This is a genomic window from Sinorhizobium mexicanum (genome assembly GCF_013488225.1).
In the GTDB taxonomy this organism is placed as follows: Bacteria; Pseudomonadota; Alphaproteobacteria; order Rhizobiales; family Rhizobiaceae; genus Sinorhizobium; species Sinorhizobium mexicanum.
This window is the reverse complement of sequence record NZ_CP041240.1, coordinates 1-57,671: the sequence shown is the minus strand read 5'-3', so window position 1 is coordinate 57,671 and position 57,671 is coordinate 1. Positions and strand designations below refer to the sequence as shown.

General features: G+C 58.3%; 44 protein-coding genes and 8 pseudogenes (1 of these 52 running past the window's edge). 24 read left to right on the top strand and 28 right to left on the bottom strand.

Annotated features, from left to right (window positions below):
• Positions 1 to 129 carry the 5' end (the start) of a helix-turn-helix transcriptional regulator gene (locus FKV68_RS22460; RefSeq protein WP_180942175.1) on the bottom strand. The gene continues 645 nt to the left of window position 1, outside the view, so 129 of the gene's 774 nt are visible here — the first part of the coding sequence; its start codon is at positions 127 to 129; its stop codon lies beyond the left edge, outside the window.
• A 529-nt stretch (positions 130 to 658) separates the two neighbouring features.
• Between FKV68_RS22460 and FKV68_RS22455 the strand changes: the two genes are divergently transcribed.
• Together FKV68_RS22455 and FKV68_RS22450 are read left to right on the top strand one after the other, a co-directional pair.
• On the top strand, positions 659 to 934 hold the full coding sequence (locus tag FKV68_RS22455) for a hypothetical protein (RefSeq protein ID WP_180942174.1): 276 nt from the start codon (positions 659 to 661) through the stop codon (positions 932 to 934).
• A 497-nt stretch (positions 935 to 1,431) separates the two neighbouring features.
• A complete protein-coding gene (locus tag FKV68_RS22450) occupies positions 1,432 to 2,289 on the top strand; it encodes a sterol desaturase family protein (RefSeq protein ID WP_180942173.1) in 858 nt (285 codons plus the stop codon).
• A gap of 299 nt (positions 2,290 to 2,588) precedes the next feature.
• Here FKV68_RS22450 and FKV68_RS33300 read toward each other — a convergent pair.
• Positions 2,589 to 3,405: pseudogene (locus FKV68_RS33300) on the bottom strand (KUP/HAK/KT family potassium transporter); the annotation flags it as partial.
• A 3-nt stretch (positions 3,406 to 3,408) separates the two neighbouring features.
• Positions 3,409 to 3,752 (bottom strand): annotated as a pseudogene (locus FKV68_RS33295) (hypothetical protein); the annotation flags it as partial.
• On the opposite strand from FKV68_RS33295, the pseudogene FKV68_RS22440 reads away from it, so the two are divergent.
• Together FKV68_RS22440 and FKV68_RS22435 are read left to right on the top strand one after the other, a co-directional pair.
• Positions 3,750 to 3,973, top strand: a pseudogene (locus FKV68_RS22440) (methyl-accepting chemotaxis protein); the annotation flags it as partial. The pseudogenes FKV68_RS33295 and FKV68_RS22440 sit on opposite strands and share 3 nt — an antisense overlap.
• A gap of 97 nt (positions 3,974 to 4,070) precedes the next feature.
• Positions 4,071 to 4,949, top strand: a complete 879-nt coding sequence (locus tag FKV68_RS22435) for an aldose epimerase family protein (RefSeq protein ID WP_180942172.1) — start codon at positions 4,071 to 4,073, stop codon at positions 4,947 to 4,949.
• Between the two features lie 268 nt (positions 4,950 to 5,217).
• Here FKV68_RS22435 and FKV68_RS22430 read toward each other — a convergent pair whose 3' ends face one another.
• Entirely contained in the window at positions 5,218 to 5,415 is a 198-nt protein-coding gene (locus FKV68_RS22430; protein ID WP_180942171.1) for a hypothetical protein, read from the bottom strand.
• 177 nt (positions 5,416 to 5,592) lie between these two features.
• Entirely contained in the window at positions 5,593 to 5,910 is a 318-nt protein-coding gene (locus tag FKV68_RS22425) for a hypothetical protein (RefSeq protein ID WP_180942170.1), read from the bottom strand.
• 281 nt (positions 5,911 to 6,191) lie between these two features.
• Between FKV68_RS22425 and FKV68_RS22420 the strand changes: the two genes are divergently transcribed.
• Both FKV68_RS22420 and FKV68_RS22415 read left to right on the top strand, forming a co-directional pair.
• Complete coding sequence (locus FKV68_RS22420; RefSeq protein WP_180942169.1) at positions 6,192 to 6,791, top strand: LabA-like NYN domain-containing protein; 600 nt, start codon at positions 6,192 to 6,194, stop codon at positions 6,789 to 6,791.
• A gap of 35 nt (positions 6,792 to 6,826) precedes the next feature.
• A pseudogene (locus FKV68_RS22415) lies at positions 6,827 to 7,032 on the top strand (hypothetical protein); the annotation flags it as partial.
• Between the two features lie 4 nt (positions 7,033 to 7,036).
• Here the strand turns inward: FKV68_RS22415 and FKV68_RS33825 are convergent.
• Together FKV68_RS33825 and FKV68_RS22405 are read right to left on the bottom strand one after the other, a co-directional pair.
• Positions 7,037 to 7,572 (bottom strand): annotated as a pseudogene (locus FKV68_RS33825) (DUF4158 domain-containing protein); the annotation flags it as partial.
• A gap of 90 nt (positions 7,573 to 7,662) precedes the next feature.
• Positions 7,663 to 8,127, bottom strand: coding sequence for a transposase (locus FKV68_RS22405; protein ID WP_180942168.1), 465 nt, complete (start codon positions 8,125 to 8,127; stop codon positions 7,663 to 7,665).
• Between the two features lie 739 nt (positions 8,128 to 8,866).
• Between FKV68_RS22405 and FKV68_RS22400 the strand changes: the two genes are divergently transcribed.
• Positions 8,867 to 9,076: a hypothetical protein gene (locus FKV68_RS22400; RefSeq protein WP_180942167.1), complete on the top strand. Its 210-nt coding sequence runs from the start codon at positions 8,867 to 8,869 to the stop codon at positions 9,074 to 9,076.
• A gap of 148 nt (positions 9,077 to 9,224) precedes the next feature.
• Here FKV68_RS22400 and FKV68_RS22395 read toward each other — a convergent pair whose 3' ends face one another.
• Both FKV68_RS22395 and FKV68_RS22390 read right to left on the bottom strand, forming a co-directional pair.
• A complete protein-coding gene (locus FKV68_RS22395) occupies positions 9,225 to 9,830 on the bottom strand; it encodes a hypothetical protein (protein WP_180942166.1) in 606 nt (201 codons plus the stop codon).
• Between the two features lie 148 nt (positions 9,831 to 9,978).
• A pseudogene (locus FKV68_RS22390) lies at positions 9,979 to 10,788 on the bottom strand (3'-5' exonuclease); the annotation flags it as partial.
• A gap of 253 nt (positions 10,789 to 11,041) precedes the next feature.
• Here FKV68_RS22390 and FKV68_RS22385 point away from each other — a divergent pair.
• The 3 genes from FKV68_RS22385 to FKV68_RS22375 all read left to right on the top strand — a co-directional run bounded on the left by FKV68_RS22385 (position 11,042) and on the right by FKV68_RS22375 (position 13,114).
• Positions 11,042 to 11,503, top strand: a complete 462-nt coding sequence (locus tag FKV68_RS22385) for a Ros/MucR family transcriptional regulator (RefSeq protein WP_180942164.1) — start codon at positions 11,042 to 11,044, stop codon at positions 11,501 to 11,503.
• Between the two features lie 712 nt (positions 11,504 to 12,215).
• Positions 12,216 to 12,452 carry a hypothetical protein gene (locus tag FKV68_RS22380; protein ID WP_180942163.1) on the top strand — a complete coding sequence of 79 codons (237 nt, stop codon included), beginning with the start codon at positions 12,216 to 12,218 and terminating at the stop codon, positions 12,450 to 12,452.
• 491 nt (positions 12,453 to 12,943) lie between these two features.
• Positions 12,944 to 13,114: a hypothetical protein gene (locus FKV68_RS22375; RefSeq protein WP_180942162.1), complete on the top strand. Its 171-nt coding sequence runs from the start codon at positions 12,944 to 12,946 to the stop codon at positions 13,112 to 13,114.
• 486 nt (positions 13,115 to 13,600) lie between these two features.
• On the opposite strand, the gene FKV68_RS22370 is transcribed toward FKV68_RS22375, so the two are convergent.
• From FKV68_RS22370 to FKV68_RS33555, 8 genes are all read right to left on the bottom strand, one after another.
• Positions 13,601 to 15,526: a DNA/RNA non-specific endonuclease gene (locus FKV68_RS22370; protein ID WP_269808465.1), complete on the bottom strand. Its 1,926-nt coding sequence runs from the start codon at positions 15,524 to 15,526 to the stop codon at positions 13,601 to 13,603.
• Between the two features lie 77 nt (positions 15,527 to 15,603).
• Positions 15,604 to 17,181 carry a hypothetical protein gene (locus FKV68_RS22365; RefSeq protein WP_180942160.1) on the bottom strand — a complete coding sequence of 526 codons (1,578 nt, stop codon included), beginning with the start codon at positions 17,179 to 17,181 and terminating at the stop codon, positions 15,604 to 15,606.
• Entirely contained in the window at positions 17,168 to 18,145 is a 978-nt protein-coding gene (locus tag FKV68_RS22360; RefSeq protein WP_180942159.1) for a caspase family protein, read from the bottom strand. The genes FKV68_RS22365 and FKV68_RS22360 overlap by 14 nt, the downstream gene beginning before the upstream one ends.
• A gap of 246 nt (positions 18,146 to 18,391) precedes the next feature.
• On the bottom strand, positions 18,392 to 18,664 hold the full coding sequence (locus FKV68_RS22355) for a hypothetical protein (RefSeq protein WP_180942158.1): 273 nt from the start codon (positions 18,662 to 18,664) through the stop codon (positions 18,392 to 18,394).
• 9 nt (positions 18,665 to 18,673) lie between these two features.
• Entirely contained in the window at positions 18,674 to 20,032 is a 1,359-nt protein-coding gene (locus FKV68_RS22350; RefSeq protein WP_180942157.1) for a hypothetical protein, read from the bottom strand.
• Positions 20,033 to 20,092: 60 nt separating this feature from the next.
• Complete coding sequence (locus FKV68_RS22345; protein WP_180942156.1) at positions 20,093 to 21,292, bottom strand: DegT/DnrJ/EryC1/StrS family aminotransferase; 1,200 nt, start codon at positions 21,290 to 21,292, stop codon at positions 20,093 to 20,095.
• A 119-nt stretch (positions 21,293 to 21,411) separates the two neighbouring features.
• Positions 21,412 to 23,100, bottom strand: coding sequence for an AfsR/SARP family transcriptional regulator (locus FKV68_RS22340; RefSeq protein WP_180942155.1), 1,689 nt, complete (start codon positions 23,098 to 23,100; stop codon positions 21,412 to 21,414).
• 180 nt (positions 23,101 to 23,280) lie between these two features.
• A complete protein-coding gene (locus FKV68_RS33555; RefSeq protein WP_269808461.1) occupies positions 23,281 to 23,403 on the bottom strand; it encodes a hypothetical protein in 123 nt (40 codons plus the stop codon).
• Between FKV68_RS33555 and FKV68_RS22335 the strand changes: the two genes are divergently transcribed.
• From FKV68_RS22335 to FKV68_RS22315, 5 genes are all read left to right on the top strand, one after another.
• Positions 23,402 to 25,465, top strand: a complete 2,064-nt coding sequence (locus tag FKV68_RS22335) for an N-acetylmuramoyl-L-alanine amidase (protein WP_180942154.1) — start codon at positions 23,402 to 23,404, stop codon at positions 25,463 to 25,465. The two genes, FKV68_RS33555 and FKV68_RS22335, sit on opposite strands and share 2 nt — an antisense overlap.
• Positions 25,466 to 25,649: 184 nt before the next feature.
• On the top strand, positions 25,650 to 25,991 hold the full coding sequence (locus FKV68_RS22330; protein WP_180942153.1) for a hypothetical protein: 342 nt from the start codon (positions 25,650 to 25,652) through the stop codon (positions 25,989 to 25,991).
• Positions 25,988 to 26,578: a DUF3616 domain-containing protein gene (locus tag FKV68_RS22325; protein WP_180942152.1), complete on the top strand. Its 591-nt coding sequence runs from the start codon at positions 25,988 to 25,990 to the stop codon at positions 26,576 to 26,578. The genes FKV68_RS22330 and FKV68_RS22325 overlap by 4 nt, the downstream gene beginning before the upstream one ends.
• A 132-nt stretch (positions 26,579 to 26,710) precedes the next feature.
• The gene (locus FKV68_RS22320; RefSeq protein ID WP_180942151.1) at positions 26,711 to 28,279 is read left to right on the top strand and encodes a M6 family metalloprotease domain-containing protein; all 1,569 of its coding nucleotides are present in this window, start codon (positions 26,711 to 26,713) and stop codon (positions 28,277 to 28,279) included.
• Positions 28,280 to 28,536: 257 nt separating this feature from the next.
• Complete coding sequence (locus FKV68_RS22315) at positions 28,537 to 29,379, top strand: hypothetical protein (RefSeq protein WP_180942150.1); 843 nt, start codon at positions 28,537 to 28,539, stop codon at positions 29,377 to 29,379.
• On the opposite strand, the gene FKV68_RS22310 is transcribed toward FKV68_RS22315, so the two are convergent.
• From FKV68_RS22310 to FKV68_RS22290, 5 genes and pseudogenes are all read right to left on the bottom strand, one after another.
• Positions 29,360 to 29,650 carry a hypothetical protein gene (locus tag FKV68_RS22310; RefSeq protein ID WP_180942149.1) on the bottom strand — a complete coding sequence of 97 codons (291 nt, stop codon included), beginning with the start codon at positions 29,648 to 29,650 and terminating at the stop codon, positions 29,360 to 29,362. The two genes, FKV68_RS22315 and FKV68_RS22310, sit on opposite strands and share 20 nt — an antisense overlap.
• A gap of 96 nt (positions 29,651 to 29,746) precedes the next feature.
• Positions 29,747 to 30,035, bottom strand: a pseudogene (locus FKV68_RS22305) (IS110 family transposase); the annotation flags it as partial.
• A gap of 286 nt (positions 30,036 to 30,321) precedes the next feature.
• A complete protein-coding gene (locus FKV68_RS22300; protein ID WP_180942148.1) occupies positions 30,322 to 30,660 on the bottom strand; it encodes a GIY-YIG nuclease family protein in 339 nt (112 codons plus the stop codon).
• Positions 30,657 to 32,015, bottom strand: a complete 1,359-nt coding sequence (locus FKV68_RS22295) for a DGQHR domain-containing protein (protein ID WP_180942147.1) — start codon at positions 32,013 to 32,015, stop codon at positions 30,657 to 30,659. The genes FKV68_RS22300 and FKV68_RS22295 overlap by 4 nt, the downstream gene beginning before the upstream one ends.
• Positions 32,016 to 32,489: 474 nt before the next feature.
• Positions 32,490 to 34,022 carry a 3'-5' exonuclease gene (locus FKV68_RS22290; protein ID WP_246452677.1) on the bottom strand — a complete coding sequence of 511 codons (1,533 nt, stop codon included), beginning with the start codon at positions 34,020 to 34,022 and terminating at the stop codon, positions 32,490 to 32,492.
• A gap of 519 nt (positions 34,023 to 34,541) precedes the next feature.
• Between FKV68_RS22290 and FKV68_RS22285 the strand changes: the two genes are divergently transcribed.
• Together FKV68_RS22285 and FKV68_RS22280 are read left to right on the top strand one after the other, a co-directional pair.
• Positions 34,542 to 38,546, top strand: coding sequence for an nSTAND3 domain-containing NTPase (locus tag FKV68_RS22285; RefSeq protein WP_180942146.1), 4,005 nt, complete (start codon positions 34,542 to 34,544; stop codon positions 38,544 to 38,546).
• A 213-nt stretch (positions 38,547 to 38,759) separates the two neighbouring features.
• Complete coding sequence (locus FKV68_RS22280) at positions 38,760 to 41,267, top strand: DEAD/DEAH box helicase family protein (RefSeq protein WP_180942145.1); 2,508 nt, start codon at positions 38,760 to 38,762, stop codon at positions 41,265 to 41,267.
• Between the two features lie 36 nt (positions 41,268 to 41,303).
• Here the strand turns inward: FKV68_RS22280 and FKV68_RS22275 are convergent, their stop codons facing one another.
• From FKV68_RS22275 to FKV68_RS22265, 3 genes are all read right to left on the bottom strand, one after another.
• Positions 41,304 to 42,041 carry a hypothetical protein gene (locus tag FKV68_RS22275; protein WP_180942144.1) on the bottom strand — a complete coding sequence of 246 codons (738 nt, stop codon included), beginning with the start codon at positions 42,039 to 42,041 and terminating at the stop codon, positions 41,304 to 41,306.
• Positions 42,022 to 44,505 (bottom strand): HsdM family class I SAM-dependent methyltransferase, encoded by a 2,484-nt coding sequence (locus FKV68_RS22270; protein ID WP_180942143.1) that lies wholly within the window; start codon positions 44,503 to 44,505, stop codon positions 42,022 to 42,024. Before FKV68_RS22270 ends, FKV68_RS22275 begins: the two co-directional genes overlap by 20 nt.
• Positions 44,506 to 45,044: 539 nt before the next feature.
• Entirely contained in the window at positions 45,045 to 46,199 is a 1,155-nt protein-coding gene (locus FKV68_RS22265; protein WP_180942142.1) for an RHE_PE00001 family protein, read from the bottom strand.
• Positions 46,200 to 46,649: 450 nt separating this feature from the next.
• Between FKV68_RS22265 and FKV68_RS22260 the strand changes: the two genes are divergently transcribed.
• From FKV68_RS22260 to FKV68_RS22240, 5 genes are all read left to right on the top strand, one after another.
• Positions 46,650 to 49,007, top strand: a complete 2,358-nt coding sequence (locus FKV68_RS22260) for a hypothetical protein (RefSeq protein ID WP_180942141.1) — start codon at positions 46,650 to 46,652, stop codon at positions 49,005 to 49,007.
• A 62-nt stretch (positions 49,008 to 49,069) separates the two neighbouring features.
• A complete protein-coding gene (locus tag FKV68_RS22255) occupies positions 49,070 to 49,417 on the top strand; it encodes a type II toxin-antitoxin system RelE/ParE family toxin (protein WP_246452675.1) in 348 nt (115 codons plus the stop codon).
• The gene (locus FKV68_RS22250) at positions 49,407 to 49,730 is read left to right on the top strand and encodes a helix-turn-helix domain-containing protein (RefSeq protein ID WP_180942139.1); all 324 of its coding nucleotides are present in this window, start codon (positions 49,407 to 49,409) and stop codon (positions 49,728 to 49,730) included. Before FKV68_RS22255 ends, FKV68_RS22250 begins: the two co-directional genes overlap by 11 nt.
• Before the next feature lie 110 nt (positions 49,731 to 49,840).
• On the top strand, positions 49,841 to 50,671 hold the full coding sequence (locus FKV68_RS22245) for a protein NO VEIN domain-containing protein (RefSeq protein ID WP_180942138.1): 831 nt from the start codon (positions 49,841 to 49,843) through the stop codon (positions 50,669 to 50,671).
• Between the two features lie 182 nt (positions 50,672 to 50,853).
• Positions 50,854 to 51,201 carry a hypothetical protein gene (locus tag FKV68_RS22240; protein ID WP_245181566.1) on the top strand — a complete coding sequence of 116 codons (348 nt, stop codon included), beginning with the start codon at positions 50,854 to 50,856 and terminating at the stop codon, positions 51,199 to 51,201.
• 192 nt (positions 51,202 to 51,393) lie between these two features.
• Here FKV68_RS22240 and scpB read toward each other — a convergent pair whose 3' ends face one another.
• The gene (gene scpB, locus FKV68_RS22235; RefSeq protein ID WP_180942137.1) at positions 51,394 to 52,080 is read right to left on the bottom strand and encodes an SMC-Scp complex subunit ScpB; all 687 of its coding nucleotides are present in this window, start codon (positions 52,078 to 52,080) and stop codon (positions 51,394 to 51,396) included.
• A 2-nt stretch (positions 52,081 to 52,082) separates the two neighbouring features.
• Positions 52,083 to 53,036 (bottom strand): DUF1403 family protein, encoded by a 954-nt coding sequence (locus FKV68_RS22230; RefSeq protein WP_180942136.1) that lies wholly within the window; start codon positions 53,034 to 53,036, stop codon positions 52,083 to 52,085.
• Between the two features lie 125 nt (positions 53,037 to 53,161).
• Here FKV68_RS22230 and FKV68_RS22225 point away from each other — a divergent pair, with 125 nt between their 5' ends.
• The gene (locus FKV68_RS22225; protein WP_180942135.1) at positions 53,162 to 54,316 is read left to right on the top strand and encodes a site-specific integrase; all 1,155 of its coding nucleotides are present in this window, start codon (positions 53,162 to 53,164) and stop codon (positions 54,314 to 54,316) included.
• A gap of 73 nt (positions 54,317 to 54,389) precedes the next feature.
• Here FKV68_RS22225 and FKV68_RS22220 read toward each other — a convergent pair whose 3' ends face one another.
• Positions 54,390 to 54,749, bottom strand: a complete 360-nt coding sequence (locus tag FKV68_RS22220; RefSeq protein ID WP_180942134.1) for a DUF6283 family protein — start codon at positions 54,747 to 54,749, stop codon at positions 54,390 to 54,392.
• Positions 54,750 to 55,234: 485 nt separating this feature from the next.
• Here FKV68_RS22220 and fic point away from each other — a divergent pair.
• Positions 55,235 to 56,310: pseudogene (fic, locus tag FKV68_RS33820) on the top strand (protein adenylyltransferase Fic).
• The last annotated feature ends 1,361 nt before the right edge of the window (positions 56,311 to 57,671 follow it).

The following is a 57,671-nucleotide window of genomic DNA, read 5'->3' as shown; positions in this document are numbered from 1 at the left end:
CACGCTGATCGCCTGCGTCAAACATTCGGCGAACAGGTCGGTCTTAGCGAGCACTACAATCTTGCTTTTCTTCGGCGACACCTTGTCGTTATCTGCAAAATTGCTCAGGGGCGAACTCGTGCGGTACATTTATGCCTCCTTCGTATTGGCTATATCTTTCGGCTTCTGAGTCGCTACCTGAGTGCGTTAAAATTCGCCTGAGAAAATTGCGAACTATTCGTGAAACATCCTTCATTACGATAGTATTCTAGTGGCGGCATACTAAAATTAAGTACGTTCAGCTAAGGTGTTCGCTCAATACTTGGCGCTAATTTATGTTTATCGCTACGACCATCAAGCGCCAATGTCATTACCGCGCAGTCCCGATAGTTATCGCGCCGTTCATTTCTACTCAAAATGGACTAGCTCAGATCGTCGCCAACGGGGGTATAGTGCCTGAGGAGCGATGCTTCTTTGACAGGCAAGTCAAACAGGTCCGAGCGCTGGGCTGAGACCTGCGGCAACGGGTAAATTCGAGCCTATTTTGGACGATCGGTAGACCGGCCTATAATCGCCGCGTTTCGAGAAGTCGCCTGTTTATCCCTGGCCTTGAAAGGAGGCAGACGGCATCCCGCGCCAAACTACAAGGTCGTGAGTTCAGGATCGCGCGCAACTGACCGTGCGCTTGCCTAGCGACGCCGAAGATCTCGCCACCGCCGGTACCGACTATCGAATTTCGGCGATTGCCGGCGAAGACATGCTCGCGGAGCGGATCGCGCTCCACCGCGATCACAAGACGCAGCAGGTGGCGATCACGTGGACGACTTTGAGGATTCTCGAGGGAAATGAGAAGTTCGATGCGGTCGTAGAAGTTACGGCGGTCGGCCTGGAGCACGCAGCACCTATCAGAGCGAGCCGTTCACCCTCAAGCTTGGCGAGACGATCAAACAACTAACCAGCGCGTCTGGCCAGGGGGCCGAACGCTCGTCGAAAGGCGTGATCAGCTCAAGGCACATCCGTTCGCTACATCGCTGGGCATTACAAGGCTCTGCCGCCATTGGAAGTCGCCGCCTCAACATACTGAGGCATGGTCGGTCGCCTCGCGCCAGCCACCTCGTCGACCGGACTCGTCCCCCCTCCCCATTTGTGGCATGGATTGGTCTTATCCAAACAATCGATTTTACCAATCTGCGAGAATGCCGCATAGCACGTTCACGCGGTGCTGGCGGAATTATCACCGTTTGGATGCGCAGTAAAAGGGAGTTTGCACGACGTGCCTATATGCGATTCGTGTTTTCTGCGCGGATATCGATCCGGATGCCGACCCGAATTTGTCGGGCGCGCTGGAGATTCATAACTAGGGGATCCGCCCTCGCGACGAAGACGGCCGCGGTGATGAGAGTCACTCCGACCTGAGGTTGGCGCATTTTAACGATTCGCCGGAGCAAACAAATGCACGTTCTCGATGTTAATCAGATGACCCAGTCCTTCATGAAATCGCTTGAGCTGGTTGTGATCTTCGCCACCTTTTGCGCCGCGCTGGAGCTAACCTTTCCGGCTTATCAATACAGTCTCGCCTCATACGTGCGCGGCGTGCGGAATTGGATTATTCGCCTCGGATTGGGTGCGTTGATCTGGCACCTCTTCGCTGTGAGTTTGGGCTGGTTAGGGATAAAGCCGCTCGTAACGATCGATTTCGGTTCGTTGCTTCACTCTGACAACGCAATCATAAACAATGGATTGGCCGTCCTCTCAGGGGTTTTAGTCGCGATTGCCGGCGACTTCTTTTACTACTGGATGCACCGCGCTCAGCATGCTGTTCCATTCCTCTGGCGCCTGCACGCCACTCACCACTCGATCCGCGAGTTGACGGCATGGAATTGCAACCATCACGTTACCGAGCCCCTCATTTACGCAGCGTTAGTAGCGCTGCCACTCGCGCTGATCCACTTCGAATCTGGCGTAGTGCCCGTTATTGCCATGACACTGATTACCTTTCAGGGTCATCTTTCACACTCTAGCACCCGCATCAATCTTGGGCCGCTGCGATATATCATTGGCGACAATAAGTTCCACCGCATTCACCACTCGATGGAACCGCATCACCGGCACCGAAACTATGGTTTCTTTACAACCATCTGGGACACGGTTTTTCTAACGGCATATTGGCCAAAAAAGAACGAGTGGCCGGAAGTTGGCCTCCGAAACCAGCCGGAGCCGCTCACCGTGCGCGATTACATTATGTTCCCATTCGATCGACGTCGTTGGCGTAGAGGTAAAGTCGGAAGTGCTGTAGAGGCTAGGGATTGAACGAGCGGAGATTTACACCTCGAATCTGATTGGGTGGCAAAATCATCAAAACAAGCACTCCATAAGGAGCAGTTCCCACAAACGCCGGACAAGCCTGCGCGTTGCAATAGCATCAGGTCGTGCCAGTTACCCGCCCATAGCGCGGAAAAGGTCAGGGACGTCCTTGTCGAAGCGGCCGACGTTATCAAGACCTTAAAGATACTGTTAGGCGTGCCACATCTCGCGCGGCTGGTCGCCGCAGATTCAGAGACTATAGGACTGACGCAGCCATATAGGCCGTTCTCCTGACCGAACGCAGCCCCATGGTGGAGCTTAAACAAATTGGCGCCGAGAAAAACCGAGCAAGAACAGAGGAAGCAGGAATGCAGTCGCCGCGAAGACGGGCTAGTTCGACAGATATCGGAGGAATGCGAAAGCGAGAACTGTATCGATCACCATGCCGCCGATGATCGATACACCATAAGCCGGGGCAAGGGATTCGGAGCTACCGAACACAAACATTGAGCACAAGGACGCCAGTGAGGAGTGCAAGGGCAGATAGATCTGTCCCATTAGTGTTTCCGAGGTGTAACAGATCTCGAATCTTGGCAGGAATCCAAGATGGATCGCTTGCCGGACGAGTGAAAACGCTCCGGTGATCACCGACTGGCTGGCGATGATTGTTGCGTCAGTGGCGAGGATCACCACCAGCAGCAGCGCCCATTTCGGGAACGTCAAGAAAAAACGGATCCGAAATGGCACCGGGATGCCACAGCACCATCGCGCCCTGTCCGAGATAGTTCAAGGTCGGCGCCTCAAATACGATTGCAAAGCAGGCCGCCTGGATCGGCTGGCGCCCCAAGTGCCGAGATCCGCATAAAGCGACTCGGCGCCGGTCACCGCGAGGAAGATGGCGCCGGGCACGATGAAGCCAATGGGCCCGGCATTCTACAAGAAGGTAACAGCGTAAACAGGATTGAAAGAAGGGAGGATGGGCAAGTCACCACCGATATGGACGACACCGGCCGCTTCCATCACCAGAAACCACGCGAGAGTAATTGGGCCGAAGAAGCTGGAGACAGCGCCTGTGCCGCGGGACTGCACTGCAAGCGGTAGCACGGCTACGGAGATGGTCGACGCTACATCGAACTGTCGCGGCATCGGTTTCAGCCGTCCATGCGAATGACCACGGAGATTGATCGATTTTTTCCCCATCTGGTTCCAGGTGCGGAATGGATAGTGGCGGAGGATGAGAAAAATGTCCGGCTAGCGTCAGTTCAGCATTATGCTGAACGCTGGACCAGGCGTATGCGCCGGTGGTTTTGCGCGGATCGTTATTGCCGATGATGAGATGTTTGTGCCGTTCAGCTGCGAGAGCAGATGCTCGCCGAAGCCGGCGCGCCGCGCCGCAAAATCACGAAGGTGCAGATCTCGTCCTCAGGCGAAACGGCGCGGGTCCGATACGCAATCAGTGCGGCGTCAATATCATCGGAGTCATTGAAGAAATCGCCTATCAAACCACCCTTCTCGCGCTCAATGCGGGCGTAGAGGCACCGCGTGCCGGCAAGAAGGGAAGCGCTTTGCGGTTGTCGCTGAGGAGGTTCGTGAATTGGCCCAACGCTCGGCCGGTGCTGCAAAAGAGATCAAGGGCATGATCTTGCAATTATCTGCGGAAGAACCGAATGGTGTGAAGCTGGTCCTCAACGCTCAAAAAACAGTACTTTAATCTGGTCGCGCGACGATTGCAGAGGGCAAAGACCGCCTAGCTGCCGGTTCTAAAGGTTCTAAGGTGACAACATTTCATGGATGATGCTGTCGTTATTCGTTCTGGTATTGCACGGGCAATTGTCAATCGAAAAGGAGCGGAACTAATTGGGTGGCAGGTCGGTGCAAACGACCTCCTTTGGCCGCGAGACTCCCCAGGTTGGAACCAAACCTGTCCCCTGATGTTCCCGTCATGCGGATGGAGTGAGTCTTCACGTGTCGAAATAAAAGGGCAATATTATCCGATGCCTGTTCACGGCTTTATCAGCATGCAGGAATTTTCGGTGGTTTCCAAATCAGAAACTGAAGTGACGTTAGAAGCATCTGACGATGAATTCACAAAAACAATGTTTCCATTTTATTTCCGTTTTAGGATTAGGTATAAAATTTTAGATAGGCAATTGAACATTGAGATTTCCGTAAAAAACAGGTCGGATCGTGCGTTCTTGCCGTATTCCATCGGAATACATCCCGGATTTAGATGGCCGTTACTGTCTCCGCACAAAGATAGCTGGCGGCTGCAATTCGAGAAATCGGAATCCCCTCTCGTCCCGTGCATATCTCCCCAAGGGCTAATTCAAGGTAATCAACGGAAAATCTCATTCCACGGACGTTACCTTCATCTAAATGAAAGCCTTTTCCAAAATGAGGCCCTTTGTTTTTTGAATGCGAATAGCAAAAGGCTGTCGCTTGTTGGAGAGAAGGTTACAATTGGAATTGATGCGCCAGATGCACGTCACTGGGTTGTGTGGTCTCTTCCACAGCAGGACTTTCTGGCGTTAGAACCATGTACGGGCCACGGTGACATAGAGGGCAGACGCATTCCATTTGACGAGCGTGAATATAATATCAATCTCGCTCCAGGCAATGAGCATCAATTCCAGGTAAGATTTGAGTTTTTACAACATGAATACTAGTCGTAAAAAGACTTGCACTATCGGGCATGTCAGCGGCGCTGCTTTCACTCCTCTATTTTGGCCCAGCTTGTCCGCTGCCAAAGAGCGAAATAACAATTACGCGAATGTCACACGGAGAAATAAATAGCCCGGCGGGTACCCTATGAATCAGTGATCAACTGATTTGGGAATCCTGAATGTCGATTGGTCCTAGGTCGATCTCGGCGGCCGCTATCAGCCCTTGGGCGATGGCGAGCAGCCGGGTCTCGCGATCGCGATGCCGACGGCGCTACTGAAGCCCCTTACAGCCTTTTTCGTCATCTATGGCTCGATCGATCGCCTCGATGCTCATCTGAAATTCAATGACTCCCTTTGCAGTTGCGACGATTTCCCTTGGCTCTCCATTACCGGCAACCGCGCGTCGACGCTCGACCAATCCCTGGCGCAATCTCAGCAGGTTATCGATGTGTTCCTTGCTTGTCGCCATGTCATCTCTTCCCCCTCGCTTAGATTGGCATCTCACGAGCAGTAGGCAAGATTGGCCGGTCAGTATTCTCACCTTGCGGAACGGTTTGCCTTGGTCAACGGCACCACGAAAAAGCCCGCGCGGTGGCGGGAAGGTTCGCATCCTGTTGGTTCAAAAGATGCGGGGAAGTACGGCGGCCTAGTCGTCGCTCTCCGGCATCGTTATCGGCGGAAGCCCCTGCAGTTCGCGAATCTTGTTAGCCGAGGCGACCGAAAGCCGACTCCACAAGTCTGCAAGAGTGTCAGCCGCTTCGAGGATGGTGTCCTCCACGTCAGCGTCTTCCATGTCGGACAAGATCCGATCGAAGGCTTGGGCACCTTTCTCGACATCACGGTAGAGTTGGCTCGCCACTTCTATGGGGAGCTCTGGCTTGACCACGAGAGTTGCTACCTCTCTCGCTTTACTCTTCGCTATTTCGCCTTGTTCGGCCAACGTCGCCAACCAATCGATCGTCATGTTTACCTCCATGAGCAGCGGTTGTAAGCGTGACAGCACAAGCGGCCGAGTCAAGCCGGCCCGCAGTGGTCAGCTTGTCCGCTTCGTTGGCGGCTCGGATCAATTCCACGATGAATTAAGTGGTGGATTCGTGGATTAGATACTCCTGTGCAGTCCGAGACGGTGTATGCACGCATACCCCTCAATTTCACCGATAGACGTGTGACCATATTTCCCGCAAAGGATGTCCAACGTCGCGTACACTGGCTGGAGAACTGAGGCTTAGGGTTTACGGAGCCGAGATGTTCGATTCCCGAGAGAAAATCGCTCTATTCATCGATGGCGCCAATCTCTACGCTGCATCGAAGGGCTTGGGCTTTGATGTCGATTACCGCAAATTACTGAGTGCATTTCAAAAGCGGGCGTATGTTGTGCGGGCCTATTATTACACGGCTCTCATAGACGATGCGGAGTTTTCCTCGATGCGTCCCTTGGTCGACTGGCTCGACTATAACGGCTACACCGTCATCACGAAAGCGGCGAAGGAGTTCACCGACTCCCTCGGCCGGCGCAAGATCAAGGGCAACATGGACCTTGAACTGACGATCGACGCGCTAGAACAAAGCCAGGTTGCGGATCACCTGATCATCTTCTCTGGCGACGGAGATTTCACAAGACTTGTAGAAGCATTGCAGCGCAGGGGACGCAAGGTTTCGGTGGTTTCCACCTTAGCCACTCAGCCGCCTATGGCCGCGGACGAACTTCGTCGTCAAGCGGACCACTTCATCGAACTTGCGACGCTGCGAAGCGAGATTGATCGTCACGCCGATGCCAGACATGCGGCACCAGCCCACGACATCACGAAGGACAGCAAGCCGGCGTTTGTCAGATCGCGGAGCTGACGTGTGGATACTGCGAGCAGTTCTGCCGCCTGCGCGGCGAGGGCGGCACCCGCATTGGCGCGAAAGGCTTGCGAGTCCCTGCGATCAGAACCGCCGAGACCGAAGCCGCGGTCGCATTCGCAAAACGCGTGGCGACCACCATGCCGCCGATACGGTTGACGGAATTGTGGCCGACATCGATCGGATGACGGGCTTCAGCTCCCTGTTCGAGCATCTTCAGACAGGACGGCCTACCTCGGATCCGAAAGCTCCGGCGTCAGTCTTCCGGTAACATCGGCGAACAAGGCTTCCTCGGCCTCGGTGTATGCCTGGCAGCCAACCGTTCGAGCAGTAATGCCGGATGTCGATTCGCCGCCGGCGCATCTCGTGGGCAAGCGGTAACAACCTTGTCTTTCGTCGAGGCCACGCCACCCGCGAGCGAAAGCAAGCAAATCGGCGCGCAGTGGATGAGACAGTTCGGTGAAGAGGTAGTGTTGCCGCAGGACGGCCAGCTGCTCATATCGCGTGGGCGCGCGCTGTCCGAAATTCGCAAGCACCTCGGGATCGATCCCAAACTGCTCGGCCGAAAAAATCCTAGCGACCCTCCCGGGATGACCTCCCCACGTTGGAGCAGACGGCTGGCGTAACGAAGCACGCAGAGCTGGAGCGCCAGACCCAGACGTGTGTCGTCACGCCGGCGCGTTTCGATAAGCCGACGGTCGTCATCATCGAGGCTCCAGTACCGGACCAGGGTCTCGTCGTCGGTCCGCAGGGCGGATGGTCGCAACAAAACGCCGGACAGGTGTCCGCGCCTGGAAAAATCTCTTGCACTTACGGGGGTGTCCAACGGAGGACGCGGAAGAACTGTCGCCCCGCGCATTCCCAGTCTTGGCTATTTCAGACCGAGCCTCTTGCGCAGTTCGGCATTTTCCGAGCGCAACTTCTCCGCCAGAAGCTTGCGGAGCCTCTGGTTTTCCTCTTCGAGCTGGACAAGATCTGCCAACTCATCGCCGGCCGGTACGGGCTTGGTGCCCTTGGTGTCCTTTAGCTCGACAGGCTTCGTTGCACCTTTCCAATGATAGTAGGTTTGCTCCGATATACCGGCGCTCTTGATGGCGTCCTTGAGCGTGCTTTTTCCTTCGGCGACTCGCGCCTCGATCAGCTTAAGCTTCTCGCTCTTCTCTTGCTCGCTATACCTCCTGGGTTTAGCGGCCGACGCCTTTGATGAAGCTTGCACCGGTTCGGCAGCCGCCTTCTGAGGCCGTGACAACCTCCGCTTCTTAGCCGTTGGTGCTTTCATTTCTGCGTCCGTCGCTACAGCCGCAGCAACTGATCCCGTATTACTCTCGTCAGCCATCAGCAATTCCCTCCTTTAGTCATCGCCTGTTTTCTGCTGAGTGCACCACAGAGTCAACACAACCATTAGAGTCCTGCTTTACGGATAGTTGATGTTGGGCTTGTGCCTGGAGCCTTACCATCGACGGCGTGAAAGGCTCCCAGCTCTCACCTCAAATAAACGGCGCCCTGCTTACCACGGTCCCCCAATTGACGATCGTGGCGACCCGTACATGTTGGCGCCGATTCGGCGCGAGCGCGAACGGCATCGCAGTATGATGCCGCAGGCCAGCGCCTTCTATAGACCACGCCCGCCCGTCCCGGCCAAGGCGATCGTCATGCTTCAATTGCTTGACTACCTCTACTTCTAGTCTTCTACCGTGTCAGTTGGACGTGCAATATAGATCCCGCCGATGAAATTGGTTGAAAAGTAATACTTGAAAATAGACTCGACCGGAAAGTCGTTCTCTGGTTCTATCCTGACGTACTGTTTCCGAGTAGCTTTTGAGGGCAAATGGCTTACGATTGGGATGGAAAGCGCACACGTCGGCTCCAAATGCTCAGGTTCATGGGAGCCTTGGCTATACCTGCTCTCCTGTTCGGCTCCGCCATTGCGGCACTAGAGTGGACCGACACCGATAATCCAGCCGTAAGGACGGCTCGCCTTCGATAGATCTCCAGCGAAGCTGCACCTTTTCAAATCGGGCTGAAACACAGGGCACAAAATGGTCTTCTGTCGCATCGGGTGGCTGAGGTAGGGAATGATGAATTCAGGTCAAACCTTGAGTTTCGATCCAATTGGGCCTGACGAGTTGGAGATGATCACAAAGGCCTTCCAAGACGAGCTGCAAAGACGAGCTTTGTCACGCAAGTCTGAAGAAGCTGAAGCGCTCGCCGCAAAGCTGATCAACGCCTATCAAGCAGGGATTCGCGACAACCTGGGCTTGAGTATCGTCGCTGGGCTGTCCTGAGGAGCATCGCGCGAAACGGCGAATACACGCTTATCGCGTTCGCTTGATGGCCGCCTGCTCAGCAGGCTCTCGAACTCATTCATTTTGGTGAGGGCGTTGCCGTGCAATGATGCAAGTGCCCCACTAAATATAGGGAGCGCCGCCAGACTCACGAAACGTCGAATCGCTCAAGCATCTGCTTAAGCTGAACATTCTGCAGATGAACCTTTTGTGCGAGTTGGGTCCTCAGCATCTTGATTTCTTCGTCGAGCCTTGCCACTTCATTGAAGAACAAGTCTCGTGAACACGAGGGTTGCACGCTTTGATCATCGTTTGGCGCGACAGCGCTCTGCGCATCCAGGTGGGCGTTGACTCTCTTCCTAAGTTCTCGACGCTTGTTCCGCGGTTTGCTTTGCGATTTTGTGCTGGCCACGCTTTTCAGAACCAACGACTTCGCTTCGGCACCCGAATGGTCGCCTTCATTCGGCGCAGGCGTTTGAGCCTCGTCAGCATCGATCGGCGGTTTTAATGCCAGCGCGACATCGTCATCGCCTTTCGCCTTATCCGATGCGACCGACCCTTGATCAACCGAGGCGCCCTCATCGTGAGCAGGTGGGCTGGCAGCTATCGTCGAATTGGGCGGAAGTGCGGACGCATGTTCCAGTTCGCTCTCGAGAGCCTTGGGATCGCTGTCATTCCTGATCGAATTCTCTTGCGCTGTCGCCGATGGTCGCCGCGACGTCAATTGGACAAGGAATTTCCACGGTGATTTCATAGTGTTCCAACCTTGAGCAATGAGAACTGTGATCCTGCTGCAGCTGTTGCTTCCTCACGCCTTTCGAGACGGCACCACCATCGCGGTAATGAGCCTGCGCAACCTGAATGCCAAGGCCTGCGCCCCCAGGCCATTCCCATCATGCCTTGCCATCCGACCAGCGGTATCCCCGAGCCTTCAGATGATCTTTCATGTCGAACGGGCTGTGCTCGGCGAAGATGCGCACGCGCGAGCGCTGACTTGTCTTCAGAAGTTCCGCAAAAGCGCTCGGCTCCGTCACCCCGTCGGCGCCGGCGAGCACCTCGAGCAGAGCAAAACAGTCGTCGACGGCGCGATGGCCATCGTGGAAGTAGCCACTTTGACCAATCAGATAGCCGAGCTTGGTGCCCTCGAAACCGCGCATCGCCCAATCCACTTCCTTGACGGAACAGGCCCATGCCTTGCCGGAAAACATGCTTGAGAACGCCTCGCAGAACGGACGATCGAAACCGGCATTATGGGCGCTCACGAGATCGGCCGGGTCGAGCAGCGTTCGAAGCGAACCGACATCGATCATCTGCCCGGCGACCATCGCGTCCGTGATTCCTGTGAGGCGGGTGATTTCAGGGGGGATCGGGACAGTCGGCTGCTGCAGGCCGCCATAAACAGCCGTGACGTCACCGATATGACCCTCGTCGTTAAAAGTAAACGCGACTGCGCCGATTTCGATGATCTCGTCCTTGCTATGGTCGAGGCCCGTCGTCTCGGTGTCAACGATCACTCCCACGCGAGGAAATCCCTGTCGCGGCGTATCGACGATCTGGCGGCCGACAAGCTTGCGAAGCACGCGATAGCTGCCGCTCTCCTCCAGATGCCGGGCCATGCTCTCGTCATCGTGTCGCCTCCGCTCCCGCAGCCTCAGGGGCGGTGGCAGCTTCACAACAACGTCATCGCCAGGTTCACGCGGCGAGGGAAACATGTCTAGCTGAGATGCCATTGGCCTGCAGTGTCCTCGGGCTTCGGCGCACCGTAGGGCGCGGATCATGCATCAGGATAGAAACCGAGGGAGACTCTGGCAACGCATGAGGTCGGCAGAACAGGACACACAAACCAAAATGCCCAGAAATCTGTCGAAAAAGCACACCGCCCCAACGACAGCGCCTTCGTTCCGACCGAAATACCTGCACGTTGAGCGAAGCGACCTGATCGACAGGAAAACAAAGGAGAGGATGTTGAGCGAATCGCGTTCGAGCAATGAGGAGCGGAAGCTGGAGCTGACAAGCCGGATCGTCGCGGCTTATCTGAGCCGCAATGTCGTTGCTGCGGGCGATCTGACCAATCTTATCCAGCAGACCTATTCCTCGCTGAGCGGCACGTCTTCGCGACATCAGGCCGAACCGGCCGTCGAAGAACAGCGCCCGGCCGTGCCGATCAAGAAGTCCGTAACAGCCGATTTCATCATCTGCCTGGAGGATGGTGAAAAGTTCAAATCCCTGAAGCGCCACCTGATGGCAAAGTACGGCCTCACTCCGGAGCAATATCGTGCGAAGTGGGCTCTCCCGGCCGACTACCCGATGATTGCTACAAACTATGCTCAGCAACGCTCGGAGCTTGCGCGCGCGTCCGGCCTAGGCAAGAACCGGCGGCACCAGCGCGAGCGCCGCCACCTGCCGCTCGCAAGAAAATCGGACTGAAGTCTCGCTGAGCCCCAAAAAACAGCTGCCCGTCCGTTGCGACAGTGCACGACGGTCCAGATCCGTATACGCGGCATCGCCATCAGGTTGCGAGTCAGCGGCATTCCCCCCGGCGCTTTAGAGCGCTCCAGACGATACATTATGCGATCTTTTGAGCCCAGAACGTGAACATGCTGCCAACAAGCCGTGCACAGGGCTTGCCGCCGGCAGGTGATGATTGCTGTCCACATCGCCAACTCTTCGAATGCCTAAAGCCGAGCTCAGCCCAGCATCTCCCGGCGACGGTCTGCTAACACTCGAACTATCTGGTGTTTCGAGGCGAGACAGCATTCTGCATTTCCCCACTTTTCTCATTCGAGGAAGAGACCACAGTTCTGTCAGCAGCCTGTTCCAATTGTTGCCAGTACAGTTGCCGAGACGGCGCACTGATCGGTCGAAATGACGGCCTTTGAACATGATGAGTTGTCCAGAAGACGAAGATGCCCTCATGCTGACAGCCGATTACCGAAATGTTTGCAAGAGACCCAACAAACTCAATTGCCTTCCGCCTCAGGAATGGACGCAAATTTTTCACGGTTATTTCACGGCTTCGATTTCTATATTGAAGATATAAGAAGTACTGCTCTCGCCTGATTAGGCTCTCACCGCAATCTATACACGACCGAGTCAGCCGAAGAGAGATCAATCACAAACTCGAAATTGGGAGAATCTCATGAATACGAAGGAAGCAGCAGACCTGATCATGCGGGAAGTAAATCAGGAGCCTGCCACATTGCGTGGTGCCGGGCCGGCGGATGATTTCTGTTCCATCTGGCCCAAAGCGAAGCCGATTCTGGAACTGCTCGCAGGTATTGCAATCCTGATTCCGGGCGTTGGCGCGGCGGCAGGCGCCGTTCTGAAGGGGCTGGTCAGCGTCGGCGACAAGATCGTGGAAGAGATCTGCGCATAGCCGCCCTAACCAGGAACCAACCCTCAAAATCGTCAGCAACAGTCAGGCGGCCAGCCCGTCGATGTCCCGGAGGCTTGCCGCCACTCCCTCAAAACAGGAGGATTACCGTGAGCGAGTTGGTTGAGCTTCAAGCTCGGGTCGGTCGAGGCGGCGAGCTTTCGTGAGACGAAATCCAACGACTTCTTGCACAGCGGGAGCGGCTGGACGACCTGCTGCGAATGGCGCGCGGCAACGCCAGCGGCACGCACGCCGTGAGATCAGCCGCGCGCAGCCGCAGGGGGCTTCGCGATCGTGGTCGGCCATACCCGGACCAGTCCCGGCGCCTAAGGAGGCCGTCCGATCAATCAGGGCTTTCAACGCCTTCAACGGATCCGCGCGGCACCGAAACCCTCTACGACAAGGACAGGCAAACGGGATCCACCGCTTGGGCCAAGCGCCTGCAGGACGCCACGCTGGCCACGTTGGGGACGCAGGACAGGGCGCCTCAAGGAATGCGATTCCGGCGATCGCGGATACGACAGCGTCTCGGCGTTGAATATTCCTTCGGCGCTGATCGAACCTTCGGCGACAACCCGGCCGACGCCCAAAAAGGCCTGAGCAACAAGGACGCCGTGGAGGAAGCAATCGCCCGGACCGCCGCTACTCTGCTCGGCGTCGTCTGATACACGAACCACGGCGACAGGCAGTCTGCGAGGCGGCTGGTGATTGCTCGGGAGAGGATAACGCCTGCGGCCGCGCACCCCTCCAGGTCCGATCGGAAGCGTGCGGCGAAGAGTCGGCCTGTGCCCGCCTCTGCGCCTTTGATCCGTCAGTGGACGCCCCCTGCAAGGTTGCCCCAGAGCGCCGCCCGACGACCTGTCGCGCTTGAGACCGCTCATCAACGAGCCGGGCATCTTCTGCGGCAACGATCTATCTCGTGAACACGCTCGCACCGAAAGGCTCGCCACCGCCTGCCGTGGCGAGAAGCGGCTCAGCCGCTTCGCATTGGCGAGCCAGCAGGCCACATTGCAATGTTAGCGCATTTGTTGGCTCCGGCGGGCAGGGCCTTGGAGCCAGTCGCTTCACGCCTCGAACTGCCGGGTCGGCTGTCGCAAATATAAAGACTACCAAACAAAATCAATCGTTTGCCGTAATGGACGGAAACTAGGCTAGCCGCCGAGCGGTTCCACACCTGCCGCGGCTACCGTAGCGTCGATCCAGTCGCGAAACCGCTGGGGCTGCACATAGATTCCGCCGTCCCCGCAGCCCACCGATGCACCGCGGGTTGCTCTGCTAGTAAGCCCGGCGAGTTTGAAGTTCCCGCCCACCGGGATGTATATGGGTCCTCCGCTGTCGCCGTTGCAGCTGTCCTTCCCCAGCATCTTGCGCCCGGCGACAAACTCATAATTCGGGTGAAAGCCCAGCATCTCCGGCAGTTGCCCCAAGTCCTCGTCCGGCATTCGCGCCATGATGGCCGGCAGGTCGACGGTCACCCGGCGCTTCGTGCCCAGACCGAGCGGCCGCACTGGATCATTGTAGCCGAAGCCGACAATATCAAATGACGACGCGGCGCCTATCTCTTCGGGCTTTGCAAAAACCGCGGGCGGCGTCAGCGCCGGCGCATCCAGGATCAGCACCGTGATGTCGTTTTCGTTGCGCGGATGCGCGCGATAGTCCGGATGGACGACGGCTTTCCGCACGGCTATGACCCGTGCGTCGGCGCTGAGATAAGGGAGCACCGTGGTGCCGCCCGCCATAATGCGGTTGATCGCGCCACCGCAATGCGCGGCAGTCAGGACGACCCGCGGCGCGACGAGCACGCCCGTGCAGGCCCAATCCGGCGTGCCGATGCAAACGCAATGCAAGAAGGCGCCCGGCGGTACCAGCCCTCCGCCTACGACACGCTTATTCGCCTCGGCGCTTTCCGGCAGGCGTTCACCGCGGGCCACCTGGCCCTCTTGGGTGATCGCTCTGGCGAACCTAAGGACGCGGTCTCGCATAGCCTCCGGCGCGGCAGCAACCAGAGCCTCGATCTGTGTATTGCCTGCGGCGCCTTCTGCGGTCGTCACGCCGCGCGGCCCGCCGACACCGCGCGGCGTCCGCGCCACCGGCGTCGCAGCAACGCTGTCGGCCAGTCGCACCAAGTCGGTGCTCAGCGCGGCGATCGCAACCTGGGCATCGAACGGGTTGCGGCCACAGCATGTTGCAGATAGCGGCGCCGCAGCGGCGTTGCGCGTTCCGGCTATCCCTCGCGCTGCCCTCTGCCCCCGCGCCCGGCGCTCGTTCCCCGACCAAGTGATATCGCTCGCCGCTCCAATTATGGGCCATGCGTCCCCCGCGGCGACACTCCTGAGGCGCACCCGAGCCGCCGCCAGTTCGTCGACCTCTTTCAGCATCCCAAAATCAAGGCCGGTCCAGGTTTCAATCGCCGCCATCGTCACTTGATGTAGCTTGAGATCGAGCAGCCGCTGTCCATGCATGTCGTTCCATGCTTCGCTCTGCTTGATCGCAAAGGCGACCGCGGAAAGGTCATCGCCGCCCGCCTCGGCATCGCGCAGCACGATGACCTTCCAGAAGGCTGCAGGCAACCGCGCCGGCGGTGATACCGCCCGCAGTTCCGGCGGCAGGTCGGCCAGGGTCGGATCGCTATCGGTGAAAACCGGTCCGGTGAACACACATAGCCGGTAGGAAAAGTCCGTCGCTCGTTCGAGCACCCAGTCCTCGATCGCCTTCCACTCGTCCTGATTGAAGTTTTTGTGCTGGGGACTTGCATTGCTATAAAAATACGTCGCCTTGTTCGCAGCCCGCGCCTCCGCGACGGTCCCCCACAGCACGTCCTCGCGGCGCACCAGATGGCCCTTGTCGATCTGGTTATGATCGTAGGTTTCTCGGCCCAGCTGATGCTCTCCCACCCGCTCATCCATTATCCAGGTCAGGCCGCCGCCAATCTGCACCTTGCGCGACGCATCGATATTGTTGGCAGTCAGCATGGCGGTGCGCCGCCCACGATCCATTACCAGCGAGTAGTGCGTATAGTCGAATACCTGTCCGTCCCCCACCGCCCTTGCGCGTGCAGCGTCCCCAAGCGCCGGCATGGGAACGCGGAAGCCGTCCCCAAGAAATCCTGGATCGTAGGGAATGACCAATTCTGGCTGTGCCATGGCTCAATCCTTCAGAGTTCGATGTTGTATTTCGATGCCTGGCTTTCGAGTTTGTCGGCAAGACCGCCGACCGCCCTCTCGACCGTGGCCGGGGGCAGTCCCAGCGTCCTTGCCAACGAGGTCAGGTCGGCGGCGCTCGATTGCGTCTCGCTGCCCTGCACTTTCTTGCTTGCCGCAATGCGTGCGAGACGATCCTGCCGCTCTTCGTCGTCTGCCACCGGGTGGAGCACTTTTGCCACTGCCGCCTCGGCCGGGGTCACGGACGGCTGGTTTACGCTTTCAATTTCTTCCTGCGAAGGACGGCTTGCGTGACGGAACCATTCGCGCAGTTCCTGATGGGCCAGCATGTCGGCAATCATCCGGCACTGCGTCCCGAACTCCTTACCTGTGTTCACCGTCCGCGCCGCCACCGAACGGGGCCCCGGATCCACGTGCTCGGTCACCGAAGGCTCAAGCCGCGCAGTCGTCCATGCAATCCACAAACGGGATGACCAGAGCCGGGCGGCGATGCGTTCGCTGAGCGAATGCGCGGGAATTAGTTCCGGGCGCTCCCTCGCAGCGTCGAGCAGTACGGCCCAGCTTGCCGCAAGGAGCGGCGGAAATGTGACCGGCGGTTCCTCGTCGAGCGACCAGCCGTGGCGCCTCCGGACGCGCTGCCGCAGCGCTGCGACATCGGGATGCCCGACCTCAGCGCCGCCGGTCAACTGCGTGAGCCTTTCCAGCAAAAGCTCCTGGAACCGCAGGTCATCGTCCTCGCCGCGATCACAAAGGTGGGCCGCGAGGATACCGAGCATCGGGTTTAGCCGTTTTTGCTCAGCCAAATCGTCGATCAGTTGCTCGAAGTCCTGTCCGTACAAGGCCCGCCCGCCGCTCAAGGCCGCCAGAGCCGCCTCCTCGTATCGGATCACCGCCGGGTCGACAATACCCGGTCCGTGGATAGGCCGCATTCGCACCCGCAGCCGCTCAAGGTCGATGCTCATGCCCCCGCACTGAGACAATGGCGCCTCCACTTCCAGACGGTACTCGGGACAGATCGTCAGGGGCAATTCGAACTGGCGCCCGTCGGGTTCGCTTAGCTGTAATCGCCAATACCCTGGCGCGACCGCAAATTGCCAGCTGTGCTTATGGTCTGGCGTCAGGTCGTCGGCAACAGGCGTCTCACTGTCGGCCGCAATCAGTGCTGCAGTGATGTGGGGCGTGGCGGCCACGGCCGGATCGTGGGCGATCCCGGTCAACGCCACCACGAGCGTGGCGTCGTTGCGCGGCTGCGGCCCGGGTGCGGTCAGCACCACCGCCGTCGCTCCCCGGCCGTGCGCCGTCGTCGTCTGTCTCACCGTGACGTCGGTATCTTCCGATCGTGCGATGACAGGGTGGTTCTCCCATCCCTCGACACACTCAAAGCCGACCTCATATAGGCCCGGCACGACATCGACGGTAATGCTGCCGGTGTTTGCCGTTTTCCCTGTCGGCAACGTCAGCGCAACCGGTTCGAAGCGCGCGTCCAGTACCCGGATTTCGGTGAAGGCATCGGCCGCCTGTATATTGAGTGTTACGCGCTTCTGGGTCGGAGAGGCTTCAGACGACGACATTTATCCCTCCCTCGCGGACCGGCACTGCCTGCGACCCGGTGATCACCCCTGTCGCATCGATGCCATCGAACAACCACAGGCCCGGCTTGAGCCTCACTATGGCCGGCGCGGGCCGTGCTGCGACGAAAACACTAAAATCGACGCCATCGCGCACTTGAAACCGCGTTGCGCCGTTGCGCAGTGAGACATTGACCGGCACACCTTGAGAGACACCAAAAACCATGGGGGTTGGCACCAACGGATCGCCGTCGTCGAATTCGATGCGACACCCGCTAACGGCCGCCTCGATGAAGCGCTTGAGCGAACTGGACGTAATTTCTCCGTTTTCGGCGGCCGCGGTCGTTAGCCCACGCAACAACACGTTGGTCAGCACACCTTGCCAACTCGCAGAAACGGTCTCCGGCGTGAACGGATCTGGCAACTGTCTTTCGGCGGTCGTCGCGTTCCAGGCTGCGGCATGGATGTGCAAAAACGGACGGCGAGCGAGCGTGACGTCTCCATAGGAAGGCAGGTAACAAAGGAGTTCAGCCGGTCCCGATACCTCGGCGCAACAGTCCATTACGAGCATCACTTCCTTGAACAGACCAGTCAGCCGCATGCTGTCTGCCGCGACATCACCGAGCAACCCGCGAAGGAGGTTAGGACGGGCATCCGCCATGACGAGAGCGCATTCACGCTGGTTCGGCGGCGGCCGCGACAATCCGTGTCCTGCGAAGAACAGATAAAGCCGCCGGCCTCCCGGCCAGTTGTTGTTGGCGCGGTCGAAATACGTAACTAAAATGTCTTCGATTTGACTGCGCAGCGGCTCCGGTGGATGCTGGCCAGTCGAGACAACCAAGTTGACATTGGCGGGATTGAGGCCGCCGAACTTCGGATCGACGAGCCAACGGCAAAACAGGTTGCAGTCGTTCACCGCACCTTGCAGCTTGGGGATCCCCGGCACGTAGTGGTCGATGCCGACCACGATTGCATGATCGTCGGGCTGGCGATGGGGTGGGGCAGTTGCGGGTAAAGGGACGAGTGGCATCGGGGTTTCTCGGTAAAGACGGGTCGCGCCGCCAAGCTTAACAACAAGGGTTCAACGCACCGGGCAGATAAACACGCCCCGCCCGTGCGGCAGATTGGACACGCGGCAGATCCAGCACACCGTTGTGTTCACGTCGCCGCCACCATCACGTCGAGGACCCGCCATGTCCCCAACATGCAAAGGTCATCCTGTCCCGAACACGCCCGCGGCAAGTCCAGCCAATGCCAGGTAGGCGATGGACGCAATCAGTGCCAGTAGCGTAGGGCTGGCCTTGGAAAGGGCCTCGACCAGGTCTTTGAGCGCGGTGAAGAAGCCTGTGACATTTGGCGCCGCCGCCCGCTCCGGACTGGCGGGTGCTTTGAACTGCAGAATAATCTGGGCAGCGGCGGTCGTCAGATACAAGACGAAGGAGCTAACGGAGAACCACAGTGCACATTCTGCAATTGTCTCTTTCATGGTTCGCTCCTAACGTTTGAAAACTTCTTCGGCAGGTTCGGTTCGAACGGACGGCTGCGCAGCCCGAATGGACGGCTCGCTTCGGGTGATTGGCTGGACCTCGAAGGGATCCGTCGGAAAGGCAAACATCGGCACGTCGGTCGTGCTGCCTACCATGCTTTCGTAATCGGCCTTCACCCAGGCCCGGAAGTTCTCGATCCCTTTTGCCAATTGCAGCGAATAGTCGAGCGGCTGCGTGCCCTGCACGGAAGACGACGATCCCAGATTCATGAAGTAGCGACCTATCTGTCCGTCGTTCGAAGCGTCCTGCGGTATTGCAGGCAACATCATAAGTGCGCTTCGCGCGGCAAGGCTTCCCTTCGGGATGGCGCGTCCCCAATCGAGCGCTTGCCCGTGACAGGCGATGCACGATGATCTCGGATTGTCGACCGGTCCGTTGAGCCGGCCGAACAGGCCCAGATTATGCCGCGGCAGATGGAAGAACATTTCGGCCACCTGCGGATTGACCCATGATTCCGTCGCGATTTTTCCCATTTGCTCGTATTGGAATGCGGTCAGCGCGGGGTCACCGCCCCAAGTCAGGCCGACAGGCGCCAGTCTCTCATAGGGCGTGTTGCCGGGGATGCCGGCGTCATAAATGAATGTGCCGAAAAACCAGCCGGAGCCCCCAGGGATGCGGCTGTCCTTCACGGCGACGTCGACCTGCAGCAGCCGCATCGTTGCCACCTCGCCAGCATCTCCAATGGCGGCATCCCACTCCAGGGAACCGGCCAGATAAGGCACTTCGGATGGCGTCGCCTGTGTGAAGAGCAGCTTGATCGCATAGGCTCCGTCCGGAAACGCAAAATCCTTGGTTTTCGGGAACGCGGGATCCTGCCACACCTCGGCCAGCCTTCTGCACGCTGCAGCGTTGTAAATGCCGACAGCCCAGTTCACGCGCCACTCTGCTTGCAATGCATGAAGCTCGCGTGCGCGTGATCGGCGCTCCGACGTCATGCCGCGCAGGCGTTCCCGCGCGTCCTGGAACCAAGGAGCGTGACACCAACCATTTGATTGGTCGTCCTCGATGCGCCAGTCGATCTTCTGATTGTCCTTGATGCCATATGCCAACAGGGATTTTAGGAAAGCCGACGGATCCTTGAGGGGGTTGATCTCCTGCCAGGGGTACTTTCTCTCAGGCTTTTGCTGCAAGGACGGCAGCTTGATGACGAACTCGCGTTCATTCGCACCGTCCTTCAGGGGCCTCGTGCTTGAGCACTCGAGCTTGATACGCGCTGCCTCAGTGAACGGCATCCCTTCTGGCGTCTCGCATCGCCGCCCATCGGCAAATTGTGCAGGGCTCGTCGACAAAAAGACCGCCAGAAACATGCAGACCAGGGAGAAAAGGAGCGCGCGGTTTGCCATCGCCATACCCTCACCAAGACACGTTCAACGATTATTTTTCGCGACCAAATCAATCGCTGCAATATAGTCATCGATGTCGCTGTCCTCGAAACCCTCGTGCAGATCGAGGATTATGCCGCTCGCGACAGCTTCTTCCGTTCCGGGCAGCGACACCGACTTGTAGTCATAAGACCGGCCGGCGACGACCTCAGCTGGCCACACTCCCGGGAAAAACGACTTCTGCAAGAAGTAGTGACTGCGATAGATCGGTTCCCGGACATAGGCGCCCCGAGCCGGAATCCCTTCCCGCGCGAGCCCGCGGACAAATGCGTCGCGGCTGCACGAAATGATCCGTGGATCGATACGGAAAAGGTAGAAGAAGTAGCTACACTCGGCACCAGGCGGCTTCTGTTGCGGAATAATCCCTCGGATCTTACTCAGTTCACCGTTCAAGCGATCGCCGAGCGCCCTGCGCTTACGTATGATACCATCCAACTTAGGCAGTTGGGCCGCGGCCATTGCGCCGTCAAGTTCGCTCATGCGGTAGTTCGGCGCCAGAGCCTGCAACCGAACGTTCCGACCGTAGCGGTCGTAAAACTTGTCGGCGTAGTTGTGGGCGAGAAAATAGTCATAATCCGTGTGAGTCAGCACGAAACCACCTTCGCCGGAAGTGATGTGCTTTTGATCATTCAGGCTGTAACACCCGTACTGCCCGAACAACCCGACGGATTTCCCTCTGTAGGTGGCACCTAGCGCCTGAGCGCAATCCTCTATGAGGGCCAATCCCGCTCGCGAGCAAATGCTTGCGATGTCCTCGATTTCCATTGGGCAACCCGTTAGATGGACCGCGACCACGCCGCGCGTCCGATCGGTGATTGCCGCTGTGATATGTTCAGGCCTGGGCATAGCAGTGTCGGGATCGACATCGGCGAACACCGGGATCAGGTTCTGGTAAAGGATGGCGTTGATGGTGCCAATGTCGGTAATCGGTGTCGTGATCACCTCGGAACCAGCCGGCATCCTGGCGGCCGCGATAGCCACATGAAGACTGGCAGTTCCGGACGAGGTGGCGACCGCACGGTGTGCGCCGAATTTCTCGGCGTACTTGGTCATCGTGCTCGCGACGATCGATTCCTTTTGCCAATACCAGAGTTCATTCTTGGAAAGGGCCGCCGTCAGCGCTTCAATTTCTGCCGGGCCGAAGCGAGGCGGCCGCTTGGGAAATTCAGTTGTCCGAACAGGCAAGGCAGTTCTCCCCCATGACACGCGAACTAAACTTCTCCTGCAGTAAATCTCACCCATGAACAAAGAAGAAGGGGAGCCACTTGGGCTTGGATGCCTCCCGCAACGATTTCACGATGATTTCACGGAGCGCCCCGAGATCGCCTGGCAGCAATCACTCCGGCACGACCTATGATTGCCGGCGTCGGAGTCCCAATCACGTCGGGATAGGGTGAAGCTCGTTTCACAACCGTGTCCATGATGGGCAGGCGACGCAACGTATTCACCGGATAGGACGAATCCAGGAGAGCTATGGACGTAAAGCCGGGTTCCTGCTGACGCAGGGAGGCCACCGAAAGGTTCAGGCGCGGCGTATCGTCCCGGTGCAGAAGCAGGGCGACCTCGTAGCGCCTCGTCGAGACGAAATCCGGGCGAAAGCGCAAGGCCATTCTTGCATGCAGCAACGCCTGGTCATACTCAGCAAGCGCGACCGCGGCCATGCAGGCGAAATGCTCGAAATAGAACTGGAACGGACCATTCCTGCTGAGGTCCAGCGCACGAAGGGCCGCCCGGTATCCCTCCTCTAGTTTACCATTGGTGCTCAGGGCATTGGACAGCAGGGCCCAGCCAAGTGGTTCGGTAGGATCACGAGTGACGCCGCGCTGGGCCATCACGAGCGGCGTGCGCAGACTTCCCTGATGAATATACTCGATCTGCGAGCTGATCGTGTGCACGATGGCGTCATCAGGGGAATGGCGTAGTGCTTCGATGGCGAAGTCGGTGACGGTCGCCGAACCGTCCAGGAACGACATCGAGCGGTGTTGGAAAAATGCGGCATTGCGCAGGAACCCACGCCACGCCAAGTAGCGGCCGCGCGCCTCGATTTCAAAGGCCCGCTGGAACAGGCGATCGGCATTGATCAGGCTGGCCTTGTCGAGCTGAAAGAACAAGTTTCTCGCCTCGCGCGCCAACGCAAGCGCGCAGGCGTTGCTCCCCTCGATCGACGCTTGGTCGACGAACGCGTCCACAACATGATCGACTGTACTGAGCGCAAGTCTATCCAGCTCAACGGATTCGTGCATTGCGCCGATTGCGCCGGGCACGCTCGCACTGTCTGACCAGAGCCGCCGGCCGCTCTGGATTTCGCAAGATAGGAAGACATCGTCTTTGACGGCAACGGAGAGCACCCGGATGAGGAGCATCGCCTGCGGTTGGCCACCGGGCACATCGAGATCATTGGCGCCGTCATCTGCGCCCGCGCTCATGATCTCGAGATCGTCAATTTGCCGCAAGGCGCTCAATATGCGGTTTTGCAACAGTCGTGCGCCCACGTCTGCGGCCGGCGCCCCGCGCGCATCACTGCGCACCAGAACTATCCTCTTCCGCCGGGCCGCCGTCCTGCGCTGTTGGGTCCATCTTACGAGAACATCGCCGCGCACCGCTCGGATGGCCAACTCGAAGGCCCGGTCATGCACCGCAACATCTTCGAAGGCTTGCGGCGCGCTGCCGGGCTGTTCACCATCGGATGGCTCGTAGACGATTTGAAAGTACGCAGGGTCCAGGCTAACTGCATGCCGGGATGCTATCAGCATCTGGCGATGCGGACCCAGCGCGCGGCGTATCTCGCTGAGGGCGGCGCGCAGGCTACCCGCTGCCTGTTCAGGTGCCCGGTCGCTCCATAGGCGTTGCTGCAGCCACGCCCTGGTGCGTGTGTAGCCCGGCGCGGTCGCCAACAGCGCAACCGCCCCCCGCGCCTTGCTGCCCTGCGGCGCAAGATCGCGACCTTCTTCGTCGAGAAGGGTCAGCCTTCCCAAGGCATGCAGTTTCAGCATGGCCCCCTCGCGGATTATTTAGCCCCCACTAAAACATACAGTAGTTTTTTGCGTTCGGCTACCCGATAAAGTTGCCCCTTGCTACCCCTTTAGGCGTTTCTACATGCGACTTGATTGCGCCGGATCAGCGCTGGCAATCCGGCAATGTCTTCAGCCGCGCCGAAAGAATTCACGTTGTTTTCACGGATGTTTTTTTTCTGCTGTTCTAGGATGGCTCTCGGATTTCCCCCGCCGGTCTTCAGAAACCGCCATGGCGGCGGACGGCCCGATTAAAGCGAGTTTTTCCAGATGGAGGATAGCCATGGACAATCCTTTAACAGCGACGAAAGCCGAACCGCCCGCTCGCGTGCGCCGATCCGCGGCATCCGCCAATCCGCTCGGCATCATCGTCGACCTGCTGCCGCCGGGGTTCCCCACCCGTCCCGGCACGAGGATCCGGCCGACCACGCTGACCATCCATAATACGGACAATGCCAGTCCCGGCGCCGATGCGCAGGCGCACAACCGCTACATCCGCAGCCGCGACGCCGTCACCCGCAGGGTATCGTGGCATTTCACCGTGGACGACAACTACATTTACCAGCATCTTCCCATCAACGAGGCGGGATGGCACGCTCATGCCGCCGCCAATGCGTCCAGCATCGGCATCGAAATCTGCATGCATCGCGGCATGAACGAGGCGGCCGCTTACGACCGCGCCGCACGGCTGTGCGCCTTTCTCGGCATGCAGTTGGGTATAGCGATGCCGGCAGGACTGCGCCAGCATCACGACTGGACAGGAAAAAACTGCCCCAGTGTGCTGCGAGGGCGCCCGGATGGTTGGCGGATGTTCCAGGCTCGGGTGGCGACGTATATCGGGGGATCGCGTCGGCAGGCCACGCCAGGTGTCAGCTTCGCCGCAGCGGCCAGAGCCGCCGCCGGCGAGCAGCCGCTTGAGGCTGACGACGAGTTCGCGTCCATCGATCGCCATTTCGCCGCACATGCCGATGCCGTCGCGCCGGCCGCCGAGCAGGCGTTGCCTATCCCGACCGGCGATCCAATCGCCTTTGCCACCTCGACCGCTGCTACAACCTATTGGCCCGTCGTCACCCGCCATTCGCGCGCGCTCGAAGTCAATACGCGTCTTGTCGGCGGCGACGCTTCTGGCGCCAACCCATCTCGCCGCTTCCTTGCCGATCGCAGCGGCGGCGCGCGCTATCACTGCGCAATAGACCTCTATTGCTCGGAAGGCGATGCCGTCGTTGCGGTGGAGGATGGCAAGATCGTCAATTTCTACCACTTCTACCAGAACACCTATGCGCTGCTGGTCCAGCACGATGGATACGTCATCAATTACGGGGAGGTGGCGCCCAACTCGCTTTCGGCGCTCGGCCTTCGCATCGGCGATCGCGTAAACGCGGGACAGCGGATCGGCACGATCGGCCGACTGAACATGCTGCATTTCGAAACCTATTCGAGCGGCACGACCAAAAATTACTCATGGCCGAAAACCAACCCGCGTCCCAGCAGGCTGCGCAATCCCAGCCAGCTTCTTCTCGACCTCGCCGCCTCCGCGGTGCGGCTCGATCCCGATCAGGTCGTCATGCCCAGGATTGCCGATCTTCGCGAGGGTGTGCGGACGATCAGTATGCCGCCGATTGCCTTCACACCCGCTTCCCTGCCGGCGATGGACGGGAAGGATTGGCATACGTTCGGAGAGGGAATACGGGAATGGCGGTACGACGATCGCGGGCTTGCAATCCGCGAAAACGGCGAAATCACGCAGCAGCGTTGGGAGGAAAGCCTCGATACGATGCACAAGATGATGGAGTATATGGGAGTCCCCCTGCTCGCCGCCAGCGCCAAGCACGGCATACCGCCTGCGCTGCTCATGATGACGGTCGCGACCGAGACCCACATCTACAAGAACTCCAAATTCACCGGCCCGAAAACTTTCCGCTGGGAAGCGCATGTCGAGAACGATGACGTCGATCCGCCGACACTGGGAGATTATTCGGCCGGTCCCATGCAATCGCTCGGCACGACGGCACGCTGGGTTATGCGCTCGAAAGGCGAGCAGTACGGTCTTGACTACGACCCGTTTGGTGTGGCGCCGGTTTATCCGGCCAAGCCCGATCCCAAACCCGCGCATCACCCGCTTTACGATTTTGCAACCAATCTCGACCTTGGCGCGGCGGAAATCCGAATCCGCCTGCACAAAAGCAGCCTCGATCCGATCCTTGTAGCGGCGGCATTCAATGCCGGCGGGCTTTATGGCAGCGCGCACAGCCGATGGGGGCTGCGCGCCCATGGCGATCATCTCGACCGCGCCGGCAAATGGTACGGCGATGCGTGCGCGTACCTGATCGAGATTGGGGTCGTCTAAAGCATGATCCCGAATGGTACAGACTTTTCGCACCGAGACACAATGAGATAGAGCGGCTTGGCCGAGCCATTTCCGATCGGATTTCGCTCCAGCACAATTTCCGGCCGGGTGGCGGAGCGGGTACCGGTTCATCGCGATCGGCCTCCGCTCGTGCGACGGACGATAGCGAGCAACGGAGGCAGCTATGAAGGTGAGTGCCAGTATCGCCATCTCGATCGCCGCCTTCTGCGGAGTGGCGGCCGCGCCGGTCGGATCGCCCGCCAATGTGAAGCGTTACAGCGGCATTTGCGAGCCGTCAGCCGGCGCGCTCATCGACGCAAAGAGGTTCGCGGTGGCCAGTGACGAGTCGAACGTGATCAGGATTTATGAGCGTGGAATGCCCGCGATTGCAGCTTCCGTGGACCTCAAGACGTTTACCGGGTACGGGAAGTCGGATATCGAAGGCGCGGCCGTGCGCGGCGACATCGTCTACTGGAGCGCTTCCCAGTCTCAAGCTCTTCCGGCAGCGACAGAAAGCGAAAAGTGATCTTCGCGACTCGGATTTTGGAAAGCAATGGCGGCGCGATGTTGGAGCCGATGGGAGTCGTGCGTGAGGATCTCAAGCCGCACCTCGTCGAGCTTTCAGGATCATCCGATGAGAGCATCAACGTTGAGGGGCTTGCTGTCACGCCTGATGGCGGCCTGATGTTCGGGTTCCGCAATCTCGTGGGCAACAAGGCGGCAGTGGTGACGCTAAAAAACGTCGACTTCGTGCTCGCGGCGGAAAACAACGCGCCTGAATTCGGCGATACGGCGATGCTCGACCTGGGTGGGCGCGGCATTCGCAGTATCGAGCGAATTGGGGAGCGCTATTTGATCGTCGCCGGCAAGCCGAGTGACGCGGCGGGTGTGGACTACGCGCTCTACTGGTGGGATGGCAAACCCAGAAGCGAGCCGAGTGCCTTGGAGACGCAGCCAAACCTCACCGGCCTCGATCCGGAAGTGGCCATGGGGCTCCAGGACGGGGCCATCCTCCAGATTATCAGCGATGACGGCGACCGTTGTCCCGATGTAGAGGAAGAAGATCCTCCATCCAATGAACGCGCCTTCTCGAGCGTTGACGTTCGACTCTGAGTGGAAGGGAAACAGCACTGGTTTTCAAGGCGGATGGCCGTCCACTGGGCATGTGCATGACGCCGCCGGCAGACTTTGGAGGTCTATCAATAGGCTGATTGTCGACAATAAGAGCTGACATGGAGATATATCATGCGCTACTCACTCAAGTCGTGGTCACGAACCGGCTGCAGGGCATGCATGTGTCAGGTTCCCCCATCGCCTGGCCTCTTGGCACAACTTCGAGCCAGATACCTCGCTCTTAAGTCGGACCATCGTCTGCCTGCCGAGATGACGTTTGAGCAATACTACAACGTGTGGCGATCGAGCCGGCGAGGTAGTCGTTACATTGGGCTCGATGACGGCGCGACAACGACAGGCCCTGCAAACCCAAACGCATCCCTGATCGACCGGCCGCCTCGACAGCTCAGGGGAGAGGTCCGGACCCTCGTATTGCTCGTCGACTTCCCCGACCGACCCCACGCAGCTGACCGGAGCCCAAGCTTTTTCGAGCACATGCTCTTTAGCGTATCGAGTTTCCCGACCGGCAGCATGCGCGACTATTTCCGCCAGATTAGCGGGTGGGACGATAACGGCCGTGGCATCGATGTGACGGGCACCGTCCACGGATGGTTTCGCCTTCCGCACCCTCTGGCCTTTTATGCCGACGATAGCTCGGGCATGGATGGCACGTTTCCCCGCAACGCGCAGGGGATGGCGCGCGATGCCGTTCAGGCGGCGAAGGATTCAGGTGTCGATTTCTCCGGCTACGATGTTTTTGATGAAAACAGCGTAACCGCACTTTTCATCATTCATGCCGGCGGCGGCGCCGAGAATAGCGGCGATCGCAGCGACATATGGAGCCATAAATGGGTCATTCCGGATGACGGTATCGCAGTTGGGCCTGATCTCAAGGCAACGACCTATCTGACAGTGCCGGAGGACTGCCGGGTAGGCGTTTGCGCTCACGAATGGGGGCATCTGGCGGCGCGTTGGGCGGACTACTACGACACCGGTAGATCGAGCAATTTCCGGTCCAACGGACTCGGAGATTATTGCCTGATGGCATCAGGGTCCTGGGGCGATGGGGGCCTCACGCCCACCTATCCGAACGGCATGCTCCGCATGTTTCATGGCTGGATCGATCCCGTCGTCGTGCAGGCGGACCAGGCCGGCATCCAGCTGAAACCGGCGGCGGAAGGAGGCGCGGTTGTAGTCATCCACAATCCCGCCACGATGACGGAAGACCAATATATCGTCGTGGAGTACCGCCGCCGCAGACGTCAGGATGCATTCCTGCCGGATGAGGGAATAGCTGTCTACGTTGTCGACGAAGCGATCGCCAACGTGAACGAAGAGCAACATCTCGCGATCGAACTAATCCAAGCCGATAATCAGCGCGACCTCGCGAAGATGTTTGGCGGCGGCAATCGCGGAGACGCGAACGACCTTTATCCCTACGCGAACGATCACGGGGCGATCAATCGCACACTTGGGCAAGCCACACGGCCGCCGCTCAACCTGCCGGACAACAGCTGGACAGGCGTTACCATCGAGGTGCGCGGGAATGCCGGTGATCCCGAGATGGCACTCGATGTCTCTTTTTTGGGAGCGCAGCTGGTCGCAGAGGCGGTCAACGCGACGGTCGAGCCGACTCCCGCCCAACTGGTCAGGAAGGCCGAAAAACAACAACGCAGACAAAAAGCAAAGGCGCGGACGTAGAGGTGATTAGGCACGCTTTTTCGGTAGCGCCTAGTAGCACACGGTCGTTGAAATGGCTCACTTGCCTTGACGTAGGCGACCGTCTCGGCGCTGCCCAGCTCGTCATCCCATTCATTGCAAAAAGCGTCCAAAAGCGCATCTCCCAGTAGCGCGTGTGCGAAACCGCTTAGTTAGATTGCACGCGCGTGAATTTGGTTGGGGCCTTGCTGCAATAGGTGATGAATCTCAATGCGGGTGGCAGCCGAAGGGGAAGACACATGGCTCTGCTGGCAATGATCTTGTTATGCATGTTCGTCCTAATCAATGTTGTGGGGACGTGGTACTTTGTACGGGCCACTAGCGTGGATCCACGATTTCCGATGCCTGCTATTACCGGAAATGTCGAACGCTTCTGGTTCATCGTAGACTGGCTCTCCCTTTTGCTTGTGCCAAGCCTCCTCAGCGGGGCCGCCGCGGTCGCCGCTCAGAACCCAGACGCGACAGGTTTCCGCAATTTCCTCTACGGATGGCTGCTTGGCCGCATAGTGGCTCCGGTCATCGCGCCTGAGGAAGACGACTCGATTGACGAGATCGGGCTCCTCGGATATCTCGCGCACCGCTACCAAGAATTCGGGCGATCTCTGTTCATGGCGCCGTTCATGCAGATCCTTGTGCTTGTCGCCGCGGCATGGGTGATGGACTGGATCCTGTGGGGAATCGGTATGCGCGAAATACTGCAAGAGTCCTTCGATTACCTGCTTCCAGTGGCGGGTATTCCGATCATGGTTCAGGGCATGACCAATCCACCAACTTTAACGCCAATGCCTGCAGCAGGCTTGATGGCATTCGCACTCATCTTAAACATCAGACTGGCGCCGATCGGGCTGGCCCGAACGAACTATGTGATTGGGAAAACCCTTGTTGCTTTGGTCGCCGGCACGTGTTTGCTCGGACGCACCCAACTCTTCTCAGGGGTGGAATACAGCGCATGGCCGGACTTAAAGTGGTTTGAGCTTACCCTTGGTTTGGTCGCCCTTGCGGTCGGAACAATTCCGCCGTTGACGATTGCGTTCTTCCAGCGGAGGGGATCAGGCTCCCGGGCTAAGCCGCAGCGTCCGTAAGCGGATCGATGGTGATACTCGGCTGCAAGCCGCTATCCACCACGTGGCGATGTTGCGGTTTTAGTTTTCTTGTTCCGGGTTGTTTGGATTTGACCATTGTATCCGGGCGGGAGATGTCCAGAACGACAACCGATACCTTGTCTTCCAATGTCGAGGGAAGGTCGGCCCGGAGCATCGCCTCCAATTCCTTTGCGCCGGCTGGCGGTTTCTTGTCCTCGTCCGTCCAGATACGGCGGCGCTCGACGCCCGTCAGAATCTCAACCCGCCCCATAAGTTCACCCTTGGTTACGTCGCCAACTACGGAATTAGCGACGTAACTTCAGCGCACTGGGCAAATTCTCAAAGGCTGCTTCACCGGACGCTTACGTCTGAACCAGCCAAGCCGCATCAACTGCGCAATGCCCCGTGCGTCCTTCTTGTCGGTCTTTACCGACATCGTCTTAAAGGCTGCACGCACGTGGCGCGTCTCGATCAGCTTGACGGAAAGACCTGCTTTCACCATCCCGGCATGGAGCCACTGCGACAAAGGGCTGGCCCCCAGACCAATTCGCTCCATCGCCACGCCGTGCACGCCGAACCAGGCGATCAGCGCATCGGGTTCGCTGAAGGATCTTTACTTCCCGCACAATGCGTCCGTCCGCATCCACCACGCACACACTGTAAGCGGTGTGCCGCTAACACCTGGGTGGGTGGGATAACTCCAGCAACCATACCAATCCCGGACATTAATTGGAGTACATCCGATACAACGCGAGAGCGATGAGCATGACTACGGACGCGACAACGGCGCGTTCCGCCCAGCGCATAAACATCGATTTCGAGGGGTTGCCCGATACCAAATTGCGCAAGAGGTCTCCAAGGAACTGAAGCAAACTGTCCATTTCTTGGGACCTCGCCTTGTAGCCGACTCGCAATGGGGTAAACCCCTCATGCGATAAGACTTCATGAAGAGGTGGCTGAATATATCTTGTTAAGTATCGGTAGCGTACCATGATGTTGGGCGTAGATGTTCATCCACGTTCTCTCCACCTTACTCAGATCGTCGCATTCTAGCCAAGAAAACCAAACTGCCAGCCCGTTGTTAGTGGCGTTTACCTTCTCCGGATTGTCTAAGTGCTGCCCCATTCGGCGCTTGAGATTCTTGGTGAGGCCGACGTAAAGGACATTCCCATCAAACGACGTCAGCACGTAGCAACCGCTGCCGTCTGGAATGAAGCGCAATCTGCTGCGACGAAACGCTTCTTTCTTCGTTGGCCGGGGAACCAATTCGCCAATATTCATATCTGAATCGTTTCAGCCATAGAAGATTTGTTCAGTGCCTTGGCCATTTCGTTCGACACCAGGCGAAGCGCCCCAGAGTTCAATCGGCCAGCCTGGCCACCCGTGTGCCACCATTCGGGGTGCCCCACTCCGGCATATTCTCCTTCGACGTTGTCGAAGCAGGACTGCAGCAGGGTTTCCATGGTCTCCACCCGGTAGTTGCCGCTGGTTTGCAGCTTCATGAAGAACGGAACTGAGAATTGGCAGAACAGCTCCACACCACCGTACTTGTACAGAGTTTCTGAGTTGCCGTCGTCGAGGACGGAAGAAATCGCTTTCCAATAATTCAAAAATATTCTTTTTTCTTTGTCGAAGTCCATTATCGCTGAGATCGGATTATTTGCGGTTAGCACATACTTTAGAATTGATTTCGCGAAGCTGCTCTGGTTGATCCGTCCGGGCCCAGCGTCGTCGTTCGCCTTACGAATCTTGTCGTACCAAGGGGAGTCTGGCTGATCATTGAGAAAGTCTACATATCTTATAGCTCTCTCAACTTCTCCTTTTTCCACTGTATTGAGGATCCATCGCGGCAAACTCGGGATGTCCTCAACATCCAACGCTTCGGTCAATCTCGCCACAATTCGTTGCTCGACCGACTTATCGACGCTCTTTTGCGTCGAGTTGACGATCAGGAAGTGGCACATCTGATGCAGCGTCGGAAGATTGATTGCCACGTTAACCGGCACTTCGAAATCAAGGACGCGCGAATCCTTCTCGGAGGCAACCTTCAATCCCTCGAGCCGATGTTGTCCGTCGACGACATTGAACGGCCCGACCTTGGCGACATCAATGGTAATGGTATTTCCATTTTCGTCGAACGGGGTCTTGTCCGTCGCAAGAAATACCGATGTGGGTAGGAACGCGTCCCGCGCGTCCTGGCCTTTCACAACGTAGTCCGCGAGTTTTCTCGCGCGACTCTTGTTTAGGAGCCTTTGGTATCCCTTGTCGTCTGTGTCAGACGGGTCAAGCGTCTCGACAGTATAGAACCCGGGGCGGATCAGATCTCTAACCTTGAGGGCAGTCGCATACAACGTCAAATCACCCTGACGAACACGAGCTGCGGGAATGGTAATGGTAGTTGACATAGGCACCTCAGATTTTGGTAAGTTTCTGACGGGAACAGAATTATTTGAAATAAGCGGCGGGCCGACTATTCCTAAGGACGCCGATATAAACTGCATTGCGTAATCCACGGTATTCAGTTCGTACAGACGAATTTCCTTGTCGTGCTGCCAGCCATTTTTCCGGGCATGTTCGATGTGCCGAACTCGCCGCTCGGGATCTGGAATACGTCTGTCGAAGAAACGGACAAGCACGCAACCCTTCTGCACTTTCACTTCCGCGAAGATGCGATCGATGAGGTAAACTATGCGCTGCGCAGGTGTTGCGCGTTCGACTATTCGCGGGTCAAGACCCCTAATTGCAGCCCTTAGTCCAAGTAGGACCGGCCGGATATGAGGTTCGGTGTATGCAATATGATCATCAATTAAATCCATTGGTGCACGGCATTGCCGCCTCCAGTAATGCGGGAGGGATTTGTGTCGGCAATTCCAAAATTTCGCTGCGAACCCCGTCGCAGTCGGTTGACCTAGTTTGCGTCCGCCAAACGCTTACGACAAACAGCCAGATCGACCAAATGCCAGCGGGTTCCGCTTAGTCGCTTGAATGTTCCCTTCCCCTCGCGAGAGTTGAGCAGAAAATCCACCTTTAGTCGAGCACGTTAGATGACACCCCACCGTTACGGTTAACCGAAGCACCGTGTTGAAAGGCGCGCAGCATGCCGCTTTGAACTACTGGCATTCAGCACCTCCATGACCGTGCGCCATCACGCGCAGTAGCGCGCCAACGATTGGCATATGAATCCATAGCTGGTCGCACCTTCGGCCCGAGACCGCAGCTACGGCGTCGCTGTAAAGCCCGAGCTGAGGGGCGTGCAGGAGGGCGTGCCCCTCCCAATGATCCATGCGGCCGGGGAAGCTCTTATGGTCGACAATGGCCGAGCCATGGCCGTAGTCGACGAGCAAGTCGATCCTGCCTTGAACGAGCTGATCACCGAACCGGGCCGTCACGGGGGCTTCGTGCAACATATTGCCATTGGGCCAACGGGTTCGGAGCCAGGCAGAAAGCCTGTCGGACGCGGTCAATGCATCGACCGCGGCGAACCCCTTGACCCCCCAACGCGCGAGCGTCGCGTCGGCGTCCTCCAGCCGCTGTGCTGGGTCCCGGTTGACATCATCGTACGCGATGATGGCGTGCAAGGCTTCGCCGACCGCCGCCATGTCTGCGACCCCATCGATCGGCAATCGCCCACCGAGGCTCACGCGTTCCACAACCCTCCAATTACCCCCTTCGGCTTGGCTGGGGCGCAAGTACAGCGGCGGCCGTTCCACGGGAGCGCTTCGCGGGCGGACAAAAGACGGTTGCGGGTAGCGTTCCTCTGGTGCTTCCTTCGCTGCAAGGGGCCGGACATCCGCAACAAAGGTTTGGTCACCCACGCCCAACGGATTGTCGTCCGCCGCTGGCGGAACGACGTGTGGAGCGGCATCAGGCTCGTCCAGCAATTTCAGCCAGTTCAAAGTCCCTTTGGCAGGCGGTGCAAGTACAAGGTAATCGCGAGCGCGGGTTACCCCCACATACAGGAGCCGGATGTCTTCATGCACGGCGCGGCGCGAGGCAGACTGGCCGAGTTCGCAAGCGAACGCAGCGACTTCGAGGGCGCAGTCTTTACCAGATTGGCCATAAGGCCATGGCCAGAAACGAATCCAGCGCCGTTCGAGAGGTGCCCGCCTGTCGAGCGCGCCATCGACCTCCGCGATCGGCTCGAACAGCCGTGCCCGTGGTTCCCACGCAAGCCCCGTCAGGACGGTCATGGGCCATTCCAGGCCCTTTGCGCCATGATAGGTTATGACCTGGATTGCATCTTTGGCGAGGCTCGGCGGTCGCTTTGGATCAGCGCCATCGAGACTGAGAAGCAAGCCTTGCAGCGTCGCCGGTGCGCCGGACGCGGCGCATTCGCCTTCATAGTCGGCGGCAAAGCCGCGAAGCGCCTCGAGGTCGTCGAAACGGATCGCCGGGTCGCCCCATTGCTCGATCTGCTCCATCAGCGCCGGCAGGACGAGCACTGAGTCTATCAGTTCGACGGGCGTAAGATTGAGTGTGCGCTCGCGGAGTCGCTCAAGCTCGTCCGCGACGGGAACTCTTGCGCGCAGCGCCGCAGCCGAGTCTTCGGCGGCGGCTGCATGCAACCAGTCATCCGATTCCGGATCGCCACCGAAAAACCGGGCGAGTTCTGCGAGCGCCAGCCGGTCAGTTGCGTCTGCCACCAAACGGCAAGCTGCGAGCACAAGTTCGACATGGGGGGTGCGCACGAGTCCGGAACGCTCTACCGCCACTGGCAAGCCAGCTCGACTCAGTGCCCGAGCGGTACCAATCGGGCGGTTACAAGAGCTCGAGGGGTCAGGGATTTAAGAACTCGCGCCGCCATGGTGCTAAAGATGATATGCACAGCGAGTGGCAAAATCCAGTTGAGCTATCCACGACCGGAGGACCTCTCGCAATCCTATTCATGATCGTTTGGCTGACTTCCTCGCTTCCTCGTACATGACGGGGTCAAAGACGTGCGTTTGCAGCCGGCGGAACGCCCAATCTTCCGATCTAAAGGCCGCCTTGAACGGAATCGAACCTGCGGCCGCTTCGCTGTGGATTACACCACTGAAAACACTGGTTTTGTTTGCTAGTAACTCCGCCTGACGCCAAGCTCTAACAATCTCAGTAGATGTCGCGTGACAGGGAACATCGGCAATACCAATGGGCAAAGTATCTAGGGCGTGGAAGGTTCACGAGTGAAAGATCATGACGATCGTGGCGCCGTAGGCGGTTCAGGTGGCTCCTCTGTTGCAGGCTTCGACTATCAGGTTGCGGTGTCAATCTGGTTGGCGCTTGATCTCATGGTTGCATCGAAACTGACAAGTGAGATGACACTTGAGCACGTTAGCGAGGAGGATTTAGAGGCTGACCTGGAAGAGATTGATCGTGAGGAGTCCGAACCAGAGAAGGTAACGACAGCCGTACCGATGAGGAACTACCGCCTAATTGTTCAGGCGAAGCGTCGCACGACCAATGCTTGGACGGAGAAGGTCTTTATCAATCTTCTGGAGCACGGCAAGAAACGGAAGTCCGCGATCAAGCGCTTGGAAGAGGATCCGTCAGCTCGATATCTTTTGGTGACCAGCGCGGCGGCGAATTCACCCGTCAACAAACTGACGGTGCGCCGGCCAGGTCATTGGCCGATCGCATCAAAAATGCCGACGAAGGTGGCAAAAGCCACCAAAGCGACGATCGGCGGGCGCGTGGCGATAGTGGCCAGTGAAGATGACGAGCGCCTGGAAATGGACATCCGAGAGCTTCTGATTCGACGGTTTGGTGTTCCATTCGACTTGTGGGAGACGTGCCTGGACGTATTGAAGGGCGCGGCGTGGGATCGCGTCCGTGGGAAGAATGACGGCCGCTGGACCCGGGAAGAGGTCGAGGAAATCATCAGCAACCATGAGGGTTACATCCTCCGATCGAGCGATCAGGATTTATATGTCCCGCCAACCAATTTTGGAGATCTCAAGCAGGCAATCAAAAACCGCCATGCGTTGATTATAGTCGGGCAATCGGGAAGCGGGAAGACGTCGGCATCGGAGGCGCTCTGGCACGCGCTGAGAAAGGACATTCCCGGGCTTCGGCGGGTCCATGTAACCAAGGGACCAGACCAGCTGAGGACCGACATGACGAGGCCGCCGGTCCTTTATGACATCGAAGATCCTTGGGGCAAGTTTCGCTTTGAGCCGGACTCCCGTCCTTGGAACGAACAGCTTGAAAGCGAATTTCGCAGCGCTCGCCACGATCGACTTTTCATCGCAACAAGCCGCATCGACGTCGCAGCGGGGAGTGGCGCGCTAGGCGAAATCGCGAGGTGGCGGGTTGATCTCGATGCGGAGCATTACGGGAAATCAGAGCGGAAAGAAATTTTCCGGAAACTGCTCGCACTTGAGCCGCATGATGATCTACGAACCTTCGCTCATAGCAGTGAAAAAACTGTGCTTTCCGAATTAACCCTTCCATTGGAAATACGGAAGTTCTTTGACGCGCTCCAGGACGCGGATCGAGAGGAAATCGTCAAGTCTCCCGATCGTTCGGTGCACCAATTAATCGCCAAGGCTCACAGCAAGTCGATCGAGAAGACCGTCGTCAACCAGATCGAGCACCGAAAGGCGGTCAAAGCCGCCGCAATTATCTGGGCGTTGATCAAACCCCTTGGACGCCTCTCCGCCGACGTTTTGAGAATGCTGGAAGATCCCCTTGCAGAGGCTGACGAGGATCTTGAAGGCAAACTGGATGAACTGGTTGGCACCTTCGTGGTGGCACGGAACTTGCGACAGGCGGCCGATGGGTCACTGAGTTACTATCACGGCAAAGTCGAAGCTGGCTTTGAAACTGCGCTCAACAATCACCCGCAGCCAGTGAGGCTGGCACTCAAGGCGCTGGTAGAAATTTTGCTCGGATCTGAGGAGCTTTCCGAGGGCGACTGGGGTATTGAGACAGCCGTTGAGATCATGCGTCTCGCCGGGCAACGGCTGAAGAGCGGAAAACCTCGCATTGGAAATAGTCACCAAGCTCGGATCGATGCTTGGTTGGAACACGGCATGGCCGATCTCGCCGAGCGCGCGCTCAACGCACGCCTGGATCTTGCCGCGTCGGTGGGGTCTTCCCGTTCAAACCTTTCCGAGTTGGGGCGGTGGCTGAAGCATAGACGAGACCACACGTTCAAGTCTCTGTTGGCTTGGAAGGAGCCCGATCGCGACGGCGCTTGGTATGCTCGCATGCGAAGCGATCCGCACGTCAAGGCAGTTCTCGAACAGTTCATCCGAACAACTTTGCCCAGCGACAACGTTCATTTTCCAGAATCATTTCACATCACAGTGCGGAAATTGGCGGGGGACCTCACTGAAGCCTTCACCGACGCAGCCACACGATCTATCTATTTTGGTGTCATTACGAACGACGATACGATTGCCGCTGGCGCTCTGGAGAATCTAAGCGCATTCGAGTCGGTCGTTGATGGCGCCGTTCGCGCTTACTCCACGACAGATGAGGAACGACAGCGCAGCGAGGAAAATCATCTTCTTATAGTCAACGAGGAGATTTCGGAGGACTATGCCGAACATCTTCAAGACAATGACGATGGTTACACCGCGGACAAATATCTCAAGGCGTATGTCGAGGCGGTGCGAGCTGGGCCAAGCTTTACTCATTTTCTCTCCCATCGCCATCTGGAAGCACTGCGGCCACGTTGGCTCCGATCTATGGTGGGGGAGGACGCGCAGAAGCCTACCGCCCAGGAACTTGAGGCGGCCTACATTTCTTCGTACGGTTCCGGAGATGAAGGCGAGTTTTGGGCCGCACTCGATGCATCTTGGATGCCGTCATTCGCTGAGAGGCTTGAACGCCGGCTGAAGGACAGCCATCCCGATCCCTCGGTTCGTTCTGCGGCACTCCGGGTCGCGCTCCGACATTGGCCCCAGGCCATCTCAAGCGTGATAGCGGGGCTTCCTGGTCGAAACGATCCGAGAAGTGCCGTTGAGCTGGCGATCGACCTTGCCAATGTAAGCGCATTGACGGGCTCAAGACGAGGTACTCTTCCCGCGGATGCAAAGGCGCAGATTGCCGCGTTGCCCGAGGTTCTACGCCAGATCGGCATCAGTGCCTCTGCAATCCAGCACGATGACGTTCCTTTTCTTGGGCAAGACGGCGTCGAGTTTCTACTGCGCATCGAGGATGCTCCGGACGACGTGCGCCGGCTGCGCCTCGAGCTCGCGCTTCGAGCACATATTGATGTCCGACAGGACGTCGAACTCTTCATCATGGAAGGGAGATCGCTCGATGACGCGCTCCTTGCGATAAAAATCGCCATTGCGCGTGGCATGGCCGACGTTGTCAGCGGCGCCCTTCGGCACAGATATGCAAAGGTAGCTGCAGAGGCTCTTACTGCGGTTGTCGCTCCAATGGCCGGTCCGCTGCCAAAAGAGATCCTGTCACTCGGAGAGCGCAAATCGAGTCCTACCAGAAAAGCACTACTTGTCGAGCTTCAGGCAAAGCCGCATGTTGACCACCTAGAAGCTTTGATGACCCTGGTCCGGGACGATTGGTCGAAGTACTCACCTCGTGGTTCTGATGACGGCAACTATCCGATCGCACGGGGGGCAGTGGATCTCATCCTCGACCTTCCATCGCTTGATGATCAGACTGTTTCCGAACTGATCGATCTGGCGAAATCGACGGAAGACCGGATCCTTGCACGAAAGTGCTTGGGATCTGCGCTTAGGCATGGGAGCGACGCACGTCGAGCTGAGGTTTTCCAGATGTCGCAGAAGGGAAAGCGGCTGGCCGTGGGAGAAGCTGCGAGCGGTGCTCTCCTAAACCAGGTTGAATACCTCTCCGATGAACTGGTCTCGCGGATAACACCTGAATCTCTGATATCACTTCCTGCCTCGATCGCCGACAGTCTTGTCATCGTTGTTGGCATGCGTGGAACGACCGAGGCTATAGATAAAATCGCGACAGCGTTGTGCGCCGACCAAGACCGCCGACTATTCCTGGCGTTGTTGGCTAGGGTTCTGAGAGAGCGAGATCCGGAGTATGCGGAGAGGATTGCAAGCCTTCTACCAAGTCGCCATCCGGCTCGGCATTGGGCTGCCGGTTCGAATGACGAAGTGTCCGGCGACGCATTGATAGATCTAGGAGACGCCGCAACGGTGAAAGAAGTCCTACACTGGATAACTTTTACGAGAGGCGCCGAATAGTTATCCGCAGCCGCGTCGGGGCTAGTCTAGTTCAAGCACCGATCTGTCGTGCGTTGGCGAAGCATCCTCACAATCACTTGCAACGAATTGTTGCATGTGATTGTTTGCTCATCGCCGTGAGCAGTGTATCCATTGTGCGAGAGATCAACAACGAAGCCACCATGGGTGGCGCACGCTGTATATTTTTCGGGCGTGATAGAATGGGGCCCCGCAATGGTGGATTTCAAGAAGCTTCGAGAAGATAAAGCAAAACCGAAGCCTGTCACGCCTCGCGATATTTTTCACTCTCTGCCCAAACCGCCCGGTATTAATGACCTCTACGCCAGTCAGGCGGAGGCTCTGGACATCTGGTTCTCGCGGCGAGACGAGAAAGATCTCGTCATCAAGCTTCACACGGGTGGCGGGAAAACATTGGTTGCCTTGCTTATGGCCCAATCGACCATGAACGAGTTGGGCGAACCCGTACTTTACCTTGCTCCCACCAATCAGCTTGTTGAGCAGGTTTTGGCAAAAAGCGCCGAATATGGAATCCGTGCGGTCCCGTATACCAAGGGGCAGCCCCTTTCCTCGGACTTTCGCGACGGGAATGCGGTACTTGTGGGCTCTTATGAGAGCTTATTTAACGGGCGCAGCAAGTTCGGCGTTAGAGGATCTGGCCAACCTGGCGTAAAGGTAGGCGGGATAATTCTTGATGACGCGCATGTTGCGCTATCATCAGTTCGCGAAGCATTCACACTTACGATCACCGCGAAAGACCATTCCAAAGTCTATCAGGAATTGGCGGATCGATTCCGCGGGTCGTTCGATGAAGTCGGCCGGGCCGGAGCTTTTGCGGACATCACTCGAGGAAAGGACTTCGGCGTTATCGAGGTTTCGAGTTGGGCGTGGTTAGCAAATGTCCCTGAGGTGAGGGAATATTTGTCATATGAGGTCGACGCTATTGACCCGTTCGTGTGGCCGCTTCTTCGGGATAACTTGTCAACGTGTCACTGTTTGTTTAGCCGCAAGTCAGTGACCATCACGCCGACATTCGCGCCAGTCGACCTCTTGCCCACGTTCGACGATGCTAAGCGACGTATTTACATGTCTGCGACGATCGCAGACGATAGTGATATCGTCCGCACATTTGGGGCGTCACCAACAGCAATCGGAACTCCCATCCAATCCTCGTCGCTGGCAGGTGTTGGCGAGCGAATGATTCTGGTTCCCGAGCTAATGCCGCTCGGTGAAGTTGCGATCACACCGATGGTGAAGCAGATCGCGAAATGGATCGCTGCGCATGCGGGAGTTGCGATCCTGACTCCGTCTGGACACATAGCACAACAATGGACCGATATTGCCGAATATCCAGAGACCAGTACCGCGGTAGCGTCGAGGATTTCCGACATGCAACGCGGCTCATTCAAAGGCCCTGTGGTTCTGGCGAATAGGTATGATGGAATAGACCTTGCCGGCCCATCCTGTCGCTTGCTGGTCATGGATGGCCTTCCTCAGGGAACGACTGATTACGACATGTTTCGCAACCAAGTCCTGGCGGACTCTGCCGTCAATTCCATGTTAGCGCAGAGGATCGAACAGGGCATCGGTCGTGGATCCCGTGGCGGGAGCGATTTTTGTGTCGTCCTTTTAACCGGTGCGAATTTAGTCGCGTGGATCGGCCGCAAGAAAAATCTCGACCATCTGACAGCAAGCAGCCGAATTCAGCTCAACCTCGGCCAAGAGGTTAGTGAAGCTGTGGCAACGACCCAGGAACTGGGTGAGACCATCCTAAAATGCCTAAACAGAGACGCCGACTGGGTCGCCTATCACGCGTCGGAGCTTGCAGCTGCCGCTCAGTCCCCATCGGTCGACCAATTGGCGCTGAAAGTAGCGGGTATCGAGCGCAGAGCGTACAGATTGGAACGAGTGGGACAGTTTGAGCCAGCCATTCAGGCACTTGAGCAGTTGATTGCGGACCCCGATCTGCTCAATGACAACCAACGTAAAGCCTGGCTCTCGTCGCTGGCGGCCCGCATCGCCTTCCAGAACAACGACGACCACAAAGGGCAGAGGTTTCAAACATCAGCCTTTTCGGCCAACAGCAATCACATTCCGCCGCGAATTCGGCCAGCTTACATTCCACGCCCGATTCCGGGAAGTCAGTCGGTAGCAATTATCGGTCGGATTATGGAGTACCAGCGCCGTGGATCGCTAATCCCTGCATTCAATGAAGCCGTGTCTGCCTTGGTACCGGACGCCTCCCCCTTTCGGTATGAGGAAGGGTTGGCCAACCTTGGCAACTATCTTGGCTTTCAGGCGGAGAGGCCAGAAAAACTGCATAAAACCGGTCCAGACGTTCTGTGGAGAACGAATGGTAGTGTTGACTTCATTATCGAAGCGAAGAGCGGCAAGCTGCAGGACAATCCGCTTTACAAGAGCGATCATGCACAATTGTTGGAAGCTGAGCAGTGGTTTAGACGCACATATCCCGGCAGGCCATCCCTTAGGGTGTCGGCACTCCCCGAACCGGTTGCCGACCCGAAAGCAAGTCCGCAGGGAACCTTCGCTCTACGATTGGAGGAAATCGGAAAGCTTGTCGGTGCGGTGCGCAATTTGTATAGCTACCTCATCGCCCAACAAGGCAGCCGGGAGGCTCTGGAGGAGAGATGTGAGGCCGAACTTAAGCGCCTAAACCTTCATCCAGAGGGTATTAAGACGGCCTACATGGTCCAATTTAACTAAGCATGCATGTTGCGTCGCGCGCAAGATCGGTAAATCCTACGCCGGAATGACCCTACAGCGGCTGGCCTCCTGGCGAAGATAGACGGTGCATGCTAGGATCCAGCGGTCAAGGTCGCTTACCGTTTCGGGCACATGTGCCGCATCAGAGCCGGATAGGCGCCACCACTGAGCACTACTGGCAAGATGCATGTTTTCGACGGTAAGGCCTAGCAGCAGGTTCGATCCATTTGCCGGCGTGGGCATATCGCCAAATTCTTTCACTGGAGAGGCAGATTCGACATCAGTGAAGCGTGCTGGCGTCGAGGGCTCCTTAGCGCGAGCTGTTTCTAAAACATCCAACTGCCAGTGGGGGTGTCCGGCCAACTCAACAAATGCTCGGCTACGCCGACCAACCCACTCGCTTCGCATGATTTGAGGCTTCGACAATTCGCCCTGGCGCCCGACATGGAGAGTAAAACCGGCCTCAACAAAGCGAAAATTCTGTTCAGAACCCAGTTTTTGCCAACTCTCGCGATATCCGGTCCATATCAGTATGTCCTCCTGAATGGAGGCGAGCGGGACCACGCGATGTGACGACCCTCGATTGCGACTTATCATTTCGCTCGCGCGGCCGCCCAAAGTCATGACCGCAACCGTACTGCTGATCTCAGGGGCGAAGGCGACTTCGCCCGACCGTAGTCCGACAGCTGAGCCAAATTGAACCGCAAGCGTTTTACAGCGTTGAGAGAACGCCGCGACAGAAAGTTGGGGTTCGCTAACCTGAGCTTTCTTCAAGTTCGGGCACCCCGTATAGATAGGCAACTAAGCGTTCTACATCTACATTGTGAGTATTGTGGCCGCGCTCGACAGCGCGAGAGACCTGGGCCAAAGCCCGGACGTAATCCGAATAAAGCGGATTTGTAGCTTTTTCCCAAAGGTCGGGCAGATATACGCGAGACACGAAGCGGCTGCTTAGGTCGAACTGCCCGCCCGCGATTGTTACCGAGCGGAACGATACCAGACGGGTAAAGACCCTGGAATTGAGTACTGGGACATAGGCTCGGAGGACCTCTTTAGTCGTTGCCTCGACCAACCCCTCGGCTCCTTCCGCTTCGAGTTCGTCAAAAGCGGGCAAAGCTACGCGTTTCGGACTCCAAACATGGCCAGTAGACGGCAGATATCGCGCCGATTCATCGAACGCAAAACTTCCTTCGGCGCCAAAAAATTTGGACACAATCCTCGGCTGAGTATTAAGCGCAAACGTCCCGGTGCGAGGATGCATGAGTCCCCACCAGTCCACACGTTTGGCTCGAACAATAGAAGCTCGGTTCTTGAGCGAGGTCTCGTTCGGCTTCAGCACGGCCCTGTAAAATGTTGGAACAGCGGCGGCCAACTCTCTCTCGTCGGCGAAAACCGGCCCGTTGCGGTCATGCGGGAAGAACAAGTGATAAGTGCTAACTATCCGGCCATTTTCGATCGAGTCTGTCATTAACGCATCGCGAAAATACTGCCTCTCTCTCGGCGGCAAATTCAGGCGACGAAATTCTTCGGAATTGAAGAGAAAAAGCTTAAGATTTCCGGTCTGAACGCCTTGAGCAACGTCAAATAGGTCGGCAACAGTTGGAGTTTGAGCAGCCTCCAACGCATCCACCATGGCTCGTTGCTTTGGCGTAAGAATACGCCAGGGAAACTTTCGATCAAGAACCTTGGTCTCAACTCCGAACAGACTCCATTGCTGATCGCCCAGAGCGCGCGCCGGCGGGCTGCCTCTCGTTTTGCGCAATTCTCGCAATGCATCTCCCGTAGCGCTTGGCTCGTTGCCGGTCACAAGCGCCGTAAACTCCGCGCGATTAGCCGGGCTCTTCGCCAGGACTACACAGGCCACATGCACAAGGGCTTGGCTGAACAGACCGAAGTCGCCAATGCTCGCGAGAAGCCGAATATCGGCAGAGGCTGCCAAGTGCTCACGCCAGGGCGAGGCAGCGTCATGAGTCAGCAAATTTGCTGGAAACAATGTCCCCATTACGCCACCATTTGAAAGAGCATCAAGGGCGCGCGTAACGAAGGCCATGCTGTAGTCACCACGGCTGCCGACCTTTTCCCCCACAACCGCTCTAAGCTGAGCTTTCTGCTCTGGCGTTTGTGCAATAACGGAAATGAACGGAGGATTCATCACGATCACATCGGAGGATGGAAAACTCGCTTGCGCCAGAGCGTCTTCGACGGCGAGGTCCAGCGTGACACCACCTTTCGGTGCCCAGTCGTGCAATGCTAATGTCAGCGTAAAACGTGCCATTGCGATGGCTTGGCTCGACACGTCTCGCCCAATGATCTTAAGCATGCCATTGAAGTTCGCTCGACGTAGGCCTCGCAAAGCCTCATGCAAAAACGCCGCTGATCCGCACGCAGGATCGCAAAGCGTAAGTGATGCGCGATGGTCAAGATCATCGAGTTGGGCAAGCGTATAGTCAACTATACTACGAGCAAGCGCGGGCGGAGTGAAATGGGTACCGCCTCTAGAAATTCGGTCAGAAGTGGCTGGTTCGACGTAACCAAATAAATCCGGCGCAGGCGCGCGAACCAGGTCGAAATGCGCCTCCTGAAATAGTTGCCCGCCGGCGTGCCTGATTGCGAGGCTGGGATGCAAAGTTAGTGCTGATAAGGTTGCCGGGGCGGTCCGAATATCAGTGAGCGCTTCCTCAAGAGAGGATCCGCGAATTGCTGCGCGCAGTTCCTCAGCGTCCTGTGGCAAGCCGAACATCTCTCGCCGTGCAGGAGCATCGTCGCCAGCGATCAAATCGGCAAGAATGGTCACGAAAGCATCAATGGATCGCTCGTCCGGCATTCGAGCATGCGCAACCAAAGAACGCACCCGGCCGAACAGATTGATCAGGTGTTGGACAACAGATCTGTTGGACCGGAGTCGGTCCTTGCAAAGATATCGATAGAAGCCGTCGAGATCACGAGACACAGAATCGATAGAATAAGTCTGCGCATCCCGGGCAGCATCCCACCTTACAACCTGAACCTCTTTCTGTGTGACGCTCACATGATGTGGCAGGTCACTAGACCACACCCACCCAGCGACTTCAGCGGGGTTCGCCGGCTCGTCAACGATAGACAATGCGAACGAGCCGAAGCCCCCGTCAAGCAACACGTCATGTTCGCCTTGCAAGTTCGCTCGCTCGCGCTCGAACATCGGTGAGCGAGCGAGGCCGAAGCGCTCACTCCACTTTGCACTTAATGCCATGCTCGTCATCGCTTAGACCCCACGGGCGTAACGAGGGGCAGTTGGCCTTGCAGTTCCTCTGGAGTTGCTCGATTGGAGATCACGGCAAGGTGAGGGTCCAACGGTACAAATAAGATGGCACCGCTTGATTGAAGGGTTTCCAGTGTACCGAGATAAGCAGAATGCTGATCTGGGAAGATGGCGCCTTTTCCCCAAAGATTAGGAAAAAACTGTCCTGCTAGGCACTGCCGAAGTTCACTAATTCCGGGCGCCCAGCTACTGGCTCGCCCCGAGAAAACTTGGAAGACTTCTCGAAACACACGAAGCGCTATTAGGTCCTGCCATGAAAACAGGGCAACACGCCCTGGCCCCCGCGCAGGCACGGTAGGCTGGAACAAACCACGCTTTCCACACCATTCTCGGAGCTGGCTTTCACCCAGCTCGGTCAGGCGTAATGCGTCGGAGAATTGTACCGGTTCCATATTAAAGTGGTATAATACCCAATTAATGAGGTCAAGTTCTTTTAAGGCTCGGAAACATACCATTGGTGCTTTACTCGCACAGCATGGTTAAGAAATCCCCCATGCCCGAAACCTCCCCCTCCCCGTCATCTCTCTCAGCCCAAGCTCCCCGACGATCCGGAGCGCCGCCCGCGGCGTCACCTCGAGCGCCTCGGCGACCATACCGGCCGAGACCAGCGGCCGCGAGACGACGAGCTCGATCAGGCCCGGCAGATTGGAGGAGGAGCGCCGGCCGACCAGGCGCCGCTCCATCATCTGTTTTGCGAGCGTCAGCCGGTCGTGCTCCTTGAGGCCGAGCTCGGCGGCCGCGATGACGCCATGGATGATCGCCAGCAGGCGGGTGTCGCGCGCGCGATGCCGGCGGCGCTCGACGGGGATCGATTTGAGACCAGCATTGACCGCGGCCAAATGGGCCGCGGTTGTGAGACCCGCTTGCCGTAGCGTCTCCGCGGCGAGCAGCCGGCCGAGCCAGGGCGCGTGCTGCAAAACCTGTAGATCGTTCCAGGCATCGAGCAACAACGCGGCGCGCAAGACCGGCGGCAGAGCTTCGGTCTCGGCCAGCACGATGCTCCATTCGTCGAGGCGCGCGTCCTCGTCCCAGTCGAGATCATAGACCATCGGATCCTTTTCACGAGCGCTGGCGAGTCCGGGCGCCTTTGCTTTTTCGATGGCGGCGTCCGAGCGGGCCAGCACCGCATCGATGGCGGCGAGCTCGGCGTCGAATGGGCTGGTGACGTCAGAACCCTCCGCCCCCTCCCCTTCCGGCACTGAAGTGTCACCAGGCTCGGCTCCGACCTTTCGCGTGCCGCCGTCGTCACCGAAAGATGGTGCGGGCGCGCCGGCGACGAAGTCGTGCCCACGGAGGGAGCGGAGACCCTCCGGGCTCAACACCCAGCCCGAGGGCTGCGCCGTGATCCGCCGACGGCTTCGCAAAACGTCGCGGGCGATGGTGAGTTCATGGGTCGGGGTACGAATATCTTTCGTGGCGTCATGCAGCACCAGGTCCTCGAGATGGACGAGTTCGCCGTCGATCCACAGCGAGGCGCAGGCATCGGCGAAGTGCATGCGTTCGATCCAACCCGGCCCAACCGGCGAGCGGGCGATCCGCTCGTCGAGACGGGTCAATGCGGATGCAGCGTCCGAAATCGGCCGAATGAGGGTCTGGAGAGGCAATTTCGACAAATCATAAGACATTGAAAACATGGTAAATGATTTGCTACACGGACGCTATCTCATAGTTAGAGTCCGCCACAGGGTAATATTGGAGAGATGGCGTCTCACTTCCGATAAGTACTGCTTATCGGAATCTAGATGACGTTCTAAATATCTGTTCCTTCAATACATTATGATTACGTTTCATCGCGCGATCACCAATGGATTTTTTAGCACATCATAGCAGATTTATATTTAAACAATCTCACAGTTTGACGCTGAACATCCCGCTGCGCTTTGGGCTATCACCGCGATCACGATACCTCCGTCTTCCTTCGAGACTCCTTTCGTCGAAGACACTCGGGCGCCACACGGGGGATCAAAGCTGTGATAGCGCGGCATCGGTGTCGGCTTCTGCCCGGTCGGATACATCCTTTGTTAAATGACAGCTCCTATCCCCGCTCGCCTCGGCATTGGTGCCGACTGAAACGGAATGCGAGCATGTCAAAACCAGACCTTTCATCACGTCATTTTCAGCGAAAAATCTCAGAGTTCTGCAAGTTGCGCATTGCGCCAATCGCGTCGACGCGGGCGCTGGAGAATATCAAGTCCTATCTCGTCAGTCTCATCGTCCATCGTAAGTCACCACCACTGCTGAACGGTCGCATCGACTGGACCGAAATCGCTCACGCTTGCCGGGTTGGCGGCGAATTAACGGGTGATTTGAAGAAGCAGGTCCGCATCGCCCTGGATGCGATCCTCCGGTGGCTGGGCGAGCCCCCTGTTGCGGAGGACATCCGATCCGCGAAGCGAATGCCCCGATCAAGCGAGCCAAGCCAGCGTATATCGACAACCACAGCACCCTCGAACCGAAAGCCGCGGCGGATTGGTGATGACGATCGTCACGCTCAGTCCGCATCGGCGCCGAGAGGGCCGCAACCGAAAGCGATCCAGCCGTTTCCGGATCCATTGTTCGCAGGGGGCGAGGACCCCGCCGGATTTCAGGACGCGCTCGTTTATCATATGCGAAGGTTTGGCGAGAGCTACTGGCAACTCTATCGCGCCATAGTGCACCTGGGCGAAACATTCGACGACAAGACTCTGCTGTCCTGGATTCAAGGCGAGCGTGCCCCACGATCCGTCGCAAGTTTCGAAATCCTCGCCCGGATCGAGCGTCGATACCGGTTGGCGGCGGGATACTTCAAGGCGAAGCTGCCCCATCAATCTCGCTCCCTCCATGGTCACAACCTTGGGGATATCAGCCCCGCCGAACGGCGCCGGATTGCGTTGCATCTCCCTGACGACTTCAGCAGCCTGCCATTCACCAAACGGGAGGAAATCCTCGACTGGGTGCGCCGGGTCATCATCTCAGGCTCGACAGACTATCGGCGCTACCAGGCTGCAGCCAGCAAACAGCGGTACGCGATCCGCTTTCCAGGCGTCACCTATGGCGGAACAGCGCTCCCGCCTCGAGCGCACACCTTGGCAACCAGCGCCAACCAAAATGTCGCCGAACCATTCGAAGATCCTGATCTCCTGTCAGGCGTCGTCGACGCGCCGCCGCGACTGGCAATGGAAATGGCTGATCTGATCCGGTTCAAAACCTCGACGCTGACGGCGATCGGATTTCAGCGGAACGGCGTATGGGGCGAGGAAACCGCGTTTCAGAAGATCGAGCATCTCGGCCTAATGTTCGGGTCGCTGGCGGCCTCCCCCGCCGGCATCGTCAAAGGCCGCGGCGTGCCGCTGAGCCAACTGACCTTTGGCCTGCTGATCTTCCCAGGCGTCTGGGACTGGTACCTGCAATGGCGGGAGCAACGCCGCGGCTTCTACACCAAATGGGAAGAGGACATGCTGATGGTCGCTCAGGCGCTGACGCGCGCCGAGGTTGGCTGGATCCGTCAGCATCCCGAACTGCTGAAAGATGTCAGACCGATTGAAGGTCTGATCGCGCCGGAGGAAATCGAATTCGCTTCCCGCGACTGGCATGGCGCCTGCGATACGTTTCATCGGCATGCCGCCAATCGGTCGAAGGAGATTCAGCGGGTGATGCGTGTGCACCGCGATCCCTTTGAGCCGATCATGTGCGTTCTGGAGGCAGACAGCCCACTGGCGGAATACCGCAAAATCACCGACGAGATTTTGAAACGCATGCCGGACGAAGACCGCTATCCCCGAGCGGCCGCGGAAGCTGTCCGCTCTTTCCTGCTGCTCCGACTTGGCTTGCATCTGGGACTTCGGCAAAAGAATCTTCGCCAGCTTCGCGTCTGCCCGCGCGGCCATTTCCCGACGTCGGAGAGACGCCTGGAAGACATGAAGTGCGGGGAGTTGCGCTGGAGCGATCGAGAGCAAGGGTGGGAAGTGCTTATTCCGTCGGTCGCCTTCAAGAATTCCGGCTCGTCCTTCTTCGGACAGAAGCCGTTCCGGCTCATCTTGCCGGACCTGCTTGATCTCTACAAATACCTCGAGGCCTATATCGATCGCCATCGCCGCGTGCTGCTCGGCCGAGCCAAGGATCCCGGCACGCTGTTCGTCAAGACGGTGAAAACAATCAGCCTGGACGCGGCATACGACTCCACCAAGTTCTACGAAGCCTGGCGGACCGTGATCCAGCGCTACGGCATCTATAACCCGTATACCGGTCGCGGCGCCATCAAAGGCCTGTTGCCGCACGGCCCGCACAATCTTCGGGATATTCTGGCGACCCATATCCTCAAGCAGACCGGATCTTACGAACGGGCAAGCTACGCGATCCAGGACACGCCGGACGTGGTGCAGCAGCACTACGGACGTTTTCTGCCTCAGGACAAGGCCGCGCTTGCTGCCCGGATTCTGAATCAGGTATGGGAGGCGGCATAGCTCTCCCTTTCAAACCTTGATGGATGTAGCACTTAGTGCTATATAAGCCGACGTCAGAACGAGTGTTCAAAACAGCGTGGTTCGCCAAGGCAGCGAAGAAAGCGCGAATCTCCGACAAGGCGTTGTCGAAGGCAATCCGTCAGGTTGTTCTTGGACAGGCCGACGATCTCGGCGGTGGCGTCTTCAAGAAGCGGCTCAACGACAACATGCATCGTTCAATCGTTCTGGCAAAGGCCGGAGAGTTCTGGGTGTTCGCCTATCTCTTCGCCAAGAAGGATCGGGCGAACATCGATGACGACGAGCTTCTGTCATTCCGGAAGCTCGCCGATCTCTACCGTCGCAAGACGAAAGCCGACCTCGAAGCGGAAATCGAGACCGGCGCACTGTTGGAGATAAACCATGGCGACTAAACGCAAGTTCAAGAGCGATGCCCTCGAGGCGATTCATAGTGCAATCGAAGGCATGTTTGCGGCTGGGACCATCGACAAGGAAACGATGCGGACCTTCGATGAGGATTGCCTTGTGATCCCGCGGGAACTAACGCCCGGTGAGATCAAGGCGCTGCGCGAGGACAACCATGTCAGCCAGCCGGTCTTTGCCCGTTATCTCAACACGAGCCAGTCGACGGTCCAGAAGTGGGAAACTGGCGCCAAGCGGCCGAGCGGGCCGGCGCTCAAGCTCCTGTCGCTCGTACAGAAGCACGGGCTGCAGATGCTTGCATAACGGGATCTCAGCTCCGTGCGTAAAGGTTTGAACAGACGTATACCTGCCGACGGATTCGCATTGCCGGGTATTCTGATGACAAAGCACCCTGGCCGGCATAGCCTGGCGGCATGAACGCTGAAAGCTGGTCCGATCAGGAAAACGACGCGATCGTCGCCGTCTATTTCCAAATGCTGAAGGATGATCTGGCTGGTCGCGCCTATAATAAAGCGATGAACAACAGGAACCTTCAGCAGTCCCTTGGCCGATCCAAAAGCTCGATCGAGTTCAAGAACTGCAATATTTCGGCCGCCTTGGTCGGCTTTGGGCTACCGTATATTAACGGCTATCAACCTCGCTTCAAGTTGCAGATGTCATTGGCGGAGGCCGTTTCGAGGTGGCTCGCAAAGAACCCGTCATTTGAGGCGTCAAGTGCAACCGAAGTTACCCAGGGCTTTGCTGGTGCGCCATCCCTGTTCTTCGGCGTGCCGCCGACTATTAAGAACGCTCCTCCTCCCGCCGAACTGTCACAACTTGAGGCAATCGCTCGCAGATTTGATGTGGCGGGAAGGGATGAGAGAAACCGTTCCCTTGGAAAAGCCGGCGAAGAGCGTGTTTTCCATCATGAACGCGCACATCTTCAAGCCTCAGGTCGAAGGGATCTAGCAGCGAAGGTCCGTTGGGTATCTCAGGAAGACGGTGACGGCGCTGGTTATGATATTGCCAGTTTCGCGCCGAATGGGTCGCCACGTCTCATCGAAGTGAAGACGACGAATGGGTGGGAGCGCACGCCCTTCTACATCTCGAGAAACGAGCTGGACGTCGCAGACGCCCGGCGACATGAATGGAGCCTGGTGCGACTGTTCGACTTCTCCCGCGAAGTCCGCGCCTTCGAGCTCCGGCCGCCACTCGAAGCACATGTTTCTTTGATAGCAACGCAATTTCAAGCTGCCTTCAATTGAAAACCGCTACGAAGCGGCGATCCTCACCCAGGTTTGGGAAATTGCCTGACGTCAAAGCGGCGGCGGCGATCTGGCGACCCGCATCGCCCCCCCCGACGCCATCAGTTCATCAACTCATTAAGGTTTCAGTTATTGCAGCTACGGGGCATGCGCTCCATATTGCCGATTGAAGAAACATCGCCATGGCCAGCCAGATCGTTCATTTCGCCGGATTGTCGGATCGCGACCATAAGACAGCCTCGCCTTTGCCGAAGCTGGCCCCGGGCGACAAGCTGGAAATTCATATCCATCATGAGGGCGGCCGGGAACAGAGGCTGTCGATACCACCTTCGGCCGCCGCCGCGGTTGAAGCCCTCCTGGCCCATGTGTTGCGCGGCGAGCGCGTCGCCGTGCTGGCCGAAGACCAGGAACTGAGCGCCCGACCGAAGCGTCGGCCATTCTCGGCATCTCGCGTCCGCTCGTCGTGCTGCGCATGGACCGGGGTGATCTGCCATTCCGCTATGTCGGCAAACGCCGCCGCGCCCTGCTGAAGGACGTGCTCGCCCTGAAATCCAGGCTCGATGCCCGTCAGGCCGCGATGGAAGCGCTTACCGAGGACACAGAGGGCCTGATCGATACCCATGGCCTCTAAACCGCCCGTCGCGGTCTATGGTGCCTGCGTCCTCTATCGCTTCCACCTGCGCAACGTCCTGATCCAGGGCGCCTTCGGCGCCGCCGCAACCTTATTCCTCCTCGCTCTCCCCCTCGGCCGAAAGCGGCTCATACTGAACAGCCTGCCGACTGAGCAGCCCGGCATCCTCGAGCGCCTCGATGTCCGGCAGATCGCGCAGGGTCTCCATGCCGAAGGCGGAGAGGAAGTGCTTGGTCGTCACATAGGTATAGGGCGCGCCGGGTGTCGGGCTGCGCGGGCCGGAGGCGAGGAAGCCGGCGCTGCGGAGCGCCGCAATCGTGTCGCGGCTGACCTCCTTGCCGAAGACCTTCGATAGGTCGCTTCTCGTCACCGGCTGGAAATACCCCACCGCCATCAGCACCATCGCCTCGAACTCTGATAGCGCCGCCGCCGACGAGCGAGTCGGCGCCGACGAGGCGCGGATGGTGTCGGCAAACCGCACCCGCGTCCGATGCTGCCAGCCGTCGGCGACGGACACGAGCTCGTAGGGCCGATCGCGCAGTTCTTCCCGGAGATCATCGATCAGCAGGTCAATGCTGCAATCTTTTCCAACCACCCGCGCCAGCGTTTCCCGCGCGACCGGCTCGACCGAAGCAAAAATGACCGCCTCAACCCGCAGCATCCATTCGCGCCAACGCAGCTCCGGCGGCATGTCCTCCAGCTCGCGGTCGTAGAGGATTTCATCCTCCGACCTCAATTTGCTTCCACGATGTGTCCTGGTTGCGCTGGGTCCGGCCATCCTCACAACCCGTAAACCCGGAACGACGAGCGGCCGGACAGCTCGCGCACGGCCCCGAAACTTTCCAGCCGCTCGAACAGCCGGGTCGCCGCCCAGCGAGACAGATGGCTGCCGGGCGCCGACGCCGATACGGCGTCCTCCTCGAGCAGTTTTTCAATGACCGTGCCGGCGCCCTTAGTCCGCACCTTTGGCGCCACGGCCGAAAGCTGCTCAGCGCGGCGCCCGATTTCGCCAGCGGCGCGCAGGACCGCGCTTGCCCCCTCGACCAAGGCAAGACAGACGGCGCAGGCAAAGGCGGTGTCGCCCGGGCGAACACGGCCCCTGCCTCCGAGCATCCGGAAGGCAGGGCCGTAGCGCTCTGCCATCAGCAGCGGCACAGGAAACGGCCATTTCAGCATCGACGCGATCAGCATGTCGGCCAGCGCCCACGCCAGCGCCTCCGCGTCGGGCCGCGCGACAAGGATCGCTGTCACCAATTCCGCCGCGGCAAACGGCGCCGGCCGGCCAAACTGCAATGTGCCGTCGGCATGGTCGACGGCCGCCGCCAGCCGGTCGTCCCAGACCAGACCAAGAAAATCGGCGAACTCGGCGACGGCCTTCGAGGAAAAGCCGGGTTTGCGAGTGGCGAGCCTTTTGTAGGCCAGAAACACCTTTCCCGCGGGTCCAGGATCGTCGCCAGGCGCCGTCAACAGAACGGCGTCGCGTAGTGCCGTTTCGTGCTCGTTGCGGCCCATCAGCCGAACGGCGGCCGCGGCGCATTTCAGCGCCTGCCGGGCGCGCCAACAGCCGGCCCAGCCGGGCTCGGAGCGGACGAGATCGTCGAGGGATTTCAAGGCGATGCCGGCGGCGAAGGCGGCAGCCGCTTCGTCCGGCTCGCGGCCACGCGGTAGGGCCCAGCCGGGGATCTGCGGCAGGGTCACTGCAGACTTAGAAGGAGAGAGGGCGCGCGAATCCATGGCGAGCACACTACACCGAGTGTGCAGTTCAGGCTATTAATATGATATAAAACCGCACGACTTGTCTTCCTCTTATAATGACTGATAATGTTGCATTATCGGACGTTATGCTCTTTATATAAGAAATGGCCCAAATCATCGAGCAGAACAGCGAAAATCACGTCGAGAAGAGCTCAGCTCCGTCTGACAGCACGGCCGCCGGCGATGATGTTTCCGCGGTGCAGCCGTCGGCCGACACGAGCCCGATGGGCGCTGCACTCCCCTCCCCTCTTCCGGACGCGACCACCGCCCTGCCGGCGCACCTCGAGCGCCTCGCCGATCGGGCCCGCGGTTATGTCGAGGCCGCCAGCTCCGCCAACACCCGCAAGGCCTATGCCTCCGACTGGAAGCATTTCACCGGCTGGTGCCGGCGTCAGGGTCTCGCCCATATGCCGCCCGATCCGCAGACCGTCGGCCTCTACATCACCGCCTGCGCGTCAGGGGCCGCAACGGCCGACCGTAAGCCCCATTCAGTGATGACGATCGAACGGCGCCTCTCCGCGATCACCTGGAACTATGTTCAGCGCGGCACGCCGCTCGACCGCAAGGATCGCCACATCGCCACCGTTTTGGCCGGCATCCGCAACACCCATGCCGCCCCTCCCCGGCAAAAGGAAGCGGTGCTGCCCGAGCACCTGATTGCCATGCTCGAAACGCTCGATCGCGGCACGTTGCGAGGCTTGCGCGACCGCGCCATGCTGCTCGTCGGTTTTGCCGGCGGCCTGCGCCGCTCGGAGATCGTCGGGCTGGATTGCGACCGCGACCAGACCGAAGACGGCCGTGGCTGGATCGAGATCCTCGACAAGGGCCTGCTCGTCACCCTGCGCGGCAAGACCGGCTGGCGCGAGGTCGAAATCGGCCGGGGCTCGTCGGATGCGACCTGCCCGGTCGTCGCCGTCGAGACCTGGATCAAGTTCGCCCGGGTTGCAAAGGGTCCCCTCTTCCGCCGCGTCCGCGACCAAGGGAGGGATGTTGGACCGGATCGATTGAATGACCGCGAGGTCGCGCGGCTCGTCAAGAAGGCGGCATTGGCCGCCGGCATTCGTGGCGACCTCAGCGAGGGTGAGCGAGCCGAAAAATTCTCGGGCCATTCGCTGCGCGCCGGACTGGCCTCCTCGGCCGAGGTCGACGAGCGTTATGTCCAAAAACAGCTCGGTCATGCCAGTGCGGAAATGACCCGCAAGTATCAGCGGCGGCGCGACCGCTTCCGGATCAACCTCACCAAGGCCTCGGGACTTTAATACCAACAATCAGAGCTGTGCCAAGGTGCTGCGTCCGCCGATCCAGCCTTTCGGCGATCGCAGGCGGTGACACCTACCCAACTGCCACGTCATTGCCTTTTGGCAGCGTATCTTCAAACCGTTTGTGCTGCGGACCTTCCAGGATAACCGCATCAATATTCTCGCAAGACATCACGTGAAGACGCAAAGGGATGTTGTTGCCAGGCCCGATCTGATTCATGAGCCAGCCGACACAGTGGGCTTCCTCCCCTGGGGGATGCTCATGGCAAGCCATGACTTGACCTCTGCCGTCTAGCGATCCCGGCTCGGCGATGGTGCGGACAAGAGCCTGATGCAGTTCCTCGCTATAGCCATCTGGAATATCATGAGGGTTCGTCGACACCTTCCAAGGGCACTTGGCACACTGCCTAACCCGCCGCAGCTTCCAGCTCATCCCGAATCCTATCGTTGTAGCAAGCCGGTTTTATAACCATGCGCGCATTCTTCCAACACGCTTCCACCCACCGCAACGATATCGAACGTTATCCTCCCCCTCCCCTGCTCGACGTGAAGCCATTAAGTCAAAGTCGGACGTTAAATTTTCAGCTTAGGGCTTCAATTGAAATCGGGAAGTAATCGCCACAATGGCGCTGACTTGTCGGCGCATTCGCCATGGTCTCAAATCGGCGATCCGGCTCCCGGTGCGCGTCACCAACCGTCCGCGCGGCGAGTCCTGGGTTGTCGAGTTTGGAGGCTCCAGTCCGAGCGCGGGTACTCCACCAGAAACGTTCACAAACGATAGGTTTCGTCTGGCGATCTTGTACATTGCAGCAGCAGGATATGTCGAGAAATTGCGATTCTATCGACACGTTTAGTACGATATGTCGTCCCCAACGACATATCCGAAGATAAGTCAGCCGGAACAATGGAAGTTTTAGCATGGCGTTCCGGCCCGACCGCCCCTACAACGATCTGCCAACATTGCCGCCGAGCGAAGACATTGAGACGAAGGCCGTCCTCAAGGCCTGCATCACCGCGCGCGCTGCTCTGGCAGAGCTCAAGGTATCCGGAGAACTCATTCCAAACCAGTCTGTGCTAATCAATTCCATCCCTTTGCTTGAAGCACAAGCGAGCTCAGAGATCGAAAACATCGTTACGACGACGGACCGCATGTTTCGCTTTGCCGGCGATGCGGCAAACCCGCCCGAAGCCGCGACGAAGGAGGCTCTGCGCTAGCGGACCGCGCTGCATCAAGGCTTCCAGTTGCTTCAAGAGCGGCCAGTCTCGACAGCAATGGCAATCGAACTCTGCCGGACGATCAAGGGCATTGAACTCGACATACGCGCCACGCCGGGAACCGCGCTATACAATGAAGCCACGGGGGAGGTCATCTACACGCCTCCCGAGGGTCGCGACCTCTTACGGGATAAGCTTGCGAACTGGGAGCGTTATATCCACGAGGCCGAAGACATCGATCCAATGATCCGCCTCGCAGTCATGCACTACCAGTTTGATGCCATTCACCCCTTCACCGATGGCAATGGCCGAACGGGACGCGTTCTCAATCTCCTTTATCTCGTCGACAAGGGTCTACTCGACATTCCCGTGCTGTTTCTCAGCCGCTATATCATCGGCAACAAACGAGCCTATTACGACCGACTCCAGCGGGGGACTAGCGAAGGCGCCTGGGAGGACTGGATTCTCTACATGCTCGCGGGCATACGCGAAACCGCGGAGTGGTCAAACAGGAAGATCCACGCGATCCGCGATCTCCTCGATCAGACGGGCGCAAGGATGCGTCGCGATTTGCCCAAGATCTATTCACGCGAGCTGGCGGAGGTGATTTTCGTCAGACCCCTATCGCCGCATCTCCGACGTCGTGGCGGCCGATATAGCAAAGCGTCAAGCCGCGGCGGTCTACCTGAAGGCCCTGGTTGATGCTGAAATCTGGCCGCGAGAATCTCTATATCAATCCCGCCCTACTCGAGCTCCTCACCGGGAACCGCCCGCAATGACACCTGTTCCTTGTGGCCGGATGATCGGTTATGCACGCGTCTCCGCCGACGACCAGGCGACAAAAGCGCAGGAGATTGAGTAACGACCTGCAGCTGGCACCTGATCATCGCGGAGCACGGCTCCGCGGCGCCTCCCGCGCCCGCCCTGCCCTCGCAAAGCTGCATGATGTCGACGGCGGCGAAACGCTCGTCGTGGTTCGGCTCGACCACGTGGCGCGCTCGGCAAGCATCTCCTCGAGGTCATCGATTAACTCACGGACGCGGGTGCGCATTTCAGTCCCAGCGCGGCCCATCGAGACATTGACACGGCAGGAGATGTTTTCCTTGCCGGTGGTCGAGCGCTAATTGCGGAGCGTACCAAGTCCGGCATGAAGGAGGCCAAGGCCCGCGGAAGACTTGCCGGCAATCCTGAGCTCGAGGGCCGGTCCAAAACCCTGACAGCTGTCAGGGTTCTGGTTCTCCGCGAAAAGGAGAGGGTTCCAGGCTCTCAATTCGGAGGCCACGTAGGGACGCTGCCTAATTGGGGCAGTTCCCGCTCGTAAGCAAGATATTTCGGCTCACGATATCTTGCCTATTTCTCGATATTTTTGCCGACTTATCGCGGGATCTCAACCTCCTTAAGGCCGTCCAACATCGTGCACCTCAAGTTCAGTTGCGATTTTTGCAGGCTGCAGATTTTTCATCGCAAGCGCTGACACGCCAAACCCATGCCTTGCGCCAATCGCAAGGTATGTCTAAAACGCCCGCGCCTCGAAGATCCGACCCCGGTCACGTGGAGTGATTAGGGCCGGAAGACTTCCTCTGGTCGAGTATCTTTCTCCGGTCAAATGTGCCCAAGGCGATAGGCATGCTATGGCCCCGTCTGCGGATTCTTTAATCGCACCCACTGATCGTGAACGAATGGATGTGGACTCAGGCAGTTCCGTGAGAGACGGATTCGTGTTCTGTCGATAGCGACAACGTTTCGGTCGCAGCCTCGACAGGTTCACTCCAGAGTCAGAAGCCTCTCGCCTCACCTCCCGTCATTTTCGCATTTTCACGAGGTTCAAGGACATCGTCGGCTCCGTTCAGCCAATCCTATGGATGCAGTTGGATGCGTCGCTGAGGCTTACGTTTGCGATGGCTTCCAAGACATCTCGTTCACCTGTTCCGGCCAGGCGATCCTTCTCATCCGGTCCCGTGCTAGACCGCTGACAGAAACGGGAGAAATTTCCCCAGACTTCGGCTGAGCATCCGGTGCTAGGCGTGGATGTGTGCGGCCCCTATGCGTAGCCGGGCGGCCCGCCCTGCACCTATCTTTTCGTAAAAAAACCGAAACCTAGGACCCTGACAGCTGTCAGGGTTGGCCACAGCCTTCCCGA

Coding starts and splice junctions, on each gene's coding strand:
- FKV68_RS22340 (WP_180942155.1), bottom strand. CDS start 23,100: ATGCTGAAACTGCATGCCTTGGGAAGGCTGACCCTTCTCGACGAAGAA.
- FKV68_RS22350 (WP_180942157.1), bottom strand. CDS start 20,032: ATGTTTCTGGCGGTCTTTTTGTCGACGAGCCCTGCACAATTTGCCGAT.
- FKV68_RS22400 (WP_180942167.1), top strand. CDS start 8,867: ATGATGAATTCAGGTCAAACCTTGAGTTTCGATCCAATTGGGCCTGAC.
- FKV68_RS22320 (WP_180942151.1), top strand. CDS start 26,711: ATGCGCTACTCACTCAAGTCGTGGTCACGAACCGGCTGCAGGGCATGC.
- FKV68_RS33555 (WP_269808461.1), bottom strand. CDS start 23,403: ATGGCTATCCTCCATCTGGAAAAACTCGCTTTAATCGGGCCGTCCGCC.
- FKV68_RS22260 (WP_180942141.1), top strand. CDS start 46,650: ATGTCAAAACCAGACCTTTCATCACGTCATTTTCAGCGAAAAATCTCA.
- FKV68_RS22405 (WP_180942168.1), bottom strand. CDS start 8,127: ATGGCTGACGAGAGTAATACGGGATCAGTTGCTGCGGCTGTAGCGACG.
- FKV68_RS22300 (WP_180942148.1), bottom strand. CDS start 30,660: ATGAATATTGGCGAATTGGTTCCCCGGCCAACGAAGAAAGAAGCGTTT.
- FKV68_RS22250 (WP_180942139.1), top strand. CDS start 49,407: ATGGCGACTAAACGCAAGTTCAAGAGCGATGCCCTCGAGGCGATTCAT.
- FKV68_RS22225 (WP_180942135.1), top strand. CDS start 53,162: ATGGCCCAAATCATCGAGCAGAACAGCGAAAATCACGTCGAGAAGAGC.
- FKV68_RS22355 (WP_180942158.1), bottom strand. CDS start 18,664: ATGAAAGAGACAATTGCAGAATGTGCACTGTGGTTCTCCGTTAGCTCC.
- FKV68_RS22310 (WP_180942149.1), bottom strand. CDS start 29,650: ATGGGGCGGGTTGAGATTCTGACGGGCGTCGAGCGCCGCCGTATCTGG.
- FKV68_RS22450 (WP_180942173.1), top strand. CDS start 1,432: ATGCACGTTCTCGATGTTAATCAGATGACCCAGTCCTTCATGAAATCG.
- FKV68_RS22435 (WP_180942172.1), top strand. CDS start 4,071: ATGGATGATGCTGTCGTTATTCGTTCTGGTATTGCACGGGCAATTGTC.
- FKV68_RS22330 (WP_180942153.1), top strand. CDS start 25,650: ATGAAGGTGAGTGCCAGTATCGCCATCTCGATCGCCGCCTTCTGCGGA.
- FKV68_RS22430 (WP_180942171.1), bottom strand. CDS start 5,415: ATGGCGACAAGCAAGGAACACATCGATAACCTGCTGAGATTGCGCCAG.
- scpB (WP_180942137.1), bottom strand. CDS start 52,080: ATGGCCGGACCCAGCGCAACCAGGACACATCGTGGAAGCAAATTGAGG.
- FKV68_RS22370 (WP_269808465.1), bottom strand. CDS start 15,526: ATGCCGGCGCTTGGGGACGCTGCACGCGCAAGGGCGGTGGGGGACGGA.
- FKV68_RS22315 (WP_180942150.1), top strand. CDS start 28,537: ATGGCTCTGCTGGCAATGATCTTGTTATGCATGTTCGTCCTAATCAAT.
- FKV68_RS22380 (WP_180942163.1), top strand. CDS start 12,216: ATGAATACGAAGGAAGCAGCAGACCTGATCATGCGGGAAGTAAATCAG.
- FKV68_RS22395 (WP_180942166.1), bottom strand. CDS start 9,830: ATGAAATCACCGTGGAAATTCCTTGTCCAATTGACGTCGCGGCGACCA.
- FKV68_RS22265 (WP_180942142.1), bottom strand. CDS start 46,199: ATGTTTTCAATGTCTTATGATTTGTCGAAATTGCCTCTCCAGACCCTC.
- FKV68_RS22365 (WP_180942160.1), bottom strand. CDS start 17,181: ATGTCGTCGTCTGAAGCCTCTCCGACCCAGAAGCGCGTAACACTCAAT.
- FKV68_RS22245 (WP_180942138.1), top strand. CDS start 49,841: ATGAACGCTGAAAGCTGGTCCGATCAGGAAAACGACGCGATCGTCGCC.
- FKV68_RS22240 (WP_245181566.1), top strand. CDS start 50,854: ATGGCCAGCCAGATCGTTCATTTCGCCGGATTGTCGGATCGCGACCAT.
- FKV68_RS22425 (WP_180942170.1), bottom strand. CDS start 5,910: ATGACGATCGATTGGTTGGCGACGTTGGCCGAACAAGGCGAAATAGCG.
- FKV68_RS22270 (WP_180942143.1), bottom strand. CDS start 44,505: ATGACGAGCATGGCATTAAGTGCAAAGTGGAGTGAGCGCTTCGGCCTC.
- FKV68_RS22230 (WP_180942136.1), bottom strand. CDS start 53,036: ATGGATTCGCGCGCCCTCTCTCCTTCTAAGTCTGCAGTGACCCTGCCG.
- FKV68_RS22420 (WP_180942169.1), top strand. CDS start 6,192: ATGTTCGATTCCCGAGAGAAAATCGCTCTATTCATCGATGGCGCCAAT.
- FKV68_RS22280 (WP_180942145.1), top strand. CDS start 38,760: ATGGTGGATTTCAAGAAGCTTCGAGAAGATAAAGCAAAACCGAAGCCT.
- FKV68_RS22375 (WP_180942162.1), top strand. CDS start 12,944: ATGCGATTCCGGCGATCGCGGATACGACAGCGTCTCGGCGTTGAATAT.
- FKV68_RS22220 (WP_180942134.1), bottom strand. CDS start 54,749: ATGAGCTGGAAGCTGCGGCGGGTTAGGCAGTGTGCCAAGTGCCCTTGG.
- FKV68_RS22335 (WP_180942154.1), top strand. CDS start 23,402: ATGGACAATCCTTTAACAGCGACGAAAGCCGAACCGCCCGCTCGCGTG.